General features: G+C 57.7%; 31 protein-coding genes (1 of these 31 running past the window's edge). 25 read left to right on the top strand and 6 right to left on the bottom strand.

Annotated elements, in window-relative coordinates; genetic code table 11:
* The first annotated feature begins 244 nt into the window (after window positions 1–244).
* The 17 genes from ASE39_RS20355 to ASE39_RS20290 all read left to right on the top strand — a co-directional run bounded on the left by ASE39_RS20355 (window position 245) and on the right by ASE39_RS20290 (window position 23060).
* The gene (locus tag ASE39_RS20355) at window positions 245–1180 is read left to right on the top strand and encodes a hypothetical protein (RefSeq protein ID WP_140426842.1); all 936 of its coding nucleotides are present in this window, start codon (window positions 245–247) and stop codon (window positions 1178–1180) included.
* A gap of 704 nt (window positions 1181–1884) precedes the next feature.
* A complete protein-coding gene (locus tag ASE39_RS26095; RefSeq protein WP_082615527.1) occupies window positions 1885–3126 on the top strand; it encodes a sulfotransferase family 2 domain-containing protein in 1242 nt (413 codons plus the stop codon).
* 449 nt (window positions 3127–3575) lie between these two features.
* On the top strand, window positions 3576–5864 hold the full coding sequence (locus tag ASE39_RS26090; protein WP_082615526.1) for a M12 family metallo-peptidase: 2289 nt from the start codon (window positions 3576–3578) through the stop codon (window positions 5862–5864).
* A 9-nt stretch (window positions 5865–5873) separates the two neighbouring features.
* On the top strand, window positions 5874–6200 hold the full coding sequence (locus tag ASE39_RS26630) for a hypothetical protein (protein ID WP_139019190.1): 327 nt from the start codon (window positions 5874–5876) through the stop codon (window positions 6198–6200).
* Between the two features lie 692 nt (window positions 6201–6892).
* The gene (locus ASE39_RS20345; RefSeq protein WP_081474612.1) at window positions 6893–8347 is read left to right on the top strand and encodes a mannose-1-phosphate guanylyltransferase/mannose-6-phosphate isomerase; all 1455 of its coding nucleotides are present in this window, start codon (window positions 6893–6895) and stop codon (window positions 8345–8347) included.
* Window positions 8348–8376: 29 nt separating this feature from the next.
* Window positions 8377–9468 (top strand): GDP-mannose 4,6-dehydratase, encoded by a 1092-nt coding sequence (gene gmd, locus ASE39_RS20340; RefSeq protein ID WP_057229019.1) that lies wholly within the window; start codon window positions 8377–8379, stop codon window positions 9466–9468.
* 10 nt (window positions 9469–9478) lie between these two features.
* Window positions 9479–10576 carry a DegT/DnrJ/EryC1/StrS aminotransferase family protein gene (locus ASE39_RS20335; protein ID WP_057229017.1) on the top strand — a complete coding sequence of 366 codons (1098 nt, stop codon included), beginning with the start codon at window positions 9479–9481 and terminating at the stop codon, window positions 10574–10576.
* Window positions 10573–12090, top strand: a complete 1518-nt coding sequence (locus ASE39_RS26625) for a hypothetical protein (RefSeq protein WP_140426841.1) — start codon at window positions 10573–10575, stop codon at window positions 12088–12090. The genes ASE39_RS20335 and ASE39_RS26625 overlap by 4 nt, the downstream gene beginning before the upstream one ends.
* 4 nt (window positions 12091–12094) lie before the next feature.
* A complete protein-coding gene (locus tag ASE39_RS20330; RefSeq protein ID WP_029413917.1) occupies window positions 12095–12877 on the top strand; it encodes an ABC transporter permease in 783 nt (260 codons plus the stop codon).
* Entirely contained in the window at window positions 12874–13623 is a 750-nt protein-coding gene (locus ASE39_RS20325; protein WP_057272313.1) for an ABC transporter ATP-binding protein, read from the top strand. Before ASE39_RS20330 ends, ASE39_RS20325 begins: the two co-directional genes overlap by 4 nt.
* 68 nt (window positions 13624–13691) lie before the next feature.
* Window positions 13692–15920 (top strand): hypothetical protein, encoded by a 2229-nt coding sequence (locus tag ASE39_RS20320; protein WP_199864310.1) that lies wholly within the window; start codon window positions 13692–13694, stop codon window positions 15918–15920.
* The gene (locus tag ASE39_RS20315; protein WP_199864309.1) at window positions 15911–17566 is read left to right on the top strand and encodes a glycosyltransferase; all 1656 of its coding nucleotides are present in this window, start codon (window positions 15911–15913) and stop codon (window positions 17564–17566) included. The genes ASE39_RS20320 and ASE39_RS20315 overlap by 10 nt, the downstream gene beginning before the upstream one ends.
* Window positions 17563–18210 (top strand): NeuD/PglB/VioB family sugar acetyltransferase, encoded by a 648-nt coding sequence (locus ASE39_RS26085; protein ID WP_347230964.1) that lies wholly within the window; start codon window positions 17563–17565, stop codon window positions 18208–18210. The genes ASE39_RS20315 and ASE39_RS26085 overlap by 4 nt, the downstream gene beginning before the upstream one ends.
* Window positions 18211–18275: 65 nt before the next feature.
* Entirely contained in the window at window positions 18276–19301 is a 1026-nt protein-coding gene (locus ASE39_RS26080) for a glycosyltransferase (RefSeq protein WP_158004265.1), read from the top strand.
* A gap of 341 nt (window positions 19302–19642) precedes the next feature.
* Window positions 19643–20347: a class I SAM-dependent methyltransferase gene (locus tag ASE39_RS20300; RefSeq protein ID WP_057272310.1), complete on the top strand. Its 705-nt coding sequence runs from the start codon at window positions 19643–19645 to the stop codon at window positions 20345–20347.
* Between the two features lie 4 nt (window positions 20348–20351).
* Window positions 20352–20798: a GtrA family protein gene (locus tag ASE39_RS20295; RefSeq protein ID WP_057272309.1), complete on the top strand. Its 447-nt coding sequence runs from the start codon at window positions 20352–20354 to the stop codon at window positions 20796–20798.
* 84 nt (window positions 20799–20882) lie between these two features.
* Complete coding sequence (locus ASE39_RS20290; protein ID WP_057272308.1) at window positions 20883–23060, top strand: hypothetical protein; 2178 nt, start codon at window positions 20883–20885, stop codon at window positions 23058–23060.
* Window positions 23061–23288: 228 nt separating this feature from the next.
* Here ASE39_RS20290 and ASE39_RS20285 read toward each other — a convergent pair whose 3' ends face one another.
* Window positions 23289–23882 carry a class I SAM-dependent methyltransferase gene (locus ASE39_RS20285; RefSeq protein ID WP_050812500.1) on the bottom strand — a complete coding sequence of 198 codons (594 nt, stop codon included), beginning with the start codon at window positions 23880–23882 and terminating at the stop codon, window positions 23289–23291.
* Window positions 23883–24305: 423 nt separating this feature from the next.
* Between ASE39_RS20285 and ASE39_RS20280 the strand changes: the two genes are divergently transcribed.
* The gene (locus ASE39_RS20280) at window positions 24306–24662 is read left to right on the top strand and encodes a DUF2304 domain-containing protein (protein ID WP_057272307.1); all 357 of its coding nucleotides are present in this window, start codon (window positions 24306–24308) and stop codon (window positions 24660–24662) included.
* Window positions 24663–24710: 48 nt separating this feature from the next.
* Here the strand turns inward: ASE39_RS20280 and ASE39_RS20275 are convergent, their stop codons facing one another.
* The 3 genes from ASE39_RS20275 to argC all read right to left on the bottom strand — a co-directional run bounded on the left by ASE39_RS20275 (window position 24711) and on the right by argC (window position 29749).
* Window positions 24711–26516 (bottom strand): glycosyltransferase, encoded by a 1806-nt coding sequence (locus ASE39_RS20275; RefSeq protein ID WP_057272306.1) that lies wholly within the window; start codon window positions 26514–26516, stop codon window positions 24711–24713.
* Between the two features lie 68 nt (window positions 26517–26584).
* Window positions 26585–28588 (bottom strand): tetratricopeptide repeat protein, encoded by a 2004-nt coding sequence (locus ASE39_RS20270; RefSeq protein ID WP_057272305.1) that lies wholly within the window; start codon window positions 28586–28588, stop codon window positions 26585–26587.
* A 210-nt stretch (window positions 28589–28798) separates the two neighbouring features.
* Window positions 28799–29749 (bottom strand): N-acetyl-gamma-glutamyl-phosphate reductase, encoded by a 951-nt coding sequence (argC, locus tag ASE39_RS20265; protein ID WP_199864308.1) that lies wholly within the window; start codon window positions 29747–29749, stop codon window positions 28799–28801.
* Between the two features lie 103 nt (window positions 29750–29852).
* On the opposite strand from argC, the gene ASE39_RS20260 reads away from it, so the two are divergent.
* On the top strand, window positions 29853–30740 hold the full coding sequence (locus tag ASE39_RS20260) for a LysR family transcriptional regulator (protein WP_057272304.1): 888 nt from the start codon (window positions 29853–29855) through the stop codon (window positions 30738–30740).
* Between the two features lie 202 nt (window positions 30741–30942).
* Here ASE39_RS20260 and ASE39_RS20255 read toward each other — a convergent pair whose 3' ends face one another.
* Entirely contained in the window at window positions 30943–31602 is a 660-nt protein-coding gene (locus ASE39_RS20255) for a TetR/AcrR family transcriptional regulator (RefSeq protein ID WP_057272303.1), read from the bottom strand.
* 349 nt (window positions 31603–31951) lie between these two features.
* Between ASE39_RS20255 and ASE39_RS20250 the strand changes: the two genes are divergently transcribed.
* From ASE39_RS20250 to ASE39_RS20225, 6 genes are all read left to right on the top strand, one after another.
* On the top strand, window positions 31952–33319 hold the full coding sequence (locus ASE39_RS20250) for an NAD(P)-dependent oxidoreductase (protein WP_057272302.1): 1368 nt from the start codon (window positions 31952–31954) through the stop codon (window positions 33317–33319).
* A 31-nt stretch (window positions 33320–33350) separates the two neighbouring features.
* Complete coding sequence (preA, locus tag ASE39_RS20245; protein WP_057272301.1) at window positions 33351–34664, top strand: NAD-dependent dihydropyrimidine dehydrogenase subunit PreA; 1314 nt, start codon at window positions 33351–33353, stop codon at window positions 34662–34664.
* A 223-nt stretch (window positions 34665–34887) separates the two neighbouring features.
* The gene (locus ASE39_RS20240; protein ID WP_057228981.1) at window positions 34888–36345 is read left to right on the top strand and encodes an NCS1 family nucleobase:cation symporter-1; all 1458 of its coding nucleotides are present in this window, start codon (window positions 34888–34890) and stop codon (window positions 36343–36345) included.
* Between the two features lie 72 nt (window positions 36346–36417).
* Window positions 36418–37869, top strand: coding sequence for a dihydropyrimidinase (hydA, locus tag ASE39_RS20235; protein WP_057272300.1), 1452 nt, complete (start codon window positions 36418–36420; stop codon window positions 37867–37869).
* Between the two features lie 27 nt (window positions 37870–37896).
* Window positions 37897–39153: a Zn-dependent hydrolase gene (locus ASE39_RS20230; protein ID WP_057228978.1), complete on the top strand. Its 1257-nt coding sequence runs from the start codon at window positions 37897–37899 to the stop codon at window positions 39151–39153.
* A 119-nt stretch (window positions 39154–39272) separates the two neighbouring features.
* A complete protein-coding gene (locus ASE39_RS20225) occupies window positions 39273–40796 on the top strand; it encodes a methyl-accepting chemotaxis protein (RefSeq protein WP_010462178.1) in 1524 nt (507 codons plus the stop codon).
* Between the two features lie 130 nt (window positions 40797–40926).
* On the opposite strand, the gene ASE39_RS20220 is transcribed toward ASE39_RS20225, so the two are convergent.
* Window positions 40927–41930, bottom strand: partial view of a bifunctional nicotinamide-nucleotide adenylyltransferase/Nudix hydroxylase gene (locus ASE39_RS20220; RefSeq protein WP_057272299.1) — the 3' portion only. The gene runs 85 nt beyond the window's last position; only the last 1004 of its 1089 coding nucleotides appear in the window; its start codon lies off the right edge, out of view; its stop codon occupies window positions 40927–40929.

Raw genomic sequence — 41930 nt, 5'->3', positions numbered from 1 at the left:
ATGGCTCGGCCATACCAACCACGAGTTCAAAAAAGGAGGACCTACCGAAGCATCCACCCTATAGTTATCCACAGTTGGCTTCAAATGGAACCAGCTCTAGCCCCTGGTCAATGTTCGACTGGCACTGCTGATCACGTTTGCACTGGCACTAACACTCAGGCCCTATCAGCAGTACCTTTCCGAGACAGGAAGTTCTTTTCTCGCCTTGGGTCGGTTGGCATTTGGCGGCTTGCTTCAGCCCGACATGCAAAACCGCTTCCCGCTCGCCTGGTCGGATCGAGCGGCCAAAGTTGATCGCATCAAGCCTTGGACGGCTACGGCAGAGCATCCAAGTGGCTCCGCACGATCTGCAGAGGCCATCCTGGACTTCATGACATGTGACTGGGCTGCGATGGCGAAGCAGTTGCGCGACGGTGATGCAACGTTGCGTCCCCGCTGGCAAGAGCGTCCCTTGTTCAAAATGGGGCGACTCTCGCTCCAACTGCCCTGGATGATGGCTGTACAGAATAACTCTGCAGCAGTCATCAATAACCTGCGACGGTTGGGTGCCCGAAGAAATGAAGCCAAGGAAGAGACCCGTCGAATTGAAGAGCGGCTCGGAGCGCTTTTCAGAGAGCGTGGATTCCACGTGGTTGTCGGGTACGAGATCCCCGCACTGGATACAGAGGATGCCAACGCAGGGGAAATCGATTTGATTTGTGCCCGAGACGGGCATGTGTTTGTCTTGGAGCTCAAATCAACCTACCAACGCCGCTCAGTGAAGGAGGCGTGGGCACATCGAACTTCTACGCTTCGAAAGGCAGGTTTGCAGTTGAGCAGGAAGGTCCCCGCTGTCCAGCGTGCGCTTGGGCGGGACATGGAATTGACGGCTGCGCTCGGTCTCGTGAACAGCCAGCCCACGGTCACGGCTTGGATCGTTGATACCTCGATCGAATGGGATCACCAACAGTTCCGAGGTTTCCTCAAGGTCTCTCTGGAAGAGGTGCTGATTGCGCTGCGAGACGACAGGCAGCTTCTAAATGACCCGCATGGGCTGATTGGTGGACAGGCCGCTCCTGATAAGGGTGCGGAGGAATATGCGGAACCAAGCAAGGACGACACCATGTATCCGGATGGGTTCTCTGCCGGGCGCTTTGTTGAGGTGATTGAAACGGCTGCCGTGTGGGTGGGCAGCCTTTGAACGTTGCCAGGCCTTTCGGAGACAAGGATCCATTTTTTACTCCCGAAAGCGAGTTTTGCACTCACTAAACTGTAGTGGCGCAAAAACCGCACCGACGAATGTAGAGTGGCGCCGGCCTCTAAACACCAATGGCGCAGTTTGGAGGAAACTGAAGTAAATCAACGACTTACGCCTTCTTGGTTTCTAAAGTTAACTGGCGTTCCGCAGCAGTCAGAGGGGTGGGGGTTGTCAGCGATCTATCGGAGTCGGGAACTCCGCCTCTTTGCAGCCGCATGGCTCTGGTTGCCCGGCCGTTTCGTATCTAGTGCAGATGTGTAGGCCGGGAAGCACTGTGGATCCTCGCTGCAGAAGGGTCTACCACCGGGTCCCCCAGTTGGCGTCTATCTGTGACGCCCTAGAAGGCGGGTGCGATGGCATGTGATCGAGCCCGCTGACGTAGTCCAGACCGTGCGTTTTACGCGGACATCGTGAACTCTTACATCCTCCACTGCCGCTATCTGCCGTGGGTCGTCGGGCGATGCGGGGTTGTCCACAAGGTTTTTGACGTGGAGTGCCAACGTCCCAATGATTAGACTTGGCTTCCATGAGGTGGCCGGGCATGGTCGTTAACAAGATATCGTTTGGATTTTTTACGAGATCGACCATGGTTCTACTGGCATCTTGCTTTTAATCATCTCCTTGAAGAGATTCAATTATTATTCACTATGCAGAATGAAGAATGTAGACGCACAACCTGCAGTGACCAAATAGGCCCGCCATCCAGTGCCAAGGCTCCCTTCGCATTTGTGCATATACCGAAATGCTCGGGAACGGCATTTGAAAATTACATGATTTCCCAGGGAGGAGGCTTTGCATCTTCTAGGGCATTTACTGGTGTTGGTGTGAATGGTGAGTCAGAATCGCTTGAGGCGTATTTCAAGAAAGAGTCATTATCGTCATTTGTCTTTGGGCATTTTCATTATCAAAATTTACTACGCTTTTGCCCCAATGCATTTACGGCTACCTTTGTCCGTGATCCGGTGAATCGCACAATTTCGCAGTATAAATCATGGCACGACGAGAACAACTTTCATCCTGACGATCCACATTATAAAGTGGCGACATCCTCTGAGCGCGACGCACTGATTTTTGCGCAGCAGGCATCTTTGGAAGAATTTGTGTGTTCTGGTAATCCAATAATCTTTGATGGGGCGTTGGGCAATCAACAAACAATTTGTCTCTCCACGTACTTGGGGGGGGATATGGAGGAGCACCTGAAAAGTGCAAAAAAAAATCTAAATACATTTGATTTTTTTGGAATTACTGAGAATTTTGTGGAATCACTGGAGCTCTTGCAATTGATGATTCCGGATTTTTTGGATTATGGAATTGCCAGAGAAAAGGAAAACAGATCTCGCATTGTTGTTGATGAGGTGACTCAACACGTGAGAGGCATAATTGCGGAGCAGGTCAAATACGATCAGCAGCTTTATGAATATGCTTGCCAACTCTTCAAGGAGCGTATCCAAGAGTGGCGCTCTGGCTCCATGCCCGTCTATGCGTACAAGTGGTTCGCTGGGGAAAATACTGATGATCGTCCTCAGGGAAGCAGGTCTTCAAGGCAGCAGCCCTCCCAGGAGGAATATCAGGCCTTGCGGTTGAGCCTCTCAAGACTGGAAATCGAAAACAAGAGAATACAGAGCGAAAGCGAGCAATTGCGCGAGCAGCTACAGCAAATCGAAATCATGCATTTGCAGGCGTCCGAGGCGAATCAAAAAGCTTTGGAGGTGCAGCAGACACGTTCCATGGAGGCCGAGGCTGTCAATGGCATGGTTCGAGCGCAACTTGCACATCTGGAAGCAAGCCATATCCAGCTTCGCCAGGTGTACTCGGATATCGTCGAATCACGATCGTGGCGTTTGATGCAAGCGCTGCAGTCTGTCTTAGCGAGATTTCATATCAAGTAATTCCTGCCTTGGCTTGGTTTGAATAAGTGTTTTGATACGCATGGCAAACATTGATGTGTGCCTATGTCGTTGTGTTTTTTCGCGCTAAGGGGGCTGGTGCAGATACCACTCCGCGGTCTCGGTTTTGGCGGGGCTTGGCAATTCATGGAAGAGAACTGAATGATGGGTTGCAACCACACACTACCGGCCAAACGGCGTGGTTTGGCGGGGGGTGGATGGTAGAGCAGGGGAGACTCTTGTGAGCCACATCGGTGGCGCTGTACAACGCGACAGGATTTGTGGCCCGTCTGGCTCAAGCCTGCTCAGTAGAGCTTAGCTAGTGACGATGCTCTTGCTGCATTCGTGAATTTGCGTTAAATTTTTTAATTGAAGCCTATGGACTGGAAATCCCGCTTGCTGGAGAGGGTGTCTCGAGGGGCCACTAATTGATTTAGTGATCCTCAATCACTATGAGAACTAAAAAGATGTTCAATAAAATGAGATGGCAGTCCACAAGATCGGTAACCCTTGCAGTGTTGACGCTCTTTCTGGCGGCAGCTCAAGCCCAGCAGATTCTGCAACTTACGCCGGGAGAGCCGCCGACGGAGAAGCTTGCGCTCACCGCAATGGATACCAAGCCTGGCGAAGCGTTGCTCATTGAAAATCTAAAAATTAACGATGAAGTTCCTTCGGTAGTGAATCTCAGGCTTCGGCGTTCAGAAGTCACCAGCGGTGAAACACAATTTATTGTTGTCGATGAAAAGGGATCGCGGGCCTTTCCATTGGCTACCAGCGCACATTTTGTGGGCACGCTCGAAGGCAATCCCGATAGCTATGCTTTTGTAACGGTATCCCCCAAGGGAGAAATTCGCACCATCATTCACCGCGGGAAGGAGACGGTTGTCAATGAACTGCTTCCTGTTCGCGGCAACGGTGCGGGTGCTGCTGTTTCACGCTTGGTGAATCATCAGAAGGATTTTATCAATCGAGAGTTTTCTTGCGGTGTAAGTCCAGATTTTCTTCAATCCGACCCGAGCCAGAAGAAGCTTGGGATTGAAAATTTGCTCAGAACTGGCAGGGAAAATTCTCAAAAAATTTTGGGTGAAGAGAAAGCAGGCAGCCCTCGGCGTGCGGATATCATCATTGATAGCGACTACGAGTTTTATCAAAATTTTGGTTCTGAGTCTGCTGCATTCACATATGTGACCAATCTGCTTACCTATGTGGGTAGTCGGTACCAAGCAGAAATATCCACCCGTTTCAATCTCAAGCAAATAGTAATTCGCACAACATCTGCCGATCCTTGGACCCAGACAGCCACGGGCGCGATGCTCAACGAGTTGCAAGCCTTCTGGAATGCCGGGGCAAATGCCTCTGTTTCGCGGCACCATGTTCATTTGCTTAGCGGGAAAAATTCTGGGGGTGGGATAGCCTATGTGGGTAGCCTCTCCAACCAAAGTACGGCTTATGGCGTTAGCGCAAATATCGAAGGAGATTTCAATCCGTCGAACCCGCAGGTCATCTGGGATTCGGTCGTAGTTGCCCACGAGATTGGACATGCATTTGGTAGTTCACATACGCATGACTACGACAATCCCTATATTGCTCCGTCGCCTAATACCGGTGGTGCAATCGATTGCTGCTATTCGGGAAATGCTACTGGGCAGTGCGGCATTGCCCTTGGGGGTGCCGGACGGTTGGGCTTTTTGCCTGGCACATCCTCAACCACTGGAGGGGGCGCAGGACAGGGAAACGGGACCATCATGAGTTACTGCCATCTGCTCAATGGGGGGATGAGCAACATCACATGGACTTTTGGAACCAATCACGTCTATGGGGTAAATGCTGGCCGTGTTCCAACTGTGATGTCGGATCAAGCGCAATCAAAGCTGCCGCTGGATGCTTCAGGTACCTTCGATCTGAGCGTTAGCAAAACGGGAACAGGCACGGTAACCAGCTCTCCGGCAGGTATTAATTGTGGCGTGGACTGCAACGAAAGTTACGCTGCGGGCACTATCGTCACGCTGTCTGCATCCGTTGGAACGGGGTACACATTTTCCGGATGGGGAGGTGCTTGCTCGGGTACCGGTGTGTGTACTGTCACGATGAGTGTGGCGCGGAATGTGACGGCCACATTCATTCCAACTCCCCAAGGCGTACTGTCTGTCGCGAAAATCGGGACTGGGACTGGCACCGTAAGTCGTGCAGGAGGATTGCTCAACTGCGGTAGTACTTGTACCGAGTCACTTGCTCCTGGCACCATTGCGACGCTGACGGCGAGCCCCGCTGCAGGAAGCTCATTTGTCGGCTGGAGTGGCGGGAGCTGCAGTGGAACAGGTGCTTGCTCATTCACCGTAAATGCAAACACCACTGTGACTGCAAACTTCAATTCCAGCAGCGGAGGCGGGCGTGCAACAACCCCATTGTTGGAGACGAATCTGACGGGTGCTGCGGGCTCGGTTCAGTACCGCAGTGTTGTGGTTCCTGCCGGCGCAAAAAATCTTGTCATCCAGATCAGCGGGGGTATTGGAGATGTGGACCTCTATGTCAAATTTGGCCAAGTGCCAACTACCGCTTCATATGACTGCAGGCCTTTTGCGGTGGGAAACGAGGAGACCTGCACCTTCCCCACCCCGACCGAAGGAACCTACCATGTCATGCTGCGTGGTGATAGTCAATACAGTGGGGTTACCTTGGCCGCGACCTACCATAAGAGACTGATAAATATGGCGCCGATACTGCAACTTCTTTTAGACTGAGGGGTTTATATGAAAATATTCAAGAAAATCGCTATTGCCACCGGTGTGGCAATGATTGCATGCAGTGCGCAGGCAGGATCTTCGTCTGGTAAGGTAACCACGCTGATTATCAATTCCAGCAATTTCCTGTTTTTCACGGCAGGCGTTAAAACTGGCTCGCCATCATGTGGTAATAATAACCAATGGGCTATCAATCTCGCCACAGCCCAAGGGAAAACTATCTATGCCTTGTTGTTGTCTGCCCAGGCGCAAGACAGGACGGTATCCGTTTTTGGCAACAATGCCTGTAACAACTGGGGTGATCGTGAAGATGTTCTGTATGCCACTTCTGATTGAATGCCTGTTCGGTTAAAAAAGGAAAGACCTGAGTTTTCAGGAGGCCGATCAACATCGGCCTGAAGTGTGCTGGCTCCGTCTCACCCAACTGGCGCGTAGATCCTGGAACCTGTCTTTGACAGCGACTTGTTTTTCGATGGTTGAGCGGGCATGCCCTGGCCTGACTTCTTGGTGGGCAGAGAGACCTTGGAGCTGCGGGGATTCCTGGGCACTGCGGGGTTTTAGGGGGTGTGCATCGGCCAGCGTCGTGAGCCCAGCTTGGGCGGACGGGCAGGCTCATACATTGATGCATGCTGCGGGTTCCGAGGGAGCCACAGCGCTGCAAAAGTGGGCTGTGCACTGACTCGATCTATGGCAACCCCCATGAACACATGGCTGAGCAGTCACAGACCATGGGGGTTTCAGCCAACTTCTTCGCCAGTGGGGCCTAGCGGACAATTTCCGTTAAATCATTATGTGCCCCACCCTGTTCAGCACCGGAGAAGGAAACCCGATGTAACCCTGGCTGGCGCGTATATGAGCAAAGATACAATGCGTTAAAGAAGTGCCGGAGAGCTACACCGGCGCCTTGGTCTCTCATACGCGCCTTTCGCAAGGTCCGCCTTCACGGCGCACCCCTTTTTTGACTTGTTCAGTTTCCAAGCGGGCTGGGCCGCGGCGAACACTGACGCTTTCCTTCTTATCCCCTTTTCATGAAGCACACACTGGTTCCTGTCGTCTTGTGTGGAGGTTCTGGCACCCGGCTGTGGCCTTTGTCGCGTGAAGCCTACCCAAAGCAGTTTCTTGCGTTTGACGGTGAATTCACAATGCTTCAAGACACCGTTCTGCGCTTGCATGGCTTGGCGGAATGCGTGTCGTTGGCGCCGCCTGTGCTCGTCTGTAATGTCGAGCATCGTTTTCTTGCAGCCAGCCAACTGGTGGCTGCGCAAGTGGATGACGCACGCATCGTGCTGGAACCATTTGGCCGAAATACAGCACCAGCGCTCACTCTTGCTGCGTTGCAGGCGGGCTCCGACGGGGCTGACCCCATACTTTTGGCCATGCCGGCGGACCACGTGTTCACTGATCGGGCCGCCTTGCATGTGGCAATCCTGCAAGCCATGGAGGTGGCTGTACAAGGGGCCATGGTCACTTTTGGCATCGTGGCGGACCGGCCTGAAACAGGGTATGGGTACATTCAGCGCGGCGCCGAATACCAGCAGGGTTCCTATCGGGTCGCCAACTTTGCAGAAAAGCCTGACGGGGATACCGCTCAGCGGTACGTCGACTCTGGGGAATACTTGTGGAACAGTGGGCTTTTCATGGTGCGCGCGAGTGTTTGGCTAAAAGCGTTGGACGCATGCAAACCTGAAATCCTGCAGGCCTGCACCCGTGCGATGGCCGACGCCCAGTGCGATCTGGATTTTGTACGGCCTGATGTGGCGGCGTTCTCAGCCTGTCCGTCAGACTCCATTGACTATGCGGTGATGGAGCACCTGCCCAAGCGTCCTGATCTAGGAATCCCGGCATGTGTCGTGCCGTTGCAGGCTGGATGGTCTGATCTGGGGGCCTGGGATGCGTTGTGGCAAGTCCTTGGGCACGATGCCAATGACAACGCCATTGTGGGGGACGCTGTGTTAACCGATTCGACGGGCTCGCTAGTGATGGCGCGCAGTCGACTGGTTGCAGGTGTCGGCCTGAGGAATATCGTGGTGATTGAGACACCCGATGCGGTTCTTGTTGCCGACAAATCGCAAACTCAGAGCGTCAAGCACATCGTGGCGCATCTCAAGGCGCAAAAGCGCGCCTTGGCGGATACACACCGGAAGGTGCACCGGCCTTGGGGCTGGTACGACAGCATTGACAGCGGGGAGCGCTTCCAGGTCAAGCGCATCGTGGTTAACCCCGGCGCGAGTCTTAGCTTGCAAATGCATCACCACCGTGCCGAACACTGGGTGGTTGTCAAAGGAACGGCCCAAGTCACCAACGGCGAGAAGGTTTTCCTGTTGGGTGAGAACGAATCGACTTATATCCCCGTGGGCCACATTCACCGACTTTCCAACCCTGGGAAGGTACCGTTGGAGATCATTGAGGTCCAGTCGGGAAGTTATCTGGGGGAGGACGATATCGTGAGATATGACGATAGCTATGGGCGAATGTCCTCTTAACTTAATAAATCAGTATCCAGGAGAGTGAATTGGGAAAAAAGATAGCACTTATAACAGGCATTACCGGGCAGGATGGAGCATATTTGGCCGAATTGCTGCTTAGTAAGGGGTATTCAGTTCACGGCATTCGCCGGCGGGCTTCGCTATTCAATACAGATCGCATTGACCATTTGTATCACGACCCACATAGCGAAGGGCTGGATTTGACACTCCATTATGGGGATTTGACAGATTCGTCCAGTCTTATTCGCATTGTTCAGCAGGTTCAACCGGACGAAATCTACAACCTTGCAGCCCAAAGCCATGTGGCAGTTTCGTTCGAAGAGCCTGAGTACACTGCCAATTCTGATGCATTGGGAACGTTGCGCCTGTTGGAAGCCGTACGTATTGCAGGCTTGGAGAAAAAGTCCCGTTTTTACCAAGCATCTACCTCTGAGCTCTATGGTTTAGTGCAGGAAGTGCCTCAAAAGGAAACCACCCCGTTTTACCCACGGTCTCCGTATGCAGTGGCAAAGATGTACGCCTACTGGATCACAGTGAACTACCGCGAAGCGTATGGCATGTATGCGTGCAATGGTATTTTGTTCAACCACGAATCTCCATTGCGAGGCGAGACTTTCGTGACCCGCAAGATCACCCGCGCACTTGCGAGAATCAAGCTGGGATTGCAGGAGTGCCTGTACCTTGGAAACATGAATGCCCTGCGCGATTGGGGCCATGCACGTGACTATGTCGAAATGCAATGGCTTATGCTGCAGCAGGAAACAGCAGAAGACTTCGTGATCGCAACCGGAGAACAGCACTCAGTGCGTGAATTTGTGGATCTCGCAGCGAAAGAAATCGACATTCATATCCAATGGCAGGGCAAGGGTGTCGAGGAAAAAGGCTACGACTCGGCAACCGGTAAGTGTATTGTGGCGGTTGATCCCAGGTATTTCCGCCCCTCAGAGGTCGAAACCCTGCTTGGGGATCCTAGCAAGGCAAAGCAAAAGCTGGGGTGGGTGCCAATCACCACTTTTTCAGAGCTGGTGTCTGAAATGATGCGGGAAGACCTCAAGGAGGCGCAACGCGACGAGTTGGTCAAACAGAATGGTTTCAAATACTTCAACCATCACGAATGATCGGCCAGGCATGATTCCTGTATATCAACCCTACTTCAACGGTCGCGAAAAAGAATACGTCAATCAATGCCTGGATTCCACTTGGATTTCGTCCAAAGGAGAGTTCATCGGCAGATTTGAGTCGGCCTTTGCAAAATATGTGGGCGCGCCAGGGGGGGCAACCAGTGTTTGCAATGGCACTGTGGCCATTCATCTGGCCTTGGCCGCGTTGGGAATTGGTCCAGGTGACGAAGTGATTGTGCCAACCTTCACCTACATTGCTTCGGTCAACACCATCATCCAGACGGGCGCGACACCCGTGTTTGTGGATTCACTACAAGCCACCTGGCAGGTTGACCCCGAAGATATCCGGCGAAAAATTACACCGAACACTAAAGCAGTGATGGCGGTTCACTTGTATGGGCAATCCTGTGATATGGATCCCATCCTTCAAATTTGCGAAGAAAATAATCTATTCCTAGTTGAAGACTGTGCAGAAGCCTTCGGAAGCTATTACAAGGGACGTCATGTGGGTTCCTTTGGTGACGTCGCCACTTTCAGCTTCTTTGGCAATAAAACCATTACTACTGGCGAAGGAGGAATGGTAGTTACCAAGGATGCTGCTGTATTGGCGAAGGCATTTCACTTGAAGAATCAAGGTGTATCGTCAAGCCGGGAGTACTGGCACGACATCGTTGCCTATAACTACCGAATGACCAACATCTGTGCCGCCATTGGCTTGGCGCAACTGGAGCAAGCAGACGTCATTCTTGAAAAAAAGCGCCAAATCGCACTTTGGTACGCAGAAGCGCTGCAAGGACTGCCGCTGGACGTGCATCGAGAAGAGCCCGGCACTACACACTCTTTCTGGATGTGCTCCATTCTTGTGAACAATGCCAGCCATCGAGATGGGCTGCGCCAGCACCTGCGGGAGCACGGCGTTGAGACCCGGCCCGTGTTCTATCCTGCGCACACCATGCCCCATTGTCTGACAAAGGGGGTGTTTCCTGTCGCTGAATATTTAGGCGCACGTGGGGTCAATTTGCCAAGTTATCCCGCACTGACGCAAGGTGAAATCCAGCGGATTGCTCAGTACATTCAGTCCTTTTTTGGGGCTATTGTGCAATGAAGTACGCCTTGGTCGCAACTACAGGCTATTTATTGCTTGTGGATCTCCAGTCTAGAAAGGTGCTGCCTCTCGAGAGTCATCGTACCGAATATTATGGAATATCCTGGTTTGCGGGAGAGGATGAATTGGTCCTCTCCCACTCCGGGGTGAATAATTCTGAGCTTGTTGACATTTCATCTTATGCTCAATCTGAGCAAGGTTGGCTGTCAAAAGGCGCTAAAAATAGTGCGAGATTTTTATCTCAGCCTCACCAGATATTTTGCGCACCCGATGGGCGTGTCATATCTACGAACACGGGTAGAAATGTCATTTCAATAATCGATTTGAATCGACCCAAGGTTTTTCAGGAGGCAGGAGTCAGCAGTGCCAGATGGGATCGATTGGCACTGGATAGGATTACTGGAGATCATCTGAATTCCGTTTTTCTTCATTCTGGAAAATTGTTCGTTGTGGCCCATGGCCACAGTAAGGGTTCGAAGCTCGCCGTTTTTTCGTATCCTGACCTGGAAGTGTTGTCGATAACTCCTTTGGGTGAAAGAACGGGGCTTCACAATATTTGGATTACTTCTGAAGGCCAGCGATTAAGTTGCCACTCAGAAATAGGTGGCTTGATAGATATTGATTCAAAAGAACCTCTGTGGGAGTCTGGTTCGCCGGTTTATACACGCGGACTGGCTGCGACTAGAGATTACGTTGTTGTAGGCGAGAGTCAGAAAGTGGGGCGAGACTTACGCCGCGATTCTTTGAGTGCATTGTGGATATTGGATAGAAAAAAATGGCAGGCAATTGATTATTTTTGCCTAGGGTCTTTTGGGGCTGTGAATGAAGTGAGATTGTTGGATGTCCCTGACGAAGCACATCATGGGGTGCCGCTGAATAATCTTCAGAGATTTCTGGAGAAAAGCATGGCTGGAGACGGAGCTCAAGAGCGGCTCCCGAAGCCTGTAGAAAAAAGATGGCAACCTATCCACATGCAGGGGGATATAACCCAGAACAGGCTCCAGGCTGCACGCGCTGCAGTGGAAGGGAGGATTGCATGGTCCTCGTACCAGTTGGTCCTTGGTTCGCCAGAAACGTTAAATGATGGTAGCAAGCGAGCATCTGCCGGCCTCTGTTTGGCTCTGAAGCACGCTACAGGCAATCAATCGACGGAGAGCTTTACCTATGCGCTGGAAGCAGGACAGGAGTCGCATGTCTCTGCTGTGCTTGGGTATACGGGTAAAGGGGGGGATGCCCATATGGCTGCATTACTCGTTCAGAGTTCGGGTAAGGAGGGGGTATTGTCTGTATGGCGCCATCATGGAGAAACGTGGAAGCAGTTGTCAGAAGTTGCAGCTGTGTTCGGGCTTCCAATAAAAGGAGATTGCCAGCTGTCCGTTACTTCTTCAACGGCTATTTTGTTGATAGGAGGTGTGGAGGTAATGCACCTGGATGCGTCAGTACTAGGGCTGGACTGCTGCAATAAGGGGCTCGGTATCCGATGGATAGGTGCAACGGTCAAACCACTGGACTAGCTTGATGAATCGATATTGGAAGGGGATATGGCAATCCCGCTATTTTTGGATCCACCTCGCCCTTGCTGACCTGCGTTCGCGTTGGCGGCGTTCCTTTTTTGGAGCCTTGTGGTCTATTATTCAACCACTAGGTATGACCGCATTGTTGGCGGTGGTGTTCAGCCAGATGTTTAAATCGGACATCACAACCTACGCCCCTTATATTCTCTCTGGCTTGATTGTGTGGGAGTTTGTGGTTGCCAACGTTACTGGCGGTGCCCTGTCTTTCGTCCAAGCAGATGCGTATATCAAACAGTGCAAACACCCACTGGCCATCTATACCCTCCGAACCGTCTTGGGAAGTCTGGCCGTGTTGATGCTGGCGAGCCTTGCATTGTTTGGATGGTCTCTTGTGGTGCTCCCACAGAACTTTGGCTGGAGCTGGCTGGCAGTATTCACCATTTTCCCGATTCTCGGAATAATCGCTTGGCCATTGGCAACAACCTTGGCGTATGTAGGAGTGCGTTTCCGTGACGTGCCACATGCCATGGGGCTGCTGATGCAGGCTTTGTGGTTTGTGTCACCGGTTTACTTTGAGGCAAAAATGTTCAAGCAAGGAGGTATGGACTTCTTGGTTGATTTCAATCCCATTTACCATGTTCTTCAACTGGTCAGGGCACCGCTCTTGAATGGGGCGTGGCCCACAGTCGAAAATTATGCCTATTCTCTAGCCCTAGCGCTGATTTTTGCATTTTTCGCGTGGTTGGTAGGCCGTAAGGCTGAGAGTAAGGTGATCTTCTATCTATGAGCCAACCCCACATTAGCCTCCAGACAGTAAATCTTCACTATGCATCGGTTGCATTCAAAGAGCGTTCCTTGAAGTCTCTTGTTGCAAGGCCCTTTGGCAAGCGCAATGCAGATGAAGTCAAAGATGTTCATGCACTTAAGAATATTAATCTTGAAATCACGGGAGGGGAGCGGGTGGGCCTCCTCGGACATAATGGTGCTGGGAAGAGTACTTTTCTCAAAACTGTGGCAGGCTTGTATCCTGTATCCAGTGGCAAGGTTGAAGTACGTGGCCAAGTCCGTTCGCTATTCGACTTGAGTTTAGGGTTTGAACCGGATGCAACTGGCCGAGAAAATATTCTCTATCGCGGTCTTCTTTTGGGGTTGACGCCAAAATTCATGCGTGAAAAGCAGGCGGAGATTGTCGAATTTGCCGATTTGCGTGAATTTATTGATTATCCTATTAAAACCTATTCTGCGGGAATGCAGGTTAGGCTAGCATTTGCCATATCAACAGCGGTGGGGGGGGATATTCTACTGCTTGATGAAGTGATTGGGGCGGGGGATGCCAATTTTATGGTTAAGGCCCGGCTGCGTATAGCCCAATTGATTGAGCGGGCGGAGATTCTTGTTTTGGCTTCTCATGACTTTTCTGCTTTGAAGAGTCTATGCCAGCGGGGGGTTGTTTTTCATCGTGGAGAAGTGGTGTTTGATGGCGCAGTGGATGATGCCATTAGTGAATACAAGAAGATAAATAAAATACTATGAGTTCGCGATCCCCTTTGCGTGTGATGTGGTTGTTGAACCATACGTCGGCACGAAAATTTGAGATATCGATGCTCAAGCGCATTGGTGTGGAGCAGATATTCTTGCCTAAGTCTTACCCTGATGATCCAAGATTTAGAAGTGCAAGCGTTGATTATTCTGAAGATGATCTTTTGAAAATACCAAGAGATGATTTGGAAATTCTAAATAAAACGGATTGGTACGCGGGCGGAGACGAAAATTCTTGGCGTTTGGCGAACAAGTACTTCGACGTTGTTTTTATAATATTCTATTCGCTGGATATTTTTCAATCTGTATCTAAGCATTTTTACGGTGCTGTTGTTTGGAGGGTTTTTGGAACTCAGCAACCTATGACCTACGGTAAGATAATTGCTTACTATGGGGGAGAGCGTGTACTAAAGCGCTTGGGAAAGCGGTTCTATTTTGGTGAAGCTTATTCACACCTTGCTGATCAGGAACCGAGTCATCTTCGTGATCGGCGCTGCTACTTGCCGTTGGGTATGTTGGATATCGGCTTTGAGAATGCGTGGAAAGGCGAGTGTAAGAAAATACTATTTGTTTGCCCTGATATTGCATTCAATGATTATTATAAAAAAACATATGAATCTTTTTGCAAAGATTTTGGGGATTTCCCGTACATGGTCTCGGGAGCTCAGCCCGTCGCGATTGCTGATCCCCATGTCCTGGGCTTTGTGAGTGGGTCGGAGCATCATCGAAATATGGTGCAAGCGCGGGTGATGTTTTATCAAAGTCGTGAATCACATCATATTCATTATCATCCTTTCGAGGCTGTACGCATCGGAATGCCGCTTGTGTTTATGTCTGGTGGCATGTTGGATCGGCTCGGTGGGGATAAATTGCCCGGACGTTGCTCTACGATACGTGAGGCTCGTGCGAAAATTGAGCGCATTTTGGGCGATGATTGGAAGTTCATCGAAGAAATTTGTTCTACTCAGAGGGTGCTGCTGAGTGCCATGGATCCACAGAATATGGTGCAGTTATGGCGTGAAGGCTTTCAGCGCATTGCTGCCGATCTCGAGGCATCGCGCGAAAAAATGCAGTCGCGACCAATAGCAATCTCGCGAAAACGTGTGGCGGTGATACTGCCGGTGGGATACCGTGGTGGAAGCTTGCGTGGCGCTTTGCTTTTGGCGAAAGCTCTATATCTTGGCAGTCGGCAGGCCGGAGAACCTGTTGATGTGGTTTTTTTGCATTTGGATGAATCTGCAACTTATTCAGATGCTGATTTTGACGAGTTGCCAGAGGGCGTGTTACGTAGACCATATTCGTGGAAGACCTTGACAGCCAGCCAGGCTCTCCGCGCTATGCGGTATGCTGGTTTTTCAAAGTGGGAACCCACCGCCAACCAATACATCGTGCCGAACGATGGTATTCAACAATTGCAAGATTGTGATTTATGGCTTGTGGTAAGTGACCGTCTTTCGTGTCCATTGCTGCCGCTGAAAAGCAGTGTGCTTATGGTGTTTGATTATCTTCAAAGGTATGAGCCGGTGATTTCCAAGGGGACAGACCACGCGTTTCTGATGGCCGCCCGGGCCGCAGACCGCGTGCTGGTCACCACAGATTTCACTGGGCGCGATGCGATTCAATACGCCGGTCTTGAGCCTGGAAAGGTACGCAAGGTCCCGATGTTGGCTCCAGAGTTTCCGGTGATGAAAGTCGAGCAGGTGGCAAGCCCTCGGCCTAGTGAAGATTATTTTTTGTGGACCACCAATGCTGCGGCCCATAAGAATCACGTCAATGCAGCGCGTGCATTGGAAATTTATTATGGGGAATTGGGTGGGCACTTGAATTGCCGCGTAACGGGAGTCAATACGCAAGGTCTGCGATCTGGAGAGGGCCCCCATATTCAAGCGATGGCTGAAGTATTTGATCGTTCCGAGATCCTGGATAAACGCGTTCGGTGGTGTGGGGAATTGCCTGACTTGGCATATCGAGAACTTTTGCGGGGTGCATTGTTTCTGTGGCACGCAGGCCGTATAGATAATGGAACTTTCAGCGTAGTGGAAGCCGCTTGCCTTGGCGTTCCATCGCTTTCCAGTGACTACCCGGCGATGCGTGAAATGGATGCCCAGTTTTCGCTTGGTTTGTCTTGGATGGATCCTGCGTCACCAAGAGATATGGCCATGCAACTCAAACAGATGGAGCATGAGGCGATGGCCCGGCGAGCCCGTTTGCCTACAATCCAACAGCTGTCGGTGCAAAGCGTGGAAGCCCTGGCCCCCTTTTATTGGAAAGAGGTGCGTGCGTGCCTGTGATAAAGGAATACGGGATCTATGTGGCGTATCCGCCAACCGTAGACTTGCGTGCGGAGGGGTTGGGCCGCTATCTGGCAGCGTTCTTGAAGGGCTCGGAAGGCCGAAGTGATGTACGCTTTACCATTGTGTGTCCGAGTTGGTCGAATGATTCGCTGGAGGAGTTGTTTGACAGCGAAGGCGTTCCCAAAGATCGGTTCCGTGTGGTGGGGCCTAGAGGCAAGCCTTACGTGTTGTACGCCTACGAAGCATGGAAGGCATATCAACAGCGGGACCGCAGCTCCGGCAGGCTCAAGCATATAGGCCGTGCAATAGCAGCCGGGGTGACGCAGGCGCAGACCCGCCTAGGGCGTCGAGCGGTGCAGGTGAACAGTGTGTCCACGCTGCTTCTGTTTTGCATTGAGGCGTTGCCCATGGCAGGGTTGTTCTTGCTGCTTGCGCCAATTTGGGTGCCGATAGTCCTTGTCAATCGATGGACCGCGATATTTCGAGGCAGCATTCGGCGAGTGACTCCCAAGGTCGCCGCGAAAAAGAACCGTTTGAAAGCACTGCTTGATCAGCCTCAGGGTATAGGATTTGTGCAGCGCCTGTTTGCCGATATGGAGCAAACCGAAACCCAGCGCATGCAAAGAGTGATTGAGCGCCTGCGTGGAGTGAGCGCTTGGTACTGCCCGGCTGCATTCTGGCCCGCCTTTAATCAGATCAAGGCACCTCGCCTTATGTGTGTTCCAGACGTGGTTCTGACGGACTTCCCGGTAGGATTTTCATCTGTGAACGGTGATTACACTTTACAGGTTTTTGAAAATGTCGAAAAAGCGATTGCTGATTCTGATAATCTAGTGGCCTATAGTGGTGCCATAAAATGGGGAACATTGGTTGATAGGTATGGGGTTGATGAAGATAAGGTATCTGTAATATACCACGCACCGAATAAATTGGACCGATCGGTAACTGTTACTGGTTTTCCTGATCCAGAGAAGGCATCAAAAAATTATTGCCGCAGTATTTTATCTCAAGCTTTTTTGAAGGGTGAGAACATTGACTACCTTGCAGGTATAAAAAATGGAGATGTTCAGTTTTTGTTCTATGCAAGTCAGTTTAGGCCCAATAAAAATATCTTAAGCCTCTTGAGGGCATATGAATATCTATTGCGAAGCCGCCACGTGTCACTCAAGTTGATATTGACGGGTAACCCACGCCACATGCCGGAGATACAGGATTTTATTGTCCAGCATCGATTGGAGGAGGAAGTTCTTTGTTTGCCCAAGCTAAGCGTTGATGAGCTTGCTGCATGCTACAAGCTTGCAACATTGGCGGTGAATCCCAGTTTGAGCGAGGGAGGGTGTCCTTTCACCTTCACCGAGGCCTTGTCGGTTGGCACACCGGTAGTTATGGCGAAAATTCCTGTAAGCCAAGAGGTGTTGACTGATCCAGTCTTGCAAGAACTTACGTTCTTTGACCCCTACGACTGGAAAGACATGGCAGAGCGAATTCAATGGGGTGTCGCGAATCGAGAGAAGTTGTTAGCGGTGCAATTGCCGACCTATGAACAGTTGGTGCAACGCACTTGGCAAGACGTGGTGAATGAGCACCTTGATATCCTGGACCGCATGGTGTCGCAGCGTGGCGCAGCCGAGGGTATATCGTGAGTCATTCGCCGGTGATACCGACTGGGCTGTGCGTGCTAGGTTTTGGAGGGCATGCTCGCTCGGTGATGGACGTAGCAGTTGCCGTTGGGATCCAGGACTTTCTTTTTGTGGACGCGAATGCAGCGCCGGGCGAGACTTTATTGGGTTTTCCCACGCAAACCATTTTTCCCGAAACCTTGCCATCCGGATGGACCGTGTTCCCTGCCGCAGGTTCTAACGCACGTCGGCGTGAACAGGTCGAATGGACGCTTCGGGCCGGGTGGCCCCTGGCGACCCTTGTTTCCCCATCAGCGTCGATAGGTGTCGGCTCTTCGTTGGAGCCGGGGTGTTTTGTCGGCCATCACGCTCATATAGGCCCCATGGCGCGCGTCGGAGCAGGGTGCATTGTCAATACAGGGGCGGTGGTTGAACATGAAGCGGTCGTTGGCGACTTCTCTCATGTATCGGTGAAGGCCGTGATTGCTGGGCGCAGTCGGATTGGCCGCTTGGTCATGGTGGGGGCTGGAGCCACTGTTCTAGATGGACTGACTATAGTGGACGATGTCACGATTGGAGGTGGCGGGGTCGTGCATCGCTCCATTGACCAGACTGGTGTGTATGTCGGCGTGCCCGTGCGTCAAGTGTCTGTGTTGCGGACGATCTGATAGATCACACTATAAATACGGCTAGTGCCTGTCGATGCCTAGTCTGCATACCAAGGGGGAGCGGAGTGAGCGTAAGCGCGAATCCTAACAACAAAGTACTGGTGTCGCTGGTGGTGCCCGTCTATTCGGGTGCTGACTATCTGGCGGAACTGGTTGCATCGATTGCACAGCTCCGTGAAGCCTGGATATCGGACCGAGCACCATTACACTTGGAAGAGGTGGTCTTCGTTAACGACGACTCCGTTGATGAATCCGCTGTTGTGCTGAGCACCCTGTCTGAGGGCCGTGCATGGATGCGGGTGCTTCATCTGTCGCGGAATTTTGGCCAACATCCAGCCACCATCGCGGGGATTTTGCATACTTGCGGTGATTGGGTGGTTACTCTGGATGAGGACCTGCAGCATCCACCTGAGTACATTCCTGCGATGCTGAAGGTTGCTGTCGCTGATCAGCTCGATATTGTCTATGCCCATGCCCTGGAAGGGGTGCATGAAAGTGCCATCCGTGATCTCGGCTCGCGTTTCATGAAGCGGGTCACAGGTGTTTTAGCAGGCGACATGAGTGTCTCAACTTTCAGCAGTTTTCGCGTAATGCGCGGTTCGATCGCCCGCTCCGCCAGTCGAGTGTGTGGCCATGAAACCTACTTTGACATTGCGCTTTCTTGGTACTCCCGCCGTGTGGGAACCTCGCTTCTTCCCATCAAAGACCGGCGCTTTATCGAAGGCAAAAAAAGTGGCTACTCGCTGAGAAAGCTGATGTCTCACGCCCGGCGACTTATTATGTCCAGTCGCGTCAAGGCCCTTCGTATCGGAGGTTACCTGGGATTGGCAGCTGTGTTTTTTGGGTTTACGTTTGCCGCGTATGTGGCAGTCAGGGAGTTTTTCCATCCTGGCGCTTTCATGGCGCGTGGGTGGAGCTCTTTGATCATCTCCAATATGGTGTTCAGTGGGATGATCCTTTTTCTGATCAGCGCTGCTCTGGAGTACCTTTCTATTCTGGTACTTCGGGCTCAAGGAAAGCCCACTTTTTTCGTCATCGACAGAAGCGATGATGTGGTAATCGCGTCTTATCTCAGAGAGCTTGCCGCTTGAGCCTCCTGAGGCAAACTTTCAGGCGCCTCTATATCGGGCCGAGCGCCCAATTGCTAGTCCTCTTTGAGGTCACGCAGGTTGGCGGCATCCGGAAGGCTCGTGGCCTCGTCACCACCGACACGCTGCGGCAGGTGAGGCGACATTTTTGCCGAAGCGCTGGCACTCCGACTCGGAGTTGGAAGCGCCGAACCTCGCACAGGTCCCGGAAGATCGAAGCCGACGGAGGTGCTGAGGGGAATTTCCTTGTTGTAGGTACTGCAAGGCCCATGGTATGGACACAGGTTTGGTGACGCGCATCATGCGAAAGCAATTCTTTCAACATTTTTCTGAAATGGTTCAGCATGTCAGCACCCGAGTTTGACGCGCACGCTGACAGTTATCGGCAGACGCTTGATCGGGCACTTGCGATTGGCGGTGGCGACAGCGTTTACTATGCAGAGCGTAAGTTTGCCGCTCTGAGTGCATATCAGAACGAGCGTCCGCACACCGCACCTGCGTCCATTCTGGATTTCGGCTGCGGAACTGGTACCAACCTTCCTTTTTTACGTGACCTGTTCCCCGACGCTGCTTTGCAAGGGGTGGATGTCTCGCAACGCAGTCTGGAGGTGTCCAGTGGACGCCAAGTCCCCAGGTGCCAGTTGGCCTTATACGATGGAACAACCTTGCCTTTCGAGGCTGCGAGTTTCGACATGGTGGTGGTGTCCAACGTCCTTCACCATATCGAACCGTCTCACCGCGCATCGACCCTCAAGGAAATCGCTCGCTGCTTGAAGCCCGGCGGCCTTTTGGCAGTATTCGAGCACAATCCTTTCAATCCGGTGACGCGTAGAGTGGTGCGGGATTGCCCGTTCGATGCCGGTGTGACGCTGGTTAGGCCTCGAGAAATAAAGTCGATCTTGAGGGAGCAGGGCTATCAGATCGCTAGCCTCTGGAACATCATCTTTTTCCCCGCTGCGTTGAAGAAGTTAAACGCCGTAGAGCCTCAGATGCGGTGGCTGCCATTGGGCGCGCAATACGCGCTATTTGCTGAGTGGCCCGGAAGTTGACCGTGTGTTCAAGCGCAAACCGTTGGACCAGTTATGCGGATGGGCTGCGATTGGGAGGGTGGCCGTGAGTCCGGCATTGCTGCACAGGTTTTCGCGCTTCACCTTGGTCGGGATTGCAAATGCCCTGGTCTACGCTGCAGCGACGCGGCTGTATGTGGATGTGTGGGGAGTGAATGCCGCTGTCGCTGGTGGCTTGGGCTATGCCACTGCGGTGCCCATCGCCTTTTTGGGGCATCGAGGCCTGACATTTCAAGCTCAGGGTGCGTTGTGGCCGCAGTTCGTCCGCTTTGTTGCGACGCATTTTCTGGGGTTCGTGCTGGCTGCGGCCATCCCCTGGCTGGTGTGCGACCTATTGGGTTGGCCCCTATGGGTTGGAATCGGGATAACCATTCTCATGGTTCCGGTTGCGACTTACGTGGTGATGGACAGGTGGGTATTCACCAAGTCGTGAGCGAGTGCTGGAACGCCTGCACAACACTCATTCTGCGGAGCCTGCGAATATGGCTTTAGTTGTTTGCTGACAGAAGGTTGCTAGATGTCCAGGTTTTCCTATGTTGCCGCTTGTTTCCTGTTGGCGGGGCTGGTTGTCACGGCTATTTGGCTACCCTTCGGTTTCGAAATGGGAGGCTTGATCGAAGAGTGGGGATTGTTGGGCCTCTACGCCAAGCATGGCCACTTCTACCTATCTGGCCGGGAGGACCTTCTGCCCAGCCTGGCGATGCGACCCCTTACCTTTCTGATTCCCGGTTTGGCGAATCAACTGAGCTCGCATTCTTTCGTTCCATGGCACATGTTGTTAATACTCGCTCTTTTGCTCAAGGGGGCGATGGGGGGCTGGCTGGTATGGCGCCTGTCGCAATCTAGGACGCTGGGGGCGGCGGCGGTACTGTTGTGCATCCTTTACCCGGCGGACACGATGCATGTGTCGTTGAGGAGCCTGCACATTGTCTGGGCCATCACTTTGGCAATGTTGGGAGCGTGTGCGCTTATTGAGGCCCTGGAACGAGAGGTAGGTAGGTTCGTCCAAGGTGTGCTGGCTGTGGTCGCCGCCATATTGACTGTTGGCGGCATTGCAATGTACGAAGCAGCCTTGGCTCTGCTTCTCTTGGTACCCGGCTACTTCTTCGTTCAGCGGGGCGCTGTTGGCGTTTTGACCATCGCCCGGCGCAAATCCTGGGTATGGCTCCTCTTTAGCATCGGTCTCGGTCTATATGGCGTGTATATCGCTAGCGTCAGTAGCGGCAGGAGCTATCAGGGCAACTTGGTGGGAGGCGGCAGTGTTCTAGGACTGCTTGCCGTGACTTGGCCGAAGCTCTTCACTGTTGGCGCGCTGCATGCGGTTTGGGGGGGCTGGGTCGAGGCATTCCGGCTGGCGATGGACCAGCCAATGTCCAACCAGATCTATCTGGCTGTATGTACGCTGTTGCTCCTGGCTGCGGCAGTGGGCATGTGCTTGCCGGCCAGCCACCCCGTTGGAGGGCTTCGATCTGTGCAAGCCTTCAGACTGATGCTGATGGGTGGTGCCATGGCACTGGCAGGCTATTTTCCCTATTTGCTTTCATTGCCTCACCTGTCGATCAACCAGCGCACTTTTTTGGCTGCCAGCCCCGGTGCGGCACTCCTCTGGGTGGGCGTGCTGGCCCTCGTGGTCGCCCACAGTCGGAAGGTGATGCTGTTGATGTCGTTTCCAGCAGTCTTTCTTGGACTGACCTTCCAGCTGCATCAGTTCAGTCATTACCAGGACCTATCAGATATCCAACGCAGGCTGCTGGGAGAGGTCGCCGGCCAATATGGCCGACGCGAAGGCGCTCCCCCCGTCGTAGTCCGAGACCATAGCAACAGTCTGGGTCACACATGGATGTTCCTTCCCGAGAATTTGGGCTCTGCCTTGTCGTACGTCATTGGACATCCGACGGGACCTCTGGAGATCTGTCGTCAGCCCGCCGGCGAATGGATGCGGCGAGATGGATTAGGTCGCACTGGGCACTGTTATGTTGCCGATGGACAATGGGTTTTCGAGGCTGCGCCCCTGGCCAGTGGTCCTGGTCTTCCCGTATCCAGCGAGCCGCGCAGGGTGGTCCGGTGGCCAGTGTCTACCACCGTAACCCTAGATGTAGGCCAGGAAATGGTTCTGGATTCCAGCGGAATTTCAAACCTACCGTATGCGTCTGGCAGCAGGCAGGATCCTGCGAATCCCACCGGCCTGTACGAGGTACGGTGGCCGCTCACAGGGCTGTTATGGCAGTCGGCTCACCGTGTGCGTGACTGCTATCGCTGGGACTTTGGGGATGTATGGAGCCTAGATCTTCCGATACGTGGGAGTGGGTGGCGTGAAGCGGAGTGGGAAGTGTCCGGGTTGCGCAAGACGTCGGCCGCCTGGAAGACCGATGAGCGGGGTAGCTTGTACTTCGAACTGTTGCCCAAGGATGATAGTTATCTGCTTCGTTTTCGACTGGCTGCGATAGCTAGAGAGTCGGTACTGAGGAGCCTCGTTCTGTCGGTCAACGGTGTCCAGTTGCCAATGACCCAGCAGGGTTTAGAAGGTAGGGCCATAGTTCCCGCAGGTGTGCTCAAGCAGGGTTCGAACGTGATGGTTTTTGAGTCCGACGTAGCAACAGATTACTACGGCGTGTCAATTAAATTGGACCGTGTGGTGGTGGCGCCCCTCGCGACAGAGGCCTCTGTGGGCGCGGGCGGATGCGGAGTCCTATAACGATGGTGGATGGTGCGTCAGCCTACCCACGTCGGGCACGGTCAATTGCAAAATACCGGACGATGCGCAAGTTGTGCTGCGCATTGAGTGGTCAAGGTACTCAAGCTCGCTCCGCAGGTGAGCCTGGTGCACATCGTGCGTCGCGTGCTGATGTCGTCATCCTATTGCGCTGAAACCTCGATAGTTACCCTCGCGATGCTCGGTTTGTGAGCAGCGTCAACCATCGCCTTATATGGCGCATCTCATCACGACCCCGGTATATGGAATGCGCAGAGGGTCTTGGTCTACGTCGCACGTCACATGATTGAAGACACGCCGCGCCAATTCGCAGTATTCCATTTCGGTTCGAGTGTGGGTGCCACGATCCTTCGAGATGATGTAGCGCGCGATTTTCGATTGCCCAAGTGCGTATAGGGGATCCAGCGTCAGCAGAAAACCGCTGGGCCTCAATCGTTGCTTGGCCGTGCGAAAAAGACTCTCGGCCGTTGAGTCATCCAGATGATGGAGCAGACCGAGTGCAAGAATGATTTCGAATTCCGATTCCTGTGAGTCATAGTCAACCGTCAGCTCATCGCACACAAATCGTGCGCTGCGCTCCCGAAATCGCTCCTGCGCGCTGGCAATATAGGCGGCGTTCCGGTCAAAGCCCACGTAGTCGACATTCGCCGGAAGGTAGGACAGAACATCCCCGGTGCCGCATCCAATGTCGAGCACGCGCACACGATGCTTCGCATCTTTTGTGACAGTCGCCAACGCACGGCCCACCGCCTCCCGTCGCCAGGCGTTCGCGCCGACAATATTCTGAAAAATGTTATAGAGCACGGGCGTGGCCAGCAGATGTCGCAGACCAGATCTCACTTCTGACATTCACAGACCTTCATATAGTTTTGCACTACGTTGTCATTGATCCTAGCCCGCATGCTGGATCAACAGCAGACCGTCGCATGGAACTATACCTGGGCATCATTCCCAATCGGTGCAAGACAGCCGCGCGGAATTCAAACACCTAAAGTCGGGCAACGCACACAAACACTCGGGATGAGTGGTGCTACACGACCGATTTATTCAAATAGAAGCTTGTCTGCTATGTATTCGCTGTAGCACGGACGCGGTCCGAGCCTGCGCATGTGCAACGTTAGAATCATCCTCATCTCAGGCCCGTCAGTGCTCCAGTTCCATGGCGCGAGGCGAGGGGATTGGCGCGAGGGCGCCTGTGTGTAACTGGTTTTCTGTAAATACCCCAACATGGCGCCACTTCAAATCACGACCACCTTGCTGGGCATCGGCCTTGCCGCCGTCATTTTGCTGCTAGTGCGGCGCGATCACCTTTATCTTTTGCACGGTCTATTCTGGATTCTTGTGGCGGGGGCCGCAGCAGTTCTGGGAGTTTGGCCAGGGTTGATTGACCGTCTCGCTGTGGTTGTAGGTATCAGTTATCCGCCAGCTCTGCTTTTGCTGGTGGCGGTGGTGATCGTTCTCGTGAAAACGCTGCACACAGACATTGTCAATACCCGAGTGGAAAGGGATGTGCGGCGCCTCAACCAGCGGCTAGCCATTTTGGAGGCCGATAACACTGCTTTGCAAGAAAATCGTCTCGGCTAGCTTTCACGCGTATTTGTCGGTGCGTGGCTTGGGGAATACTTCTGAGACTCAGGGACTAGCGCGGCGTGCCCGACGCACTTGCCACTGTGCCAGGCACAGCAGCGTGGTGGCTGCCATGTACTTGGCCACACTGAACCATGAGTTGAAAATCCGCGACTTGCCGACCGCGCGCAGATTCATGGAAACGGGCACCTCGGCAATACGCAGCCCGGCGCGGCGCACCATCAGCAGCGCACCCAGGTCCTGGTAGTCCAACAAGGTGGCTTCACGCGATGCCAGGACCTGCATGGCATCGGCGTTGTAGAGCCTGAATCCCGAGGTAAGGTCGCGCAAGTCAAAACCGGCCAGGTGGCGAAACCAGTTCCAGGCCAGTTGCCGTGTACGGCTGGCGCGCTCTGGGTACGCTCCTATGACCAGATCGGCCCGATCCCGCGCCCGCAGCAAAACAGGAATCTCGTTGACCTCATGCTGCCCATCGGCGTCCATGGTAATGACGGCTTGGTAGCCGTGCAGCAGCGCATAGCGAATGCCCGCCTGCATGCCCCCCCATGCACCCATGGGGAGCACAGGATTCAACACGCAGGCACCCGCCGCGCTGGCAATGGCGGACGTATCGTCCGTGCTCTGGTCATTGATGACCAGTACATCGTGCCAGCCTGCGGCATGCAAATGCTGCAGCACGCTGCCAATGGTGCTGGCTTCGTTACGTGCGGGGATCACCACCAGAAGGTCTTTGCCCCGAGCCGGCCTTGCCGCCTCTGGGGCCACCAGTGTGTACCGGGTCGCAAGCGCTTGGGTGCTGGCCGCGATGGAGAAGTGCCTGTGCAGGGAGCGCTGTCCGGCGGCACCAAATTCGGCACGTTGTCCGGGCTGGTCTTGCATGTGCTTGAAGGCTGCCCGCCAGCCCGAGATATCGCTCTCCAGGGAAACACGCAAGCCAGCACCTGCCTGCGAAACGACCCAGGGCATGCCCGATCCGGGCAAGTCGCTCACGATGCAAGGCCGGGCGTGGTGCATGGCTTCCAGCAACACCATGCCGAAGGCCTCGGTCCGCTCGCGCGAAGCCAGGCAGAAGACGTCGCAACTTCTGAGCAGCGCATGTTTCTCGTCGTCACCCACGTTCCCCAGAAGGCGCACATTGGGCTGTTCGCCGGATCGGGTGTGGGTGGCAATGAGGGCCTCCAGTTCCTGGCGGGAGTCGCCTTCTCCCACGATCAACAACTCCAGCCCCGGTTGGCCCGCCACAGCGCGGACCAGTGTTTCAAAACCTTTGTAGTAGGTGAGGCGCCCGATCGACAACAGGCGCAGCGCGCCGCCACCTTCGGCTGCCCAGGCCTTTAACGGTTTTATCTCGTCGGAGGGTGCAGGGGTGGTGCAGTCCAGGCCCAGGGGAACTACGTCGCATTTGTCCCGCCATTTTCGAAGTGGCTCGCTGGCTTCCAGGTATGGCGCAGATGTGGCAATGACCCGCGCCGCCTGGCTGAGTACCGCTTGTTCGAAGGGCCTGTAAAGGCGGTAGGCGATGGCAACTGCCGTGCGGATGCGTGACACCACCACGTCGGAATGCCAGTGCACCACCCACGGAATGTCGCGCGCCTGCGGCAGGGTGAGCGCCCAGAAAACGGAGTTGTTGGGCATGTGCAGGTGCAACACATCAGGCTGGATGCGCTGAATGGCCCGACCCAATGCTTTCCGAAATCCGAGTGCGATGGGCGCGTAGACCACGCTGAACTGCACTGGCACCCGCTGCAGCCATGGGGGGTCATCAGGCAGGGGATCGCCGTGCACCAATGCATGGGCATCCAGGCCCTGGCGCCGCTGTTCATGAATCAGATCGGCCAGAAAAACTTCCATGCCTCCGTGGTACGGAGGAAAGAATTTGCCGACGTGCAAGACCCTGAGCGCCATGTGCCTGCGAAGTGCTAGCGTTTGGCTGCAGGCATGCCCGCGATTTTTTCGCGCACTTGCCGGTATTGGGGATTGCGTGGGTCCAGCTGGATGGCCTGGTCCAAATCCTTTTGTGCCTCTGGAATGCGCCCCGTGCTGTGGTAGACCATCGCGCGGGCGTAGTACGCCGCAGCGCTCGGTTTTTGCGCTACCAGCGCCTCCAGCAGCGCGGTGGCCTGCTTGCCATCGCCTTTGCCCAGCAAGGCCATGGCCAGGCCTTGGACGAAACGCGGGTTGTGGGCATCGGTCTTGAGCAGCGTTCGGAATTCGGCGGCGGCTTCGTCAAACTGCTGAACCGCAAGGGCCGCTTCGGCCCGCCGCAGGCGAATGGTGGGTTCGGTGCTCTGGTTGTTCTTGTCTTTGGCGACTTTTTGCAGCGCGATCGTGAAGCTCTCAAAGGCGGGCGCGAACTGGTTGAGCGCAAACTGGGACTCGCCGCGGTGGTAGTACAAGGGCAGGTCTGAGTAGCCCAACGCCTCGGCGGCGGCAAAGGCCTTCAAGGCTTCGGCATGCTTCTTTTGCTGCTGCAGGACGACTCCGACATTGAGGCGTGTGCTGCGGCCCAGTTCGCCCCGGTCGCCGAAAGCGGCAGCGGTTGCAAACGCGCGTTCAGCCTGGTCGGGGAACCCCCTGCGCAAGTGGTAGGCGCCCAGGTTCATGAAGGGTCGGCTGCGGCCCACGGCGTTGGCAGGGGCCTTGAGATCGATTTTCTCGGCCGCGTCGGTCCAGGCCGTGCTTTCATCCCGCAGCGACAGGTTGCGCTCCAGGGCTAGCGCACCGAACACCAGGCCCAAGATCACTCCGGCCACGTAGATCGTGCGGGGCTTGAAGCCCGTGAGTGCAATTGCCAGCAGGCCTGGCAGAGCGACGGCCCAGAGGTAGCTGCGGTACAGAACAAAGGGGTCTTGGATCCAGACGGTGGCGAACTCCGTGGCAAACCACAGCATCGGAAGCAGCAGACACAGCGCTGCCAGGCCCAGCGCGCCGGTGCGTCGCAAAACCAGCCAAATACAACCTGAGAACAGTGCGACGTATCCCAAGGCGCCTACAAGTTGCCAGGGGGATGCCAAGCCCAAAGGGAAAGCCGGGCGCAGGTCGATCGACATCCACCCGACATAGGGCAGCACCCACAGCAATCCGTAGGCGAAGAAGAGCGCAGCCTGGTTCAGAATGCTCAGCGGATAGATCTGACCGGTGATGCCGGGACGCATGGCTTCAAGTTGCTCTGCGAACGCGATGGATTGGGCGTCAAAAAGCCGCCCCACCAGGTCGCCGCGGAAGTGAAGCAGGGATCCCACCGCCAGCGCAAGCAGCAGCAAGGCACCAATTACCACGGTGGCGGTGCGCTTGCCGCCCGGACGGCACACGTAGACATACAGGGGAACTGCTGCTGCGGCGGTCATCACCGCATGCTCCTTGGACAGCACGGCCAGCAGGTAGCTCAGCAGCGCGCCTGCGTACCAGGCCACTCGCTTGGTTTGCAGCCCACGCACAAAGGCCCAGCATGCCAGCACGGCGAACAGGGTCGCCATGAGGATGGACCGTTGCACCAGATAGCCGACGGCGTACACCGCCATGGGGTGGAGCGCAAACAGCGCCACCCCAACCTGCAATGCCGCCCTTTGCGACGACGCGAAGTGCGCCTGTTCCTCGATGTCCTGTGGGAAACGCGTGCTGGCCGTCAGCGCTTTGAAGAACGCATACATCGCAGCCACCACGCCCAGGTGCAAGGCGATATTGACGATGCGCTGCTTCCACCAGCCGGCGCCTGCGATCTGGTCTACCCAGACGAAGCTGCCATACGAGACCATGCGCTGCTTGAACTCCAGCAGGCTGCCGTAGTTGCCAAAGATCGTGCCTTCCGTGAGCCGTATGTCGTCAAACAGCAGCTCATTGCTCAATCCAGGCACATACACGCCCAACACGGCCAACAACAAAATCAGGGCGAAAAAGTAGGGTGCTTTGCCGGATTGAGCCATGGAAGGGCGTCGGGGGGAATGTGGGGGAGAGCCGTCCCCGGTTGGGGAGGCTCTAGCGCGAAGGCAGTGTAGCAGACCAAAAAACGCCACAGACTGTGAAAAAGTCCGCAAAAACAATGACTTGATGGGGGTGCCAGCGCTGCGGGAAACTCCTGCGCGGGCCGCTTTGGGTATAGGCGTCTTTGCTGTGCCCCCCTCTGTGGCAGGAGGCTACAACCGGGCGGTTTGATGACCGCGGCCGATCATCAGATCCAGGTTCTGAACAGCCGCCCCCGAGGCCCCCTTGCCCAGGTTGTCGAACACGGCAGTCAGCAGCACCTGGCCATGGCGGGCGTTGCTGAAAACGCCCAGCTGCATCTGGTTGGTGCCGTTGAGGGCCTGCGGGTCCAGATGCTGGGTGTCTTGTGCTTGCACGAGGCCCAGGACCTCGACATGGGCTGCACCGAGAAAGTGCTGGACCAGGCAAGCGTGCAAACGCTCTCCGGTGGTGCCTGCGGGTAGCTGGCGCAGCAGGAGCGGAATGGTGAGCGCAATCCCCTGGCGGAACGAACCATAGGCTGGAAGAAAGAACGGGCGCTGCGACAGCCCGGCATGCAAGGCGATTTCCGGGGTGTGTTTGTGTTCCAGTCCCAGGCCGTAGAGCTGGAAGGCTGGGGCGTTGGCCGAGTTCGGGCCTTCATGTTCGTCCACGCGGGCCCGTCCGCCGCCCGAATATCCCGATACCGCATGGATGGTGATGGGATGGTCGGCGGGCACCAGGCCCGCCTGCACCAGGGGCCGCAGCAGGGCGATGGCGCCCGTGGGGTAGCAGCCTGGGTTGCTGACCCGCCTGGCGCCCGCAATGCGTGCGGCCTGTTCTGCGCCCATCTCCGGAAAGCCATACACCCACTGCGGGTCCGTGCGGTGCGCCGAGCTGGCGTCGATCACGCGCACGGCGGGGTTGACGATGGCGGCCGCGGCCTCGCGGGCTGGGGCATCGGGCAGGCACAGGATGGCGATATCGCAGCTGTTGATGGCCTCGGTGCGGCGGGCGGTGTTCTTGCGTTCGTGGTCGGGCAGGGTCAGCAGTTGCAGATCCGTGCGGCCGCGCAGGCGCTCGTGGATCTGCAGGCCGGTGGTGCCTTGGTCGCCATCGATGAAGACAAGGGGTTGGGTGATCATGGGGGCAGGTTCCTGAAATGGAGGGGATGTGGAATCTTCGGTCCCGGTCTAAACTTTGAAAAGTTGAATTTCACAAACATCAGCATCAGGTTTACTGAACGTCATGCGCGAACTCAATCTCGACCGGCTGCGCACCCTCGTCACCATCGCCGACCTGGGCTCCTTCGCCGAAGCCGCCCGCACGCTGCACCTGGCGCCGCCCACGGTGAGCCTGCACATTGCGGACCTGGAGGCCCACATCGGTGCGCCATTGCTGGTGCGCAAGCGGGGCGAGGTGCGGCCATCCGGCGTGGGCGAGTTGCTGGTTGAACGCGCCCGGCGCCTGCTGGCAGATGCCGACGAAGCGATGGACCTGGTGCAGCGCCAGGTGCAGGGGTTGGCGGGGCGTGTGCGTCTGGGCGCCTCCACGGGCGCCATTGCCCATCTGTTGCCCCTGGCCCTGGAGGCATTGGGCCAGCACCACCCCGGCATTGACGTGCAGGTGGCGGTGCTCACCTCGCAGGAAACCATGTCGCGGCTGGCCAATGGGGCACTGGATGTGGGCCTGGTGGCCCTGCCGCAAGCGGCAATGTCTGGCGTGGCGGTGCTGCCGTGGCGGCGCGACCCGGTCATGGCGTTTGTGCCGTCCTCATGGCCTTTGCCCGCAAGGGCCACGCCCCGCTGGCTGGCGGGCCAGCCGCTGATCCTCAACGACGACGGCACCAGCCTGTCAAGGCTGACAAGCGAGTGGTTTGCGCTGGCCGGCGAGCACCCCAAGGCGCGCATCCAGCTGAACTACAACGACGCGATCAAGAGCCTGGTGGCGGCAGGCTATGGTGCAACGCTGCTGCCCCACGAGGCTTCCACCGCCGCGCCACTGGACCCGCGCATCCGCATGCTGCCGCTGCATCCCCGGCTGTGGCGGCCTCTGGGTATCGCGCACCGCGCAGGCCCTGTGGAGCGGGCCACCCAGCATGTGCTGGATGTGCTGTGGCAGCAAAAGCAGGGGTAGGGCGGGGCTGCAGCCTGTGTCCGCTGTCTTGCACGCAACGCTGCACAAGACAGGAGATCAGCAAAAATAACAATAAAAATGTACTTTGGCGCTTGCCCGTAAAGCGCTGATAGCTATCAATATAGTAGTAAATCAGGGCGGTGCAAGCCGTTCAGCGGTCCAAGCCGCCAATGGCTGCTCTGCATCGCAGCGCTCCCGCGATTCAGATGGGGTTGTCCGGCGCCAGCGCGCTCAGCACCATGCGCACGATCAACTCCTCGGCCTTGTCATAGTCGCGTTCGGTCAGCGCCGGTTTGCCCAGCAGCAGGGCGAACTGGGCTTCCTGCTCGGCGTAGGCCTGCGTGACCGACCAGATGATGAACATCAGGTGCGTGAAATTCACCTTGGCGATGCGGCCTTCGCGCGCCCAGCGCTCGAAGGTGCGCACCTCGGTCTTGAGCAGCGGGCCTACGCGCTCGATGATGGCTTTGCCATAGCGTGGTGCACCGGCAATCACCTCTTTGGTGAATACCTTGGCGCCCTGGGGGCGCGTGCGCGAATACTGCAGCTTGGCGCGGATATAGCGCCGCAGCGCCTGCTGGGGGTCGTCGCTGTGCGAGAGGTCTTCCATGCCCGCCAGCCACTGGGTCAGCACATCGTCGAGCACACGCTGGTACAGCGCCTCTTTGCTGGTGAAGTAATACAACAGGTTGTGGCGGCTGATGCCAATGGCTGCGGCAATGTTCTCCAGCGAAGCACCCTCGAAGCCGAATTGTGCAAAGTGGTTCTCGGCTTCGGTGAGGATGCTCTGTTCCTTGAGCAGGCGCGAGGCGGTGGGGGCGCGGGGGGCAGTGTCTGCGGGGGACGGGCGGGCGTCGGTCATCGCACCATTGTGGAACAAGCCAGGGGCCAAAAACTGGCAATTCGCTGGCGTGGGGCGGGGATTTGTGGCGATTTGACTGGCACGGGGTTTGCTCTAGGGATTTTACCAATTGGTAAATTTTTACGGGTTGGTAAATTGACCCACCACACAGGGCACCGCTGCACCAAAGCAGTGGGCACCTGAATCCTACAGCGAGGCCCACGATGAAACCTCCGAAGTTTGCGGGCGCCAGCACCTACGCTGGCGCCGCATTGGCTGGCCCCGGCCCCATGAGCTGCGGGCGCGGCAGGCGCTGCAAGGCGCCGGCGCACGCCCAGACCCCCACCCCGACCCTTCCGGAGGAAAACTGATGGACACACCCGCAAGCCGTGCCTGCGGCATTCATGCTGCACGCCTGAACCTGGCCGACTACGCTGCCAACTTCAGTGATGCGCACCCGCCGCTCACCAAACCCCAGGCCTTGATCGAGGCCGAGCGCTGCTACTACTGCCACGATGCGCCCTGCGCCACCGCCTGCCCCACGGGCATCGACATCCCTTCGTTCATCCACCGCATCGCACAGGAGAACAACCGGGGTGCTGCGCGTGCCATCCTGGAGGCGAACCCGCTGGGCGGCATGTGCGCCCGCGTGTGCCCCACCGAAGTGCTGTGCGAACAGGCTTGCGTGCGCAACACCAACGAGGACAAACCGGTGGAGATCGGCTCGTTGCAGCGCTATGCGACTGACGCATTTTTTGAAAAGCCCGGTACACCCCTGTTCCAGCGAGCAGCCCCCACCGGCAAGCGAGTGGCCGTGGTGGGCGCTGGGCCTGCGGGCCTGGCCTGCGCGCATGGCCTGGCCGTGCGCGGGCATGACGTGGTGCTGTTCGAGGCACGCCCCAAGCTCGGCGGCCTCAACGAATATGGCCTTGCCAGCTACAAGACCACCAACAACTTCGCGCAGAAGGAAGTGGAGTGGCTGTTGTCCATCGGTGGCATCGAGGTGCGCACCGGCCAGCAGCTGGGCCGTGACATCACGCTCGACAGCCTGCTGGGCGCGTACGACGCGGTGTTCCTGGGCCTGGGCCTGCAAGGCGTGAATGCGCTGGGCGTGGCCGAACCCACGGCCACCGGCCTGCGCAATGCGGTGGACTTCATCGCCGAGCTGCGCCAGAGCGCCGACCTCTCGACCCTGCCCGTGGGCCGCCGCGTGGTGGTGATTGGTGGCGGCATGACGGCGGTGGATGCCGCCGTGCAGTCGCGCAAGCTGGGCGCCGAAGAGGTGATCATCGTCTACCGCCGCGGCGCAGAGGCCATGTCGGCGTCCGCTGTGGAGCAGCAGTGGGCGCAGACGAATGGTGTGACCATCCGCCACTGGGCTGCACCGAAAGAGGTGCTGAGCGAAGGCGGTGTTGTCAAGGGCGTGCGTTTTGCCACCACGGCGCTGAGTGGCGGCAAGCTGGTGGAAACCGGCGAGACCTTCTCGCTGGAGGCCGACATGGTGCTCAAGGCCATCGGCCAGACCTTTGTGGCCGAGCCGGTGGGTGCCTCCATCGCGCTGGAAGCCGGGCGCATTGTGACGGACCTGGAGGGCCGCACCAGCCTGGCGCGCGTCTGGGCCGGAGGCGACTGCCGCGTGGGTGGCCGCGACCTCACGGTGGAGGCGGTGGAGCACGGCAAGGTCGCCGCTGTCTCCATTCATCAAGCGCTGAGCGTGCCCGTGGCACTCGTGGCCTGACGTCGTCAACTGCAACTCACGGGAGCACCCCATGGCAGACATTCGCAGCAATTTTCTGGGCATTCAAAGCCCCAACCCCTTCTGGCTGGCCTCCGCACCGCCCACCGACAAAGAGATCAACGTCACCCGCGCCTTCGAAGCCGGCTGGGGTGGCGTGGTGTGGAAGACGCTGGGCGAAGACCCGGCGGTGGTCAACGTCAACGGGCCGCGCTACTCCACGCTGATGTCGCAAGACCGCCGCGTGATTGGCCTGAACAACATCGAGCTGATCACCGACCGGCCGCTCCACACCAACCTCGAGGAGATCAAGCGCGTCAAACGCAACTGGCCCGACCGCGCCATGATCGTTTCGCTCATGGTGCCTTGCGAGGAGCAGAGCTGGAAGGCCATCCTGCCGCTGGTGGAAGACACCGGCGCTGACGGCATCGAACTCAACTTCGGTTGCCCGCATGGCATGAGCGAGCGCGGCATGGGCGCGGCCGTCGGCCAGGTGCCCGAGTACATCCAGATGGTCACGGCCTGGTGCAAGCACTACAGCAAGCTGCCCGTGATCGTGAAGCTCACGCCCAACATCACCGACGTGCGCCAGCCCGCACGCGCCGCCAAGGCGGGCGGGGCCGATGCCGTGTCGCTCATCAACACCATCAACTCCATCATGGGTGTGGACCTGGACCGCATGGTGATGAGTCCGAGCACCGACGGCTGGGGTTCGCACGGCGGCTACTGCGGACCGGCCGTCAAGCCCATTGCGCTCAACATGGTGGCCGAGATTGCACGCGACGCGCAGACCGCGGGCCTGCCCATCAGCGGCATTGGAGGCATCACCACCTGGCGCGATGCGGCCGAATACATTGCGCTCGGCTGTGGCACCGTGCAGGTGTGCACGGCCGCCATGGTCTACGGCTTCAAGATCGTGCAGGACATGTGCGATGGCCTGTCCAACTTCATGGACGAGCACGGGTATGCCACGCTGGACGACTTCAAGGGCCAGGCCGTGCCCACGGTCAAGGACTGGAAGAACCTCAACCTCAACCACATCGAAAAAGCGGTCATCAACCAGGATGCCTGCATTCAGTGTGGCCGCTGCCATGTGGTGTGCGAAGACACCTCGCACCAGGCCATCACTTTCACCAAGGACGGCGGAGTGCGCAAGTTCGAGATCAACGAGGCCGAGTGCGTGGGCTGCAACCTCTGTGTGTCGATCTGCCCCGTGCCCGAGTGCATCACCATGCGCGCCCTGGAGCCGGGCGAAGTCGATGTGCGCACGGGCAAGCAGGTCACCGGTGAATACGCCAACTGGACCACGCACCCCAACAATCCGCAGCGCGTGTCTGCAACGGCCTGATCCTGCACCCGATGCGTGCTTCCATTGCAGGCCATGCAAGACGTTCCGGATGCCCCCGTCGTGGTGCTGATTTGCAACGCATGCTGCACTGCATCTGGTGCAGTTCTTGCGTCCTCTCTAGCATCGCTCGCTTCCCTTTGCCCGCCATCTGCCAGCGTGAGGGCGCCGGACCAGACGGTGGGTTGTGTGCAACCCCAACGAAGTCTTTGACAGGAGTACAGGCATGACCAACAGTACCGGCAGCGCTGCCCACGTGGCGGGGCTAATGCCCGGCGGAGCCTCCAACACGCTCGCCAATGAAGATTTGCTCCCCACCACCGCCGCGCAGCGGCACTGGACCTGGAAAGACTTCGCCGCACTCTGGGTGGGCATGGTGGTGTGTGTGCCCACCTACACCATGGCCAGTTCCATGCTGGACCAGGGCTTCACCTGGCAGATGGCGGTGTGGCTCGTGTTCCTGGCCAATTGCATCGTGCTGGTTCCGATGGTGCTCATCGGCCGCGTGGGGCCCAAATATGGCGTGCCGTTTCCGGTGCTGGCGCGTGCTTCGTTTGGTGTGAAGGGCGCCAACCTGCCGGCCGTGCTGCGCGGCCTGGTGGCGTGTGGCTGGTTCTCCATCAACTGCTACTTCGGCGCACTCGCGCTGCATGGCTTCTTGAACATCGTGGGCATGAACCTCGCAGGGCCAGCCGCTGGGGAGACCATCAGCACCTCGCAGTTCATGTGTTTCCTCGCGTTCTGGGCGGTGCACATCTACTTCATCTGGAAGGGGCCGGAGTCCATCCGCCTGCTGGAAGTGATTGCCGCGCCGCTGATGATTGGCGCCTCGGTGCTGTTCGTTGTGGTGCTGATGATGAAGGTGCCATCGGGCCAGCTCTTCAATCTGCCCGCCAAGGTGGTGGAAGGCGGGCCCAAGACCTGGGCGGCACTCACGGGGCTGGTGGGCTTCTGGGCCACGCTGGCGCTCAACATCCCGGATTTCACGCGCTTCGCCAAGTCGCAAAAGGACCAGGTCATGGGCCAGGCCATCGGCCTGCCGCTGCCCATGGCGCTGTTCTCCATGGTGGGCGTCATCGGTTTCTCGGCGTCGGCCATCCTGTACGGCAAGGCGCAGTTGTTCCCTGATGGCCTGCTGACCCAGATGGGCAGCGTGGCCGCGGGCCTGGGCCTGCTGGTGATCCTTCTGGCCAACCTGACGACCAACGTGGCCGCCAACCTGGTGTCGCCTTCGTACGATTTCAGCCAGATCGCGCCCTCCAAGATCAGCTTCCGCATGGGCGGCGTCATCGCAGCGCTGATCGGGCTCGTGTTCATGCCCTGGAAGATCCTGGCCACATCGGGCGGCTACCTCTTCACCTGGCTGGGTGGCTACGGCACGTTGCTGGGCGCCATCGCCGGCATCCTGCTGGTGGATTACTACCTGGTGCGCAAGAGCGAGCTGAAGGTGGAAGACCTGTACCGCCGGGGTGGCGAGTACGAGTACAGCAATGGCTGGAACCTGCACGCGCTCATCGCCTTTGCACTGGGCGTGCTGCCTTGCCTGCCAGGCTATCTGGCGGTGTCGGGCGTGGTGGACAAGGCGGGCATGCCCGCCATCTGGCTCACGCTGTTCGATTCGGGCTGGTTCTTCAGCCTGGCCGTGGCCGGTACCTATTACTACCTGACCGCCAAGAAAAAATGACCTCTGGCCCTGCCTGGGCCTGGTGCCAGTGCAGGGCCCTTTTTTTGATCTGTATCCCTGAAGGAGACCCCCATGACCCAAGCCCTTGTGATCCGCGGTGGAACCGTGGTCAACGCCGACCGTGAGCAGCGCGCCGATGTGCTGTGTGTCGATGGCCGCATCGTGGCCGTGGGGGAGGGGGCTGCGGCCCAGGCGCCTGCGGGGGCGCAGGTGCTCGACGCCAGCGGGCAATACGTGCTGCCCGGCGGCATCGACCCGCACACGCACATGCAGCTGCCGTTCATGGGCACGGTCACCATGGACGACTTCTTCACGGGCACGGCCGCAGGCTTGGCCGGTGGTACCACCAGCATCATCGACTTTGTGATCCCCGACCCGCAGGAGCCCATCCTCGATGCCTACCGCAAATGGCGCGGCTGGGCCGAGAAGTCGGCGGCCGACTACAGCTTCCATGTCGCCATCACCTGGTGGAGCGAGCAGGTTCGCGCCGACATGGGCACGCTGGTGCAACAGGAGGGCGTGAACAGCTTCAAGCACTTCATGGCCTACAAGAACGCCATCATGTGCGACGACGAAACCCTGGTGAACAGCTTCAAGCGCGCGCTGGAGCTGGGCGCCATGCCCACGGTGCATGCCGAAAACGGCGAGCTGGTGTACCTGCTGCAGCAAGAGGTCGCCAAGATGGGCATCACCGGCCCCGAAGGGCACCCGCTGTCGCGCCCGCCCATGGTCGAGGCAGAGGCCGCCAACCGCGCCATCGCGATTGCCGACGTGCTGGGCGTGCCCATCTACGTGGTGCATGTGAGCTGCATGGATTCCGCCGACGCCATCGCCCGCGCCCGTGCGCGTGGCCAGCGGGTGTATGGCGAGGTGCTGGCTGGGCACTTGTTGATTGACGACAGCGTGTACCGCGACCCGGACTTCGCTGCCGCTGCCGCCCACGTGATGAGCCCGCCCTTCCGCCCCAAGGTTCACCAGGAGGCGCTGTGGCGCGGCCTGCAATCGGGCCAGCTGCACACCACCGCCACCGACCACTGCACCTTCTGCGCCGCGCAGAAGGCGGCAGGCAAGGACAATTTCGCCAAGATTCCCAATGGCACGGGCGGCGTGGAAGAGCGCATGGCCGCCATCTGGGATGCCGGCGTGAACACCGGCCGCCTCACGCCCAGCGAGTTCGTGGCCATCACCTCGGCCAACTGCGCCAAGCTGTTCAACATCTACCCGCGCAAGGGCTTCATCGGCGAGGGCGCCGACGCCGACCTGGTGCTGTGGGACCCTGAAGGCACCAAGACCTTCTCGGCCAAGACGCAGTTCAGCAAGGGCGACTTCAACATTTTTGAAGGCCGCACTGTGCGCGGCATTCCCAGCCACACCGTGAGCCAGGGCCGCGTGGTGTTTGCCAATGGCGACCTGCGCGCAGAGCAGGGCAAGGGCCGGTACATCAAGCGCCCCGCGTTTGGCAGCAACTTCCAGGCCGTGCAAAAGCGCGCCCACGATCTGGCCCCCACTGCGGTCGCTCGCTGAAGAACGAACGCCATCACGGAGAACACCATGGACACCAAAGTCAAACCCAACATCGAGAACCTGCGCATCAACGGCGACCGCCTGTGGGCATCGCTGATGGAGTTGGCGCAGATCGGCGCCACGCCCAAGGGCGGCGTGTGCCGCCTCACACTCACTGATCTGGACAAGCAGGGCCGCGACCTCGTCACCCGCTGGGCGCGCGAGGCCGGCATGAGCGTCACCATCGACAAGATCGGCAATGGCTTCATGCGCCGCCCGGGGCGCAACAACAGCTTGCCACCCATCATGACCGGCAGCCACATCGACACCCAGCCCACCGGCGGCAAGTTCGACGGCAACTACGGCGTGCTGGCAGGCATTGAAGTGGTGCGCACGCTCAACGACCATGGCATCGAAACCGAGGCCCCCATCGAAGTCGCGTTCTGGACCAACGAAGAAGGCAGCCGCTTTGTGCCCGTGATGATGGGCTCGGGCGTGTTCGCCAAGGCCTTCACGCTGGAGCACGCCTACGCCGCCACCGACACCGAGGGCAAGACGGTGAAGGGCGAGCTGGAGCGCATCGGCTACATCGGCGACCAGGAGCCGGGCGACCACCCCATCGGCGCCTACTTCGAAACCCACATCGAACAAGGCCCCGTGCTGGAAGACAACGACAAGACCATCGGCGTGGTCAGCGGCGTGCTGGGCATCCGCTGGTTCGACTGCACTGTCACCGGCATGGAAGCCCACGCAGGCCCCACGCCCATGGCCCTGCGCAAGGACGCCCTGCTGGCCGCCACCCACATCATGCAGGACGTGGTGGCTGCCGCCCACCGCCATCCGCCGCATGGGCGCGGCACCGTGGGCATGGTGCAGGTCTTCCCCAACAGCCGCAACGTCATCCCCGGTCGGGTCAAGTTCAGCATCGACCTGCGCAACAGCACGGACGAACTCGTGGACCAGATGGCCGCAGAAGTGAAGGCGCGGGCTCACCAGGTGGCGCAGGAGCACGGCGTGCAGGTGCATATCGAGATGGTGTCCAGCTACCCGGCGCAGGTGTTCCACAGCGAATGCGTGGAGGCCGTGGCCCGCGCCACGGCCAAGCTGGGCTACAGCCACATGCCCGCCGTCTCGGGCGCGGGGCACGACGCCGTCTACATGGCCAAGCTCGCGCCCAGCGGCATGATCTTCATCCCCTGCAAGGACGGCATCAGCCACAACGAGATCGAAGACGCCAAGCCCGAACACATCACGGCGGGCTGCAACGTGCTGCTGCACGCGATGCTGGAGCGTGCAGGCACCTGATCGAGCGCGGCCGCACGGGGCTGCGCGCCCTTCGATTTAGACCATCACGCCCACAGGACATGGTCCTCGTTGTATCTTCTGGTTACTTTTAATTCCGTATTCCGAGAAGAGGACAGGCCATGAAACTCAAAACCCGCATCCTGTGGCTGTGTGCCGCCACCCTCCTGGGCCTGGTGGTGCTGTCGGCCGTGGCGCTGACTACGCTCTATCAATCGATGATGAAAGAGCGCACGGCGCAGCTCTCCAACCTGGTGGTGCTGGCCCATGCTGCCGCGCAAAAAGCGCACGAGCAGGAAAAGAGCGGCGCCCTGTCGCGCGAAGATGCCATCAAGGAAGCGACCCGCACCATTGGCAGTTTTGTGGACAAGGACAAATATTTCTTTGTCCGTGGTTTCACCAACGACGTGAACTACGTGCACCCCAACCCCAAACGCATCGGCATCGTCGATGAAAAGGGCGGCAAGGAAGCGGGCGTGCGTTACCGCGCAGCGCTGCAAGGTGTGACGGTGGGCACCGTGACTGCGCCAGGCACGCGCCCGGGTGCCAAGGAGCCGGTGGACAAGCTCTACGCCATCATCAAGTTCGAGCCCTGGGACTGGATCATCGGTTTTGGCGACTATGTGGACGACATCGAAAACGCCTTCTGGCGCAACACGGCGATCCTGCTGTCCATCGGCGCTGCGTTGATGCTGGTGATCGCGTTGATGGCCTGGCAGATGCTGCGCACGCTGGTGCACCAGCTCGGCGGCGAGCCCCAATACGCGGCCGATGTGGTGACGCAGATCGCTGAAGGCAACCTGGCCGTGGATGTGCAGACATTGCCCGGCGACACCACCAGCATCCTGCACGCTATCCGCGCCATGCGTGACAACCTTTCGCACCTCGTGACCCAGGTGCGCGACAGCACCGACTCCATCACCACGGCCTCGTCCGAAATTGCAGCGGGCAACGGCGACCTGTCGGCCCGCACCGAATCGCAGGCCAGCGCACTGCAGGAGACGGCGGCCTCGATGGAGCAGCTCACCTCCACCGTGCAGCAGAACGCAGCCAACGCCAAGCGTGCCGACGAGCTGGCGCGTGCGGCGTCGGACATGGCCGTGCGCGGGGGCGATGTGGTGCAGCAGGTGGTGGGCACCATGGGCTCCATCGACCAGTCATCGCGCAAGATCGTGGACATCATCAGCGTCATCGACGGCATCGCGTTTCAGACCAACATCCTGGCGCTCAATGCTGCGGTGGAAGCTGCCCGCGCGGGCGAACAGGGCCGGGGTTTTGCCGTGGTGGCCAGCGAAGTGCGCAGCCTGGCGCAGCGCAGCGCAGCCGCTGCCAAGGAGATCAAGGGCCTGATCGACGACTCCGTGGCCAAGGTGGGTGTGGGCACACAACTCGTGGAGCAGGCCGGCGCCACCATGAGCGAGGTGGTGGCGGGGGTGAAAAGCGTGACCACCATGGTGGCCGAGATCAGCGCTGCCAGCGGCGAGCAAAGCGCGGGCATTGCCCAGGTGAACCAGGCCATCTCGCAGATGGACCAAAGCACGCAACAGAACGCGGCGCTGGTCGAAGAAGCCCTGGCCGCCGCGCAGTCGCTCAGCCAGCAGGCGGTGACGCTGTCGCAGACGGTGGGGCAGTTCCGGGTGGCGTGAGTAAGTAAGCACCCCCTGAGTCGCTTCGCGCCTTCCCCCTCTCTGGCATTGCTGCGCAATGCGGAGGGGGACGCCCCCGGTGCGGCGGGGCGGCCCTTGCACGGGGGCTCTGGTCTGGGCAGCGCCAGTTTTAGCCGCTAAGCCCGTTGCCGACCTTCACCTTGCTGCGCTGTTCGCTGGGCTTCAATGCGCCTGTCAGCCCCAGGAAGTGGTCCAGCATGTGGAAGTGGTCTTCAAAGAATTCCTCTTCCATCGCCGCCAGCTGGTCGATGGGGGTCCACTGCACCTGCAGCGCGTCGTCGTCGGCCTGCACGGTGGGGAATGGTGCGTCGCCCAGATCAAAGTAATGCGCGTGGGTCAGCGTGCGTCCACGCTGGCTGCGGTCGGGGTGGTCGAACACGGCCACGGACTGCAGCGCGGCGCGCATGGTGGCCTCGGGCAGGTGGCAATGGGTTTCTTCCACCAGCTCGCGCAGGCACGACTGCCACACGGTCTCGCGCTGTTCGATGAAGCCGCCGGGCACGGCCAGCTGGCCTTTGCCGGGGGCGTGGGCGCGGCGGATCAGCAGCACGTGGTCGCGGCAGCGCAGCACGGCGTCCACCGTCACGAATACCGGTGGATAGGGCGCGGCGGCCCAGGCCTGGCGGTAGCCGCGCAGCATCTGCCACTCCTGCTGCAGCGCCGGGTAGTGCGGGGTCTGCGCAAACTGGATCAGCGTGGCCAGGGTGCTGGCGGGCATCTGGTCGGCCAGGGAGGCGAGGGCGGATGGCACGGTGTCGGGGTTGGCGCCAAACCACGCGTCGCGGATGGCCGTGGCGTCAATCGGCCCCTGGCGCTCCACATGGATCAGTTCCCAGCCGGGGAAGGCGCTCAGGTAGCCGCTGGTGGCGTCCTTGAAGTGGCCCACCAGCCCGATGCGCGCACCCGGTGTGGTCAAACGCGCCACGCCTGCGTGCACAGCCTGCACCCACACGGCCTCGTTGTAGTAGTCGCGCATGGGCAGCACGACCACGCGGCTGCGGTCGGCCTCGGGCAGCGCCCCCAGCAGCATGGCTTCGCGCTCTTGCCAGGTGAAGGGGTTCTTGGGCGAGCGCGCCTGCCAGGCCGAGCCCACCACCACGATGACCTTCTGCG

The organism is Acidovorax sp. Root267, assembly GCF_001429215.1.
Lineage (GTDB): Bacteria > Pseudomonadota > Gammaproteobacteria > Burkholderiales > Burkholderiaceae_C > Acidovorax > Acidovorax radicis.
Note: the sequence above shows the minus strand (reverse complement) of the source record. Positions and strands in the feature narration are given on the sequence as shown.

Coding starts and splice junctions, on each gene's coding strand:
- ASE39_RS20335 (WP_057229017.1), top strand. CDS start 9,479: ATGATTCCTGTATATCAACCCTACTTCAACGGTCGCGAAAAAGAATAC.
- ASE39_RS20345 (WP_081474612.1), top strand. CDS start 6,893: ATGAAGCACACACTGGTTCCTGTCGTCTTGTGTGGAGGTTCTGGCACC.
- ASE39_RS26625 (WP_140426841.1), top strand. CDS start 10,573: ATGAAGTACGCCTTGGTCGCAACTACAGGCTATTTATTGCTTGTGGAT.
- ASE39_RS20225 (WP_010462178.1), top strand. CDS start 39,273: ATGAAACTCAAAACCCGCATCCTGTGGCTGTGTGCCGCCACCCTCCTG.
- ASE39_RS20230 (WP_057228978.1), top strand. CDS start 37,897: ATGGACACCAAAGTCAAACCCAACATCGAGAACCTGCGCATCAACGGC.
- ASE39_RS20255 (WP_057272303.1), bottom strand. CDS start 31,602: ATGACCGACGCCCGCCCGTCCCCCGCAGACACTGCCCCCCGCGCCCCC.
- ASE39_RS20300 (WP_057272310.1), top strand. CDS start 19,643: ATGTCAGCACCCGAGTTTGACGCGCACGCTGACAGTTATCGGCAGACG.
- hydA (WP_057272300.1), top strand. CDS start 36,418: ATGACCCAAGCCCTTGTGATCCGCGGTGGAACCGTGGTCAACGCCGAC.
- ASE39_RS20270 (WP_057272305.1), bottom strand. CDS start 28,588: ATGGCTCAATCCGGCAAAGCACCCTACTTTTTCGCCCTGATTTTGTTG.
- ASE39_RS20240 (WP_057228981.1), top strand. CDS start 34,888: ATGACCAACAGTACCGGCAGCGCTGCCCACGTGGCGGGGCTAATGCCC.
- ASE39_RS26095 (WP_082615527.1), top strand. CDS start 1,885: ATGCAGAATGAAGAATGTAGACGCACAACCTGCAGTGACCAAATAGGC.
- ASE39_RS20250 (WP_057272302.1), top strand. CDS start 31,952: ATGGACACACCCGCAAGCCGTGCCTGCGGCATTCATGCTGCACGCCTG.
- ASE39_RS20320 (WP_199864310.1), top strand. CDS start 13,692: ATGCTCAAGCGCATTGGTGTGGAGCAGATATTCTTGCCTAAGTCTTAC.
- preA (WP_057272301.1), top strand. CDS start 33,351: ATGGCAGACATTCGCAGCAATTTTCTGGGCATTCAAAGCCCCAACCCC.
- ASE39_RS20290 (WP_057272308.1), top strand. CDS start 20,883: ATGTCCAGGTTTTCCTATGTTGCCGCTTGTTTCCTGTTGGCGGGGCTG.
- ASE39_RS26630 (WP_139019190.1), top strand. CDS start 5,874: ATGAAAATATTCAAGAAAATCGCTATTGCCACCGGTGTGGCAATGATT.
- ASE39_RS20325 (WP_057272313.1), top strand. CDS start 12,874: ATGAGCCAACCCCACATTAGCCTCCAGACAGTAAATCTTCACTATGCA.
- ASE39_RS20330 (WP_029413917.1), top strand. CDS start 12,095: ATGAATCGATATTGGAAGGGGATATGGCAATCCCGCTATTTTTGGATC.
- ASE39_RS26090 (WP_082615526.1), top strand. CDS start 3,576: ATGAGAACTAAAAAGATGTTCAATAAAATGAGATGGCAGTCCACAAGA.
- ASE39_RS20260 (WP_057272304.1), top strand. CDS start 29,853: ATGCGCGAACTCAATCTCGACCGGCTGCGCACCCTCGTCACCATCGCC.
- ASE39_RS20280 (WP_057272307.1), top strand. CDS start 24,306: ATGGCGCCACTTCAAATCACGACCACCTTGCTGGGCATCGGCCTTGCC.
- argC (WP_199864308.1), bottom strand. CDS start 29,749: ATGATCACCCAACCCCTTGTCTTCATCGATGGCGACCAAGGCACCACC.
- ASE39_RS20355 (WP_140426842.1), top strand. CDS start 245: ATGCAAAACCGCTTCCCGCTCGCCTGGTCGGATCGAGCGGCCAAAGTT.
- ASE39_RS20275 (WP_057272306.1), bottom strand. CDS start 26,516: ATGGAAGTTTTTCTGGCCGATCTGATTCATGAACAGCGGCGCCAGGGC.